The organism is Microbacterium sp. NPDC087868 (assembly GCF_044900755.1).
In the GTDB taxonomy this organism is placed as follows: Bacteria; Actinomycetota; Actinomycetes; order Actinomycetales; family Microbacteriaceae; genus Microbacterium; species Microbacterium galbinum.
This window is the reverse complement of the sequence record NZ_JBJDNO010000001.1, coordinates 503996-558777: the sequence shown is the minus strand read 5'-3', so window position 1 is coordinate 558777 and position 54782 is coordinate 503996. Positions and strand designations below refer to the sequence as shown.

The window sequence follows — 54782 nt, the reverse complement described above, 5'->3', positions numbered from 1 at the left end:
AGCGCGAAGGGGCGTCAGACCAAGTCGAAGGCGCGTCTCGCCCGGTACGAGGAGATGGCATCCGAGGCGGAGCGCACCCGCAAGCTCGACTTCGAGGAGATCACGATCCCCGCCGGTCCTCGACTCGGCAGCATCGTCATCGACGCGAAGAACCTGCAGAAGGGCTTCGACGGTCGCTCTCTCATCGACGGACTCAGCTTCAACCTGCCGCCCAACGGCATCGTCGGCGTGATCGGCCCGAACGGCGTCGGAAAGACCACGCTGTTCAAGACGATCGTGGGCCTGGAGCCGCTCGACGGCGGCACCCTGAAGATCGGTGAGACGGTCAAGATCAGCTACGTCGACCAGTCTCGGGCGAACATCGACCCCGACAAGACGCTGTGGGAGGTCGTCTCCGACGGACTCGACTTCATCACCGTCGGCAAGACCGAGATCCCGTCGCGCGCCTACGTGTCGAAGTTCGGATTCAAGGGGCCGGACCAGCAGAAGAAGGCCGGTGTGCTCTCCGGTGGTGAGCGCAACCGTCTGAACCTCGCCCTCACGCTCAAGGAGGGCGGCAACCTGCTGCTCCTCGACGAGCCCACCAACGACCTCGACGTCGAGACGCTGAGCTCGCTCGAGAACGCGCTGCTCGAGTTCCCCGGCTGCGCCGTGGTCATCACGCACGACCGGTGGTTCCTCGACCGCATCGCCACGCACATCCTGGCGTACGAAGGCACCGACGAGAAGCCCGACCAGTGGTACTGGTTCGAGGGCAACTTCGAGGCCTACGAGGAGAACAAGATCGAGCGCCTCGGGCCGGACGCGGCGAAGCCGCACCGGTCGACGCACCGCAAGCTCACGCGCGACTGAGCGCCGATGTCCGATTCGAGCACAGCGGCAGGTCCTCGTCTGCACATTCCCATCCACCTGCGGTGGGGAGATCTGGACGCATTCAACCACGTCAACAACACCTCCATGCTCAAGCTCCTCGAAGAGGCGCGCGTGCGGGCGTTCTGGCGTGCGGGACCGGGGGAGGAAGCCCCCTCGACCGCTGTGCTCGATTCGGGGATCGATGAGGGCGTGCTCACGCTCATCGCCCGCCAAGAGATCGAGTACCTCGCGCCGGTGCCGTACCAGCGCCGGCCGCTCGAGGTGCAGATGTGGTTCGGCAAGCTCGGCGGATCGAGCGTCGAGGTCTGCTACGAGGTGCACAACGACCCCGCGTCCGAGCCGCGCACCATCTACGCCCGCTCGACCGCGATCATCGTGCTCGTCGATGCCCGCACCGGGCGGCCGACCCGCCTCACCGGAGAGATGCGCGAGGCGTGGGAACCCTACGTCGGCGCGTCGATCGAGTACGCGCACCGCTGAGCGGGTCGAGCGCTGGATCGGGGATCAGGCGCCTTCGGGCACGCGGATCATGATCTCCTGTGCGACGCTCGCGACCAGAGCTCCATCACGCGTGTAGATGCGTCCCGTCGCGAGTCCGCGACCCCCGCGGGCGTTCGGCGACTCCTGCACGTAGAGCAACCACTCGTCGACCCGCGCCGGACGATGCCACCACATCGCGTGGTCGAGGCTCGCCACCTTCAGCCCGGGAAGCGCCCAGTAGACGCCGTGCGCCCGCAGGATCGACTCCTGGATCGTCATGTCGCTGAGGTACGCGAGAGCCGCGCGGTGCAGGCGCGGATCGTCGGGAAGCGGTGCGCGCATCCGCATCCACACCGCCTGACGGGGTGCCCGCTCGTCACCGCTCGGCAGATAGAGCGGGTGGTCGACGTGACGGATGTCGGCAGCGCGGTCGGTCAGCATCCGCACCGTCCCGCCGGGTAGACCCTCGACCGTCGCCTCATCCGGGTCGAGCGTCTCCGGATCGGGGATTCCCTCGGGTAGCGGCTCGGCATGCTCGACGCCGGGATCCTCGTCCTGGAACGAGGCGATCATCGAGAAGATCGGCACCCCGTTCTGGTACGCCTGCGACCGACGGGTGGAGAACGACCGCCCGTCGTGGATGCGATCGACCGCGATCGTTATCCCCTGTGCGGAATCGCCCGGGCGCAGGAAGTAGCCGTGCATCGAATGCACCGGTCGGTCTTCGGGGAGCGTGCGCTCGGCGGCGATGAGGCTCTGGGCGAGCACCTGGCCGCCGTAGATGCGTCCGGTAGGCATCGGGTGCGACGCACCGGTGAAGATGTCCTCCGTCGTACGCGCCTGCGTCGAATCGAGATCGAGCACCTCGAGCAACTGCTCGACGGTGCGGATGGCGTGGCTCTCCGCGCTCATATCTCCCTCTCCGCGGCCGGACCACCGCTCCGTTGATAGTTTAGAACCCGTGCCCCACGACCTCCTGCTCGCCGACCGCGAGACCGCGAAAGACGTCCTCACCTTCCTGGGACGGGCGGCGCGGATCACCGACGAGGGGGTCCGTCTGCAGGCGGCGAACGGAGTTCTCGCGTTGACCACCGCGGCGCTCGCTCCGCAGGGGCTGTTCGACCAGACCCCTACCGTGCTGGCGATGCGCATCGTCCATGCCGATCCCGAGCTGCAGTGCGACATCGTGGTCGACCGACTCACGGCCGGTGACGACGACGTTCGACTCACGCTTCCCGAGACGGGTCTCTCCCCGGCGTGGGCGGGTGTCGCACCGCCGCGAAGCGGATGGGAGCAGATCGCCGAGCTTCCGGCATCCGTCATCGCGAATCGTGCCCAGTGGGGGATCTCCGCCGTCGCGCGCGGTGCGACTCCCGGCGCCGGAGAGGAAGCCGTCCGCGCGTTGCGTGCGGCCATCTGGGGCGAACCGGACGAGGAGCTGGCGGGCCTGCCGCGCGGAATCGCCTTCGCGGCCGACGCGCTGGGATTCATCTCGGGTGAGGAGCAGGTGCCGGTGACGCGCTCGGGGCGATGGTCGCGCCTTGCATTCCGTCGCGGGCATGTACTCGCGCGCGGTCCGGTCGCGACCGGACTTACCGCCGTGCGGGGTACGGGACTCCAGGGCTCGATCTAGCCGCCGGCTGCCGGCTCATCGCGCCGCGGCGCGTCCTGCCTGCCGTCCGGAGAACAGGCAGCCGCCCAGGAACGTCCCTTCGAGCGCGCGATAGCCGTGCACGCCACCGCCGCCGAAGCCGCTCGCCTCGCCTGCCGCGAACAGACCGGGGATGGCAGAGCCCTGGCCGTCGAGCGCACGCCCGTCGAGATCGGTCTGGATGCCTCCGAGCGACTTGCGGGTGAGCACATGGAGCTTCACGGCGACCATGGGTCCGGCGGACGGGTCCTGCAGACGATGCGGTGCGGCTGTGCGGATGAGCTTGTCGCCGCGATAGCTGCGCATCGAGCGGAGCATGCCGATCTGGGCATCCTTGGTGAAGTCGTTCTCGATCTCCCGATCACGCGCCTGCACCTCGCGCCGCACGGTGTCGATGTCGAGGTGTTCTCCGCCCGGATGCGCCCGCATCTGCTCGAGCAAAGACTCGAGATCGTTCTCGACGATGAAGTCAGCGCCCTCATCGAGGAACGACTGGACGGGGCCGGTCGGTCCCTTGGCGAGACGCGACTTCAGCAGCAGCCCGACGTCCTTACCGGTGAGGTCCGGGTTCTGCTCGCTCCCGGAGAGCGCGAACTCCTTCTCGATGATCTGACGGGAGGTCACGAACCACGAGTGGTCGTGGCCCGTCGTGCGCAGATGAGCCAGGGTGCCGAGCGTGTCGAAGCCCGGGTACAGCGGTACGGGCAGGCGCGAGCCGGTCGCATCGAGCCAGAGCGATGAGGGACCGGGGAGGATGCGGATGCCGTGCGACGGCCAGACCGGATCCCAGTTCGTGATGCCCTCGACGTAGTGCCACATGCGGTCGCCGTTGATCAGCCGGGCGCCGGCCTCGGCGGAGACGCGCTGCATCGAACCGTCGACGTAGGCGGGCACGCCGGTGAGCATGTGGGCCGGGGGAGTGCCGAGCCGCTCGGGCCAGGCCGCACGCACCAGATCGTGGTTGCCGCCGATACCGCCCGAGGCCACGATCGTCGCGCCCGCACGGATCTCGAAGTCGCCGACGATCTCTCGGGAGGAGGGGATGCCGCGCTCCTCGCCGTTCGAGGCGAGGATGTCGCCGCGGGCACCCGATACGGCGCCGTCGGCCGTGAGCAGTGCGGTGACGCGATGGCGGGGCAGGACGGTGAGCCGCCCCTCGCGCTCGCCCTGTTCGACCCGGGCCGCGAAGGGAGCGACCACTCCCGGACCGGTGCCCCAGGTGATGTGGAAACGCGGCACGGAGTTTCCGGGGCCGATCGCCCCGTAGCCTCCGCGTTCCGCCCATCCCACGACGGGGAAGAAGCCGACGCCCCGTTCGCGCAGCCAGGCGCGCTTCTCCCCGGCGGCGAACTGCAGGTAGGCCTCCGCCCATCGGCGCGGCCACTCGTCCTCCGGGCGGTCGAAACCGGCGGAGCCGAACCAATCCTGCGTCGCGAGCTCGATCGAGTCGCGGATGCCGAGGCGTCGCTGCTCGGGGGAATCGATGAAGAACAGTCCGCCGAACGACCACCACGCCTGTCCGCCGAGGTTCGTGCGCGGCTCCTGATCGATGAGCACGACGCGGCGACCGGCGTCGAGCGCCTCGGAGGCGGCGACGAGTCCGGCCAACCCCCATCCGATCACCAGGACATCCGTGGACAGGGGCGTGTTCGTCATGGTGTCTCCGTTGATTCCTGACGTGAGCGGGTCTCGAGCGTGGGGCGTCCGTCGGCGCCGGCACCGATTCCCGACGGCTCGAACGTGTTCACCATGGCATATGCGGCGCGCTCGAGGTAGTCCCAGAGCGTGGATTCGTGCAGAGGCGACAACTCCGCCTCGTCGACGGCTGTGCGCATGCAGCGGAGCCAACGATCGCGGGCGTCGGGGTCGACGTGGAACGGTATGTGGCGCATGCGCAGCCGCGGGTGCCCACGGGTCTCCCCGTACGTGGTGGGCCCTCCCCAGTACTGCTCGAGGAACAGCAGCAGCCGCTCTTCCGCGGGACCGAGATCCTCCTCGGGGTACATGGGCTTCAGCACCGGATCGATCGCGATCTCGCGGTAGAAGACCGAGACGATCTTCGCGAACGTCTCGCGGCCGCCGACCTCGTCGTAGAACGTCACTTGTCTGTGCTCCCGTCGCCCGTGGTGGGCTTCTTGCGCCGCCAGATCCCGCGGTCGGGGATCACCGGAACGCCGGTCACGGCGTTCGGACGCGTCTTGGGGGGATTCGCTCCGCGGACGCGTCGCGCTCCGTCGAGGCCGGTGGGGATCACGGCGTGCATTCGGGGGATCGCGATCTCCTTCTCGGCCAGTGCCGAGCGCAGACGCTTGCGCAGCTCCTGAGCGACGTCGTCCTTCGCGTTCGCGCGGGCCTTGATCACGATGCGTACGACGAGGGCGTCGCCCTCGATCGATTCCAGGCCCCACAGCTCGGGCTTCTCGACGATCCGGGTGCGCCACTTCGGGTCCTTCGCGAGGGCGAGGGCGGTGTCGAGCATCGTCTGCTCGACCACTTCGAGATCGGAGTCGACGGGCACGCCGATATCGATGATCGCGCGGGCCCAGCCCTGCGACATGTTGCCGATGCGCAGGACCTCGCCGTTGCGCACGTACCAGAGGGTGCCGTTGACATCGCGCACCTGCGTGATGCGCACGCTCACGTACTCGACCACGCCGGTCGCGAGACCGAGGTCGACGACGTCGCCGATGCCGATCTGATCCTCGGCGACGAGGAAGATGCCGTTCAGCACGTCCTTGACGATGTTCTGGGCGCCGAAACCGAGGCCGGCACCGACCGCGGCGGTCAGCAGCGTCAGGGAGCCGAGCAGGCTGTTGTCGATCGCGTTCACGATGAGCACGAGCGCGATGATCACCAGCATCACGTTCACGATGTTCTGGAGGATCGACCCCAGGGTGCGTGTGCGCTGCACGAGGCGCATGTCGGCGAGCGGTGAGCGTTCCAGGGCCTGCGTGTCGTCGACGGATGCCTTGTTCTTCGCGCTGTCGACGATGCGGTGCACGACCCGACGGATGACCACGCGCAGCACGAGGGCGATGAGCACGCAGCTCACGATGATGATCGCGACCAGGAGTGCTTTGCCTCCGACGATCCCCAACACGCGGAGCGTCTCCTCCCAGATCGCTGGGACGTCGGTCGGCTCGACGGGATCGGTGTTCTCGAACGGAATGATCATCGCCAACGATTCTAGCGATCGGGTCTCGGTGGGGGCTGGATACGAGAAGGGGCCCGGGGCGACGTCGTCAGACGCACCCCGGGCCCCGTCACGCAGGCGGTCAGTCGTCGCTGTCGCGGGACTGCGCGGTGAGCGCGCGCTCGACGTCGGCGAGGTTCTCGAGCACGAGGCGGCGCAGCGCCGGCGCGGCATCCTGATGCTCGGACAGCCACGCGCGCGTCGCGTCGCGAAGAGCGACATCGGCCAGTGCCGTCGGGAACAGACCCGTCACGAGGTACTGCGCGATCTGATAGGTGCGCGACTCCCATACGGGGAGGAGCATCTCGAAGTACGGCCCGACGAACTCGCGGAGAGCTTCGGCACCCGCGGGGTGCACGAAGCCGAGAGCCGCGGAGCGGACGATCGTGTTCGGGGCATCGTCACGGTCGACGAGGGAGGCCCACGCCGCCTTCTTGGATGCGACGTCGGGGAGAGCCGCACGTGCCTGCGCGGCGAACTCGCCACCCTTGGAGGTGTTGTCCGCGGCGAGAGCGGCGTCGATCGTCGCGGCATCCGTGGCCCCGATGGTCGCGAGGCCCACCAGCAGCTGCCAGCTCAGGTCGGCATCGATCTCGAGGCCGGGCAGCGTCTCCTCGCCCGAGCGCAGGCGACCGACGATGCCCGCGTGCTCCGGCGTCACGAGAGAGGTGGCGAAGGCGGTGACGAACTGCAGCTGGCTGTCGCTGCCGGACTCGGCCGACTCGGCGAGTGCCCAGAGGCCGTCGGCGACCTTGAGTCGCGCCGCGTCGCGCTCCTGGGGCGCGACGTAGAGCGTCGCCGCCGTGCGCAGCTGCGCGAGCGTCGTGCGCACGGTCGTCGACTCGCTCTCCCGGCCGATGTTGCCGAGCACGAGATCGATGTAGTCGGATGCCGCGCTCTCGGCGTCGCGGGTCTGATCCCACGCTGCACCCCAGACGAGCGAGCGCGCGAGCGGATCGTGGATGTCGGCGAGGTGCGCGATGGCCGTGGCGAGCGAGCGCTCGTCGAGGCGGATCTTCGCGTAGGCGAGGTCCTGGTCGTTCAGCAGCACGAGGTCGGGCTGGGCCAGGCCCTGCAGCTCCGGCACCTCGGTGCGATCGCCGTCGACGTCGACCTCGACGTAGTGCGTGCGGCTGAGTGCACCGTCGGACAGGTTGTAGAACCCGATGCCCAGACGGTGCGGGCGGATCGTCGGGTAGTCGGCCGGGGCGGTCTGCGTCACGGCGAAGCGCGAGATCGTGCCGTTGCCGTCCTCCGCGATGACGGGCTCGAGGGTGTTGACCCCCGCGGTCTCGAGCCACTTCTTCGACCACGTGCTCAGGTCGCGTCCGCTGGTCGCCTCGAGCTCTACGAGCAGATCGCTCAGCTCGGTGTTGCCCCACGAGTGCTTCTGGAAGTACTGCGAGACACCGGCGAAGAAGGCCTCGATGCCCACCCACGCGGCGAGCTGCTTGAGCACGGAGCCGCCCTTGGCGTACGTGATGCCGTCGAAGTTGACCTGTACGTCCTCGAGGTCGTTGATCTCGGCGACGATCGGGTGCGTCGACGGGAGCTGGTCCTGGCGGTACGCCCAGGTCTTCTCCATCGCGTTGAAGGTCGTCCATGCCTCGGTCCACTCGGTGGCCTCGGCGGTCGCGATGGTTGACGCCCACTCGGCGAACGACTCGTTCAGCCAGAGGTCGTTCCACCACTTCATGGTCACCAGATCGCCGAACCACATGTGTGCGAGCTCGTGGAGGATCGTGACGACACGACGCTCCTTCACGGCATCCGTCACCTTGCTGCGGAAGACGTAGGTCTCGGTGAAGGTGACAGCGCCGGCGTTCTCCATGGCTCCGGCGTTGAACTCCGGCACGAAGAGCTGGTCGTACTTGGCGAACGGGTAGGGAACGCCGAACTTGGACTCGTAATAGGCGAAGCCCTCACGGGTCTTGTCGAAGATGTAGTCGGCGTCGAGGTGCTGCCAGAGGCTCTTGCGTCCGTAGACACCGAGAGGGATGACGCGGCCGGATGCGCTCGTGAGCTCGGAGAAGGTCGACTCGTACGGGCCGGCGATCAGGGCCGTGATGTACGAGGAGATGCGGGGGGTCGGCTCGAAGCCCCAGGTCGCGGTGACGTCGTCGTCGTGCACGATGGGCTCGGGCGTGGGGGAGTTCGAGATCACCTTCCAGGCGGCGGGCGCCGTGATCGTGAACTGGAACGTGGCCTTCAGATCGGGCTGCTCGAACACCGCGAACACGCGACGGGAGTCGGGCACCTCGAACTGGGAGTAGAGGTAGACCTCGCCGTCGACGGGATCGACGAAGCGGTGCAGGCCCTCGCCCGTGTTCGTGTAGAGGCAGTCGGCGTCGACGACCAGCACGTTCTCGGCCTGCAGGCCCGTGAGGGTGATGCGCGAGTCCGCGAAGACCTCGTTCGGGTCGAGCTGCTCGCCGTTGAGCGAGATCTCGCGCACATCGCGCGCGATCAGGTCGATGAACGTGAAGCTGTCGGGCGTCGCGGTGAAGCGGACGACGCTCCGGGATCCGAAGATCTCGGCGCCCTTCGTCAGGTCGAGTGCGATGTCGTACGACTCGGTGCCGACGACGTCGCGACGCTCCTGCGCTTCGATACGGGTGAGGTTCTCTCCAGGCACAGCTTTACTCCCAGGGGTGAGGGGTCGTCGCCGGGGAATGGCGCAGTTGGCGCCGACGGCAACCATGACAGACTACGCCAGCGCGCGACCCTCGCCACTCCGTCGAGGTGAAAGGATAGGAGGGTGAGCGCGATCGAACCCGTAGTCGTCCCCTTTGCCTCTGCTGCCGCGGCCGGAGGTGCAGCCATCGTCACGACCCCCGTCGCCTACGACGGGATCCTCCTCGCCGGCTTCGGCGGACCGGAGGGGCAGGAGGACGTGATCCCCTTCCTGCGCAATGTGACGCGAGGGCGCGGCATCCCCGACGAGCGGCTCGAAGAGGTCGCGCATCACTACCGTCACTTCGGCGGCGTGAGTCCGATCAACGGCCAGAACCGCGCGCTCAAGGCGGCGCTCGAAGCCGAACTCGCCGCGCGGGGCATCGATCTGCCCGTGTACTGGGGCAACCGCAACTGGACGCCGTATCTCGCGGACGCGGTGACGACGGCATCCGACAACGGCCACTCGACGCTGCTCGCCTTCGCGACGAGCGCGTACAGCTCGTTCTCGAGCTGCCGGCAGTACCGCGAGGACTTCGCGGGCGTTCTGCAGGAGACCGGCCTCGGTGAAAGCGTCACGATCGACAAGATCCGCCCGTTCTACGACCACCCCGGATTCGTCGACGCCTTCGAGACCGGCGTCCGCGAAGCGATCGAGGGCTTCCTCGCCGACGGGATCGCGGCATCCGACATCCAAATCCTGTTCTCCACGCACAGCATCCCGACGGAGGACGCGCAGCGCTCCGGCGCGCGCGACATCGACTGGGGTGAGGGCGGCGCGTACGCGGCGCAGCACGAGGCCGTCGCGGCCTGGGTGATGGACCGCGTGCTGCAGACGCTGCCGACCGGTGCCGGTGTGTCGTGGGAGCTCGTCTACCAGTCGCGCTCGGGCCCCCCGTCGCAGCCGTGGCTCGACCCCGACGTGTGCGACGTCATCGCCGAGCTGCCCGGGCGCGGACGCCGGGCCGTCGCCGTCGTTCCGCTGGGCTTCATGAGCGACCACATGGAGGTGCTCTGGGACCTCGACACCGAGGCCAAGGAAGCGGCGGAGGAAGCGGGACTCGCCTTCACCCGCACGCCCACCCCGGGTGTGTCGCCCACGTTCGTCGCCGGGATCGTCGACCTGATCCAGGAGCGTCTCGAGGGGCGTCCGCGGAGTGAGCGCCAGCACCTGACCGACCTTCCGGGCGGTTTCGACGTCTGCCGTCCCGGCTGCTGCGAGAACGTGCGCGCCGGCTTCAAGCCGGCGGCCGCGGGCATCGCCCCGTAGTCCGACACGATGTCGGTGGCGTCAATAGAATGAAGGCCATGCGCATCCACATCGCCACCGATCACGCCGGTCTCGAGTTCTCGACCCAGTTGCAGGAGCATCTGCGCGCGGCGGGCCACGATGTCACCGATCATGGGCCGATCGCGTACGACGCGCTCGACGACTACCCGGCGTTCTGCATCCGTGCCGCGCAGGCCGTCGTCGCGGACCAGGCCGCGGGGATCGAAGCCGCCGGCATCGTCTTCGGCGGGTCGGGCAACGGCGAGCAGATCGCGGCGAACAAGGTGCAGGGCATCCGCGCCGCGCTCGTCTGGAACCTGTCGACCGCCGAGCTCGCCCGCGAGCACAACGACGCGAACGTGATCTCGATCGGCGCCCGTCAGCACACGTACGACGAGGTCACGTCGTTCATCGATCTCTTCCTCGCCACGCCCTTCTCGGGCGAGGAGCGCCACGTTCGTCGGATCGGGCAGATCGCCGACTTCGAGCGCGACGGCTCCCTGCTGCCGGACCCGCGGGCCTGACATGCCCGAGGGTCATTCCGTCCACCGGATCGCGCGCCAGTTCGACCGCAACTTCATCGGGAAGACGCTCTCCGCCGCCAGCCCGCAGGGCCGATTCGCCGAGGGCGCCGCGGTTCTCGACGGCCGATCCGCCGTGAGCGTGCAGGCCGTCGGCAAGCAGATGTTCCTCGAGGCCGAGGGCGACGTGTGGCTGCGCGTGCACCTCGGCCTCTACGGCGCCTGGGACTTCGCGGGGGAGATCCTCGTCGACCCGACGATCGCCTCGGCGAACGGTCGGATGGGGCAGACCAACCAGCGCGGCACGGTCATCGACGAGGAGATCCTCGACGACGCCGGAGAGAACTCGCTCGCATCGATCGGCGCCCCGCGGCGCACGCGCGTGCACGTGCGCATGTCGGAGCAGACCAAGGGCCTCGCCGACGAGGGCGTGGAGTGGCCGCCGCCCGTGGTCGGGCAGGTACGTCTGCGTCTGATGACCGACATCACCGCCGCCGATCTCCGCGGCCCCACCGCGTGCGTCCTGCAGACCCCCGACGAGATGCTCGCGACCATCGCGAAGCTCGGACCGGACCCGCTCGTCGGAGACCCGGTCGAGAACGAGGAGCGCTTCGTCTGCGCAGTGCGGAAGAAGCAGACCGTCATCGCCCTCCTGCTGATGGACCAGTCTGTCGTGAGCGGCATCGGAAACGTGTACCGCGCCGAGATGCTCTATCGGCAGCGGCTCAACCCGCACACCCCGGGACGTGACGTTCCCGAGGACGTCGTGCGTGCCCTCTGGCACGATTGGGTGCGGCTGCTGGCGATCGGCGTCGAGACCGGCCAGATGATGACGATGGACGACCTGTCGCCCGAGCGGTATCGAGCGGCCATGGCGAGCCGTGACGACAGGCACTGGGTCTACCACCGCGCGGGTCTGCCGTGTCGCGTGTGCGGTACCGAGATCGCCCTCGAGGAGATCGGCGCGCGCAAGCTCTACTGGTGCCCGCGCTGCCAGGCGTGAGAGCCCGGGATCGAGTCGAGTCCTAGGCTGGGAGGATGCGTCAGAATCCCAGCTTCACTCTCGCCGATCGGGCGGAGATCCGTCGCGTGATCGCGGCGAATCCCTGGGCCACGATCACGAGCAGCACCGCCGATGGACTCGTCGCCTCGCACTACGCCGTACTGCTGGACGACGCGAGCGACGACCTGACGGTGGTGGGTCACGTCGGCCGGCCCGATGACCTCATCCACGGACTCGGCGACGGTGAGATCCTCATCGTCTTCCAGGGGCCGCACGGTTACATCTCGCCGGGTTGGTACGGCGATGTGGCCGCTGTGCCGACGTGGAACTACACGGCGGTGCACCTGTCGGGCGTGCCCGAGATCCTGAGCGCCGACGAGAACCTCGCGGTGCTGGACCGTCTCGTGGACCGTTTCGAGAGTGAGCTTCCCGATCCGCGACGGATGTGGGAGCGGCCGAACGATGCGGCCTTCATCGAGCGTCTTGCGGCCGGCACCGTCGGCTTCCGGTTGACCCCGACGCGCGTGGTCGCGAAGCGCAAGCTCAGCCAGAACAAGCCCGCGGAGACGATCGATACGGTCATCGGCGAACTGAACGGCGAGGGGCCTTACGCCAACCCGGCGTTGGCATCGGAGATGCGTCGGGCGCAGGACGCACGGAAGGAGAAGCGGGCATGAGCGTCGTCGGTGACGAGGTCGGGATGATCCGCGGGGTTCGCATCGCCGGACCCGGTCGTGAGTACCTGATCGACGAGGAGCCGGTGGACATCGTGATCGCGGACGGACGGATCGCCGACATCGCGCCCGCCGGCGCCCTGCCCTCGACCGGTGCGGAGCTCGATGCCGAGGGGGCGTGGGCGGTGCCGGGGCTCTGGGACAACCACGTGCACACGGTGCAGTGGGCGTTGGCGGCCGAGCGCGAATCGCTGGATGACACTCTCTCGGCCGCCGAGGCGGCGTCCCGGATGGGGGCGGTCGCGCCTCTGTCGGACGGGCGGCGCGTGGGAACGGGGTATCGCGACGCGCTCTGGGACGACCGCCCGACGCTCGCCGTGTTGGACGCAGCGACCGGTGAGGTGCCGACGTACCTCATCAACGCTGACGTGCACAGCGTGTGGCTGAACTCCGCGGCGCTACGGCGCGAGGGCATGTCGACCACCGATGGGGTGCTGCGCGAGGAGGGGGCATTCGAGATCTCGCGCCGTCTGAACGCGGTCGACCCCGAGCATGCGGACCGCGCAGTGCAGCGAGCGGGGGAGGAGGCCGCAGCTCGCGGGGTAACCGGGATCGTCGACTTCGACATGGCCTGGAACGCGGATGCCTGGCCGCGCCGTGTCGCGAGCGGGTTCGCCGCGCACCGGGTGGAGTTCGCGGTGTACCCGTTCGACCTGGCTCGGGCGGTGGCGGAGGGTCTTCGTACCGGTGAGCTCATCGACGATGCGGACCTTCCGCAGGCGCGACGAGGCCTCATCCGGGTGGGACCGTTGAAGATCATCAGCGACGGCTCGCTCGGCACGCGGACCGCGGCGTGCACGCACGCGTACCCGGGCGATCCCTACAATTTCGGGGTGATGACGGTTCCCCGCGAGGAGCTGATCGGACTGCTCACCACCGCGACCGGCGCGGGCCTCGCCGTCGCCGTGCACGCGATCGGCGATCGCGCGGCCTCCACCGCGCTGGACGCCTTCGCCATGACCGGGGCCGTGGGCTCCATCGAGCACGCGCAGCTCGTCCGGCACGCCGATCTCGCGCGATTCGCCCGACTCGGTATCACGGCGAGTGTGCAGCCGCAGCACGCGATCGACGACCGCGATCTCGCGGAGCGGCTGTGGGCGACGCAGGATTCCCTGGGGTACCCGCTCGCATCGCTGTTCGCCGCGGGGGCCGATGTGAGGTTCGGTTCCGATGCGCCGGTGGCTGCCCTCGACCCCTGGCAGGCGATGGCCGCCGCCGTCACACGTACCGAGAACGCGCGCGACGCCTGGCATCCCGAGGAAGCGGTGACCTTCGATCAGGCGCTGCAGGCCAGCATCCGGTCGACGAGCGTTCCCGGAGCTCCCGCCGACCTGGCGTTGTGCGCCGCGGATCCGCGGCGAGCGACGGGGACGCATCTGCGCGACATGCCGGTGGTCGCGACACTGCTCGCCGGTCGCGTCACCCACCGGGCCTGAACAGGAAGAAGGGCCCCGGGATCGAATCCCGGGGCCCTTCTCTCGTTCTCGTGCGACGAGATTACGCGGCGATGTGCGAAACGAGGAACCAACGGTCCTTCTCGAGGCCGCGCATGATCTCGATCGCGACGTCCTGGCTCGTGAGGTCGACCTCGTCGAGGCCGTCGATCGCGGCCTTGGTGTCGACCAGGATCGCGTCGATGTCGGCGATCACGGCGCGGACGAGTTCGTCCGACTGCGTGAAGCCGGCGGGGACGCCGGTCTCGCCGGCCTTCGCGGCGACCGCGCTCACGCGGGCGTCGATCGGGAGACCGAGGGCGACGATGCGCTCCGCCGCGGTGTCGGCGAAGTCGCCGGCGTGGGCGACGATCGTGTCGAGGAGTTCGTGGACGCCGACGAAGTTGGCGCCGCGCACGTGCCAGTGCGCCTGCTTGCCGTTGATCGTGAGCGCCTGCAGGCCCAGGACGACGGGCGAGAGGAACTGTGCGGCGGCAGCAGCCACGGTGGGGTCGCTGGCGGTGGTGGAAACGGTCTGTACCTTGCTCATCTTGTGCTCCTCCGAGGTGCCTTTTCGTACCTGATGAAGACAACGCTACTCAGGTTGAAACATTCCGCAAGCAAGCTGAGGCTCCGCTAACCGCCCCGAAAATCCGCGGAATCACGGGGATGTGAGGATAGTCTCGCCTCATGAGCATCGCATCCGGAGCATCCGTCCTCGCCCTCCCCGATCGGGAGCCGTCGATCGATCCCGAGGCGTTCGTCGCCGAGGGTGCTCGCATCGTCGGCGACGTCACTCTCGCAGAGTCGTCGAGCGTCTGGTACAACGCGGTCCTCCGGGCCGATTCGGCCTCGATCGTGATCGGAGCGGGCAGCAACGTGCAGGACAACGTCTCGGTGCACGTGGACGCCGGACACCCGGTGCTGATCGGGCGCCATGTGTCGATCGGGCACAACGCCGTCGTACACGGATGCTCGATCGGCGACGGTTCGTTGATCGGCATGGGGGCGGTGATCCTCAGCGGCGCGGTGATCGGGAGCGGGTGCCTGATCGCCGGTGGTGCCGTCGTGCTGGGAGGCAGCGAGGTGCCGGACGGATCTCTCGTCGCCGGCGTTCCCGCGAAGGTGCGTCGCGCCCTGACCGAGGAGGAGCGTGCCGGACTGCTCGCGAACGCCGACATCTATCTCGCGCACCAGCAGGTGCACGCGCGCGCGACGGAGGTATGACCCGGGGCACCGCTAGGCTGGACGTACACGGGGCGGTGGCCAAGCTGGTCAAGGCAGCGGGCTCATAACCCGACGATCGTGGGTTCAAGTCCCACCCGCCCTACCGTGCCGTGACAGTGGATTAGGCTTGCCTTAGTAAAGATGAGAATCACGGCTTCCGACGACAGCAGAACACCGGGCGAATCCTTCGCCGCTCCGCAGAGGGGCGCGCACGACAGCGACCCGGTGATCGGCGTAGGCACCGCGTCGGGCAAGGCGATCCTCTTCGGGGAGCACGCCGTCGTCTACGGGCACCCCGCGATCGCCCTTCCGCTGCGCGATCTTCGCGTTCGCGCCGAGGCGGAGCCGCTGCCCGAGCGCCGTCTTCTGCACAGCGCGCTCTACACCGGTGACCTCGGTCGGGTTCCCGACCGCCTGGCCTCCACCGCTCGCGCGGTCGAGGCGACGATGAGCGCGGTCGGCGCCGACGGCTCCGGGGTGCGGGTGCACGTCGAGAGCGACCTGCCCGCGGAACGCGGTGTGGGATCGAGCGCCGCAGTGTCGGCGGCCATCGTGCAGGCCGTCGCCGCCGCCTTCGGTCACGAACTCGATCCCTCCGAACGTCATCATCTGATCCAGATCGCGGAACGCGCCGCGCACACGTCGCCCAGCGGGCTCGACGCACGCACGGTCGTCTCCGACCGGCCGGTGTGGTTCCAGGACGGCAGCGCGCACGATCTCGAGGTCGCGGGTCCCCTGTCGTTCGTGATCGCCGACTCGGGAGTGCGGGGATGCACGCGCGAGGCCGTCGCCGCCGTCCGCGCGCTGCGCGACGCCGATCCGATCGCCGTGGAGCGGCGGCTCGATCGGCTCGGAGCGCTCGCCCGCGAGGGTCGGGCGGCGCTGGCATCCCCGAGGCCGGAGGAGATCGGCGTCCGAATGGACGAGGCGCATGCGCTGCTCGGGGAGCTGGGAGTCGGAGATCCCGCGCTCGACCGGCTCGCCGGCATCGCCCGCACGGGCGGCGCGCTCGGAGCCAAGCTCACCGGAGGCGGTCGGGGAGGATGCGTGCTCGTGCTGGCGCGTGATCCCGATCATGCGACGGAGCTCGCGCACGACCTTCGCGGACGAGGCGCCGCCGCCACCTGGACCACCGAACTGAGAGGAACGCGATGACCGCCGTCACGGCTCGCGCCCACCCGAACATCGCCCTCGTCAAGTACTGGGGAAAAGCGGACACGGCGTTGAACCTGCCCGCGACGGGCAGCCTCTCGATGACGCTGGACGTGTTCCCCACGACCACGACCGTGACGCTCGCGCCGGATGCCGCGCACGACGAGGTCGTGCTCAACGGAGCGGTCCGTGAGGGAGTGGTCCGTGATCGTGTCGTGCGCTTCCTCGACATCGTGCGGGAGATGGCCGGGTCCCGGACGGCGGCCGTGGTCGATTCCGTGAACACGGTGCCCTCCGCCGCTGGTCTCGCCTCCTCCGCGTCGGGGTTCGCCGCCCTCGCCGCGGCGGCGTCGCGTGCGTACGGCCTGGACCTCGACCGAACGGCGCTCAGCCGACTCGCCCGCCGCGGGTCCGGATCTGCGGCGCGATCGGTGATCCCGGGGTTCGCGGTGTGGCACGCAGGCAGTGATGAGGAGTCCTTCGCCGAGCCGCTCGACGCCCCCGATCTCGCGATGGTGATCGCGATCGTGAATTCCGAGGAGAAAGCCGTCTCCAGCCGCGACGCCATGAAGCGGACGGCGCTCACGTCGCCGTTCTACCCCGCGTGGGTCTCGTCGACGACGGAGACGCTATCGGCTGCGGTGCAGGCCAGCCGTAACGGCGACGTCGAGCGCCTCGGGCGGATCACCGAGACGAACGCGCTCCGCATGCACGCGGTCATCCAGTCGTGCGATCCGCCCGTGCGGTACCTGTCGCCGGTGAGCGTCGCCCTCTTCGACCTCGCGGAGTCGCTCCGTGCCGACGGTCTGCCGGTCTACGCGACCGCCGATGCAGGGCCCAACGTCGTGTTCCTGTGCCGGCCGCAGGACGCGGATGCCGTGGCCGCGGCGGTCCGTCCGCTCGCGGAGACCATGATCGCGCGTCCGGGGCCCGGAGTGGAGGTGCTCGCATGAGCCCGGTCATCACGGTCCGCGCACCGGGCAAGCTGTTCATCGCGGGGGAGTACGCGGTCGTCTCGCCGGGCGAGCCCTCCGTGCTCGTCGCCGTCGACCGGTACGTGTCGGTCTCGGTGTCGGAGAGCGTCGGAGCCGGGAGCATCCACTCGCCCGAGTACGGGCGTTCGCCGCTGCTGTGGACCCGCAGTGCCGACGGACTACGCATCGATCCGGAGCACCACCCCTACGACTACGTGCTGGCGGCGATCACGATCGTCGAGCGGCTCCGCGCCGACCTGCGGGTCGCCCCGCGCTTCTTCGATCTGCGGATCGAGAGCGGTCTCGACGACGTCAGCGGACGCAAGTTCGGCCTGGGCTCCTCGGCTGCGGTCACGGTGGCGACCGTGCGCGCACTCGACGAGTTCTACGGGCTGGGCCTGGATCGCCTGGCGGCGTTCAAGCTGTCGATGCTCGCGACGATCCGGGTCAACCCCAGCGCATCGGGGGGCGATCTGGCAGCGAGCGCCTTCGGCGGATGGATCGGCTATCGCGCGCCCGACCGGGATCTCCTCGGAGAGAGATCCGAGAACGGACCGATCGCACCGCTGCTCGCGGACGAGAACCTCTGGGCGGGCCTCCAGATCGTGCGTCTGCATCCGCCGGAGCAGCTACGGTTCGTGGTGGGCTGGACCGGTGAACCCGCGTCGACGGCGCGACTCGTCGACGAGCTCGGCCGTCGAACACTGGCGGGAGCGGTCGATCACCCCGCGTTCCTGCTCGACTCGCGCGCGTGCGTGTCGGCCCTGTGGGAGTCGCTCTCGCGCGGCGACGACGCGGCGACCCTCGACGGCATCCGTGAGGCCCGACGACTGCTGCAGCGCCTCGGCGCCCAGGCCGGTCTGCCGATCGAGACCGCGCAGCTCGCAGTGCTGTGCGATATCGCCGAGGCGGCAGGGGCGGCCGCGAAGCCCTCCGGCGCGGGCGGCGGCGACTGCGGCATCGTGCTCGCTCCCGTGCACACCGATCTCGCCGACATCTTCCGCGAGTGGGAGCACCACGACGTGCGTCACCTCACGATCGGCGTGCACCCGCCCGAGGGGGTGCTCGATGTCCTCTGAGCGCAAGGATGATCACGTACGGCTCGCCGCAGCCCAGCAGGGCGAAGCGCGCATCGCATCGAACGGTTTCGACGACGTCGCGTTCGTGCATCACGCCCTCGCGGGGATCGATGCCGAGCGCGTCAGCCTCGCGGGTGATCTGCTGGGAGCACGCTGGAGCGTGCCTCTCTACGTCAACGCGATGACCGGCGGAAGCGAGAGCACCGGACGCATCAACCGCGACCTCGCGATCGCCGCGCGGGAGGCGGGAGTGCCGCTGGCTTCGGGATCGATGAGCGTCGCGCTGGAGAATCCCTCTCTCGCCCCCACGTTCCGTGTGCTCCGCGAAGAGCATCCCGACGGGTTCCTCTTCGCCAATCTGGGTGTCGAACGCACGCCGGACGACGCGCGCCGAGCCATCGATCTGATCGAGGCGAACGCGTTGCAGGTGCACGTCAACAGCGTGCAGGAGACGGTCATGCCCGAGGGACGCCGCGCGTTCTCGTCGTGGCAGCGGTCGCTCGAGTCCCTGGTGGCGGCCGTCGACGTGCCGGTGGTCGTGAAGGAGGTCGGTTTCGGGCTGAGCGCCCGCACGCTCGCCTTCCTCGCCGATCTCGGTGTCGCCGCCGCGGACGTGTCCGGTCGCGGAGGAACGGACTTCGTCCGTGTCGAGAACGCCCGCCGCGGGGGAGAGGGGTACGCCTATCTGGCGGGATGGGGGCAGTCGGCCGTCGAGTGCCTGATCGACGCCCCGGCATCCGCCCCGGTCCTCCTCGCCTCCGGCGGCGTGCGCACTCCGCTCGATGCCGTGCGCGCCCTGGCGCTCGGCGCACGGGCGGTGGGCGTCTCCGGCCCGTTCCTCAAGACGGTGCTCGACGGCGGTCCCGAGGCGCTGGCCTCGCGCCTCGGGGAATGGACCACGCATCTCACAGCGCTCTCGGCGCTCCTCGGCGCCGCGGCGACCTCCGACCTGGTGCGCACCGATCTCGTCGTCACCGGCGGCACCGCAGACTTCTGCCGCGCGCGGGGCATCGACCTCGCGGCCCTCTCGCGGCGCTCCGACGCACGATGACCGAAAGGCTCCCCATGTCCGACGCCCTGTTCACCCCCATCCCCACGCGCTGGGTCGGTCCGTTGCGGCTCAGCGGCGAGGTCGAGGGCGAGCAGTCCGTGCCGCTCGCGACCTACGAGTCGCCGCTGTGGCCGTCGGTGGGGCGGGGTGCCCGGGTATCGCGGCTCGTCGCCGGCGGCATCCGCACCACCGTGGTGGACGAGCGGATGACACGATCCTCGCTGTTCGTCGCGCCATCGGCGGCCGATGCGGTCGCTGCCGCCCGCAGCATCGAGGCGCGCCGAGACGAGCTCGGAGCGGTCGTCGCGGAGCGCAGCCGTCATGCGCGGCTCATCGACCTCGACACCGAGATCGTCGGACACCTGCTGTTCGTGCGGTTCGCGCTGACGACCGGCGACGCGTCCGGCCACAACATGGTGACTCTGGCAGCCGAGGGGCTCATGGAACGGGTTCTCGCCTGGCACCCCGAGTTGGAGTACGGCTCGATCTCGGGCAATTACTGCTCCGACAAGAAGGCCACCGCGGTGAACGGCATCCTCGGTCGGGGGCGCAGCGTGATCGCCGAGATCCTCATCCCCGCCGACATCGTCGAGCAGCAGCTGCGTTCGACGGCCCGTCGCATCGTCGAACTGAACGTGCGCAAGAACCTCGTGGGTTCCACGATCGCCGGGGCGTTGCGTTCCGCGAACGCGCACTACGCGAACATGCTCCTCGCGTTCTACCTCGCCACGGGGCAGGACGCGGCGAACATCGTCGAGGGCTCGCAGGGCATCACCTATGCGGAGGAGCGCGGAGACGGCGACCTGCTCTTCTCCTGCACGCTGCCGAACCTCATCGTCGGCACCGTCGGCAACGGCAAGGACCTCCCGGCCGTGGAGGACGCGCTCGAGCGTCTCGGCTGCCGCGAGGAGCGCGCGCCCGGAGGCAACGCCCGCCGCCTCGCCTCGCTCATCGCCGCGACGGTGCTGTGCGGCGAGCTGTCGTTGCTCGCGGCCCAGACCAACCAGGGAGAACTCATGGCCTCGCATCTGTTGCTCGAGCGTCGTCAGGGAGGTGCGAAGTGACCGTCGTCGGCATCCACGACCTGTCCATCGCCACCGCGAGCCGCGTTCTCGATCTCGCCCTCCTCGCGGAGCGCGCCGGCATCGATCCCGACAAGTATCGGATCGGCCTCGGTCAGGATCAGATGAGCGTCCCCGCCCCCGATGAGGACATCGTCACGATGGCGGCCGCGGCCGCGATGCCCATCGTCGAGCGCCATGGAGCCTCCGGCATCCGCACCGTGCTCTTCGCGACCGAGTCGGGCGTCGATCAGTCGAAGTCGGCGGCGGTGTTCGTGCACGAGCTCCTCGGACTGGACCCCGCGACACGCGTCGTCGAGCTCAAGCAGGCCTGCTACTCCGCCACGGCCGCTCTGCAGTTCGCCCTCGGGATCGTCGCGCGCCAACCGCAGGAGTCGGTGCTCGTGATCGCGGCGGACGTCGCCCGATACGCGGTCGACACCGCCGCGGAGCCCACGCAGGGCGCTGGTGCCGTTGCGATGCTCGTCACGCAGGATCCCGCGATCGCCGAGGTCGAGCCGGCCACCGGCATCCACACCGCCGATGTCGACGACTTCTGGCGACCGAACGACAGTGACACGGCCGTCGTGAACGGCAAGCTCTCGATCGACGCCTATCTCGACGCCTTCGTCGGGGCATGGGACGACTATCGGGCGCGCGGGGGCGCGGCGATCGAGTCGATCGACTACTTCTGCCACCACCAGCCGTTCACTCGGATGGCGGTGAAGGCGCACCAGCGCCTGGCGGTGCACATCGGCGCCGCGCTGACGCCCGCTCAGATGGAGTCGACCACTCGCTACAACCGTCGGTTGGGCAACTCGTACACGGCATCCCTCTACTTCGCTCTCGCCGCCCTTCTCGACGGTGAAGACGACCTGACCGATCGGCGCGTCGGGATGTACAGCTACGGCTCGGGCAGCATCGGCGAGTTCTTCTCGCTGCGAATTCGTCCCGGCTACCGCACGGCACTCCGTACCGAGGCGACGAAGCGCATCCTCGATTCCCGGGAGCCGCTCGACGTCGATGCGTATCGGGCGCTGCACGCCGCGCACTCGGCGTCGAGCGAGGTCGACCGTGAGATCGCGCCGACATCGCCGGTGCCGTTCCACTTCATCGGGGTCCAGGGGCGTGCGCGCCGGTACGCCCGTAGTGACGCATGAGGTAGCGTTCGGAGCATGACGGCCGGCGACGAGCTGACGACGATCGCGACCGAGCTGTACGTGCGTCCGCTCGGCGAGTTCGTGAGCGCCCGTCGTGCGAGCGCGAAACATGCCTCCGACCGCGGCCTCGCGGCGGAGATCGCGGCGCTGCGCAAGCCGTCGATCGCCGCCTGGGTGGTGAACGTCTTCGCGCAGGAACGCGCTGCGGAGCTGGGTGAGGCGCTGAGACTCGCTCGCGAGCTCCGTGAAGCTCAGGACGACCTCGACGCGCCGGCGCTCGCCCGGCTCGGTCGCGAGCGCCGGGCGCTGACACGCAGGCTCGCCGAGCAGGCCCGCGACCTTGCGATCGCCCGCGGCGAGAAGGTCACTCCGGGCACGTTGGATGCCGTGCGGCAGACGATCGGCGCGGCGTTCTTCGACGAGGCGGCGTCGATCGCCGTCGCTTCCGGACGCCTCATCCGCGAGATCGAGCCCTCCGAGAGCGTGGTCCTGGGGGAGATCGTGGCTGGCGGACCGGTTCGCGGAGAAGAGGCCGCTCCCGAGCACCATGTGGACGAGCTGGCGGAGCGGCGTCGCCAACGTCAGGCCGAGCGTGCCGTGCGCGATGCCGAGGATGCCGTCGCGTCCGCCGAACGCGCGCGGGCCGCGGCGGAGAGCGCGGGCCGCGATGCCGACCGTCGCATCGACGAGGCGAGCGCCCACGTCGTCGCTCTCGAGCGGGAGCTGGCGCGCACCCGCGTCGAGTTGGACGGTGCGCGGCAGGACGCCGACTCGGCGAGATCGCGCGTGGCCACGGCGACGGAGGCTGTCCAGGTCGCCTCCGATTCCCTCGATCGGGCGCGCGCGGACCTGGACTCCGTATGAACAGATGACTGTATGCGAAGGAATTGAGTCTGATATCAGTATTCCGGTGGCGCTGAACCGTTCCATTCCCCTAGATTGAGGTCGCTGCCCCTCGGCAGACGCCGCCCGAACGGCGCCTCCCAACGAAGGAATCCTCTGTGACTCGCTCGCGCCTCGCCGTGGCCTCGCTCAGCGCCGCCGCGCTCGGCATCGCCGCCGTCCTCGTGCCCACCGCCTCCATCGCGGAGCCCATCACCGAGACGCCCGCGGCGTCTGCACAGGTCATCTGGGCCGATGCGGCCGACGACTTCACGGAGATCCCGTTCACGGGTCCCGCCGAGTTCACCCTTCTGGACGCGTGGCAGTGGACCGCTCCCGCGGAGAGCAGCGGCTCGACGCTCGCCGAGTACGGAACGTTCGGCGAGAAGGGCTTCACCTCCAACGGCACGTCGCCCGTCGCACTCGTCCACGGCCTCCCCGCCCCCATCTCGGGTGCGGAGCTGTCCGGCTTCCTCGCCGACAGCGCGACGAGCGTCGGACCCGAGGCGTTCACGGGCGTGTTCATCGCCGACACGTCCGAAGAGGTTCCTTTCGTCACGACGATCACCACCGTCGACGGCTTCCACGGCGAGGACACGCTCTGGCAGGGTGGGACCACCACCGAGGAACTCGCAGCCGAGCTCACCGCCGAGGGCGCCTCGGTCGTCGGCTACCTGGTTGTCTTCCCGGGTGTCGTGCCCACCGGATCGCCGATTCCTGACGACGAGCCGCAGCCGGAACTCCTCCGCAGCAGCGGTCTGATCGACGACACGCAGACGCTCGACGAGCTGTTCGCCGCGCAGAGCGGGGGCGCCGCGCTGCGCGCCGCTGCCGTTCCTGACGCTGCGGGCATCGCCAGCCTCCGCATCGGCGACCTCACCACGTACTTCACGCCGCAGCCCACCGCCGCTCTCGCTCTCAGCAGCACGTCGATCACCGTCTCGCAGGCGACCACCACCGGCTTCACGGTGAGCGGCAGCGGCTTCGCCCCGGGTGAGATCGTCAGCTCGGGCATCGGTACCGGCGCCATGGGCGACAGCCTGCCCGACACCTTCATCGCGGATGCCGACGGCAACGTGAGCGGCACGATCGTGCTCCCCGCGGCCTGGGCCGCCGCCGGCGACTACTTCATCGTCCTCGTCGGTGAGTCCTCCGGTCAGGTGGCGTCGAGCGCTCTCGCGATCACCGGTGCGGCCCCGGTCGCCGTCCCGGTGCCGGGCGAGGCCACGTACACCGGCTGACACCCGGTGCCCGACACCACCAACGTCCCGCGGCGGCGCACGATTCTCATCGTGGCCGCCGCGGTCGTCGTGTGCGCCGCGATCGTCGTCACCTGCGTGGTGATCTTCGGTCGCGGTCCGGCAGTCGCCGAGCCCGCGCCGACCAGTTCGTCGACCCCCGTCGCGACGCCCGACCCGACGCCGACACCCACGCCGACGGCGGAGGAGCCGGTCGCCGATGTCCATGCGCCCGCGGAGTCGACCGTCGCCGCCGTGATCGGCGCCGAGATCGCGGTCAGCGCCGAGCCCGGTGGTGCAGCGACGCAATCGTTGCCGAACCCGCAGTCGTCCGGAGCGCCTCTCGTCTTCCTGGTCACCGCTCAGGAGGGGGACTGGCTGCAGGTCCAACTCGCGCAGCGGCCCAACGGAAGCCTCGGGTGGATTCGCTCGGATGCCGTTCAGCTCTCCACGACCTCGTACGCGCTGGTCGTGACGACGTCGACCAACACCCTCGATCTCTACGAAGGCGGGGAGCTGCGGCAGAGCTATCCGGTCGCGACGGGCACGGGCGGCACGCCGACCCCGAAGGGCCAGTTCGCGATCACCGAGCTGCTCGCGCCGACGAACAGCGGCTACGGTCCCTTCGCTTACGGCACGACGGCGTTTTCCGATGCCCTCAACTCGTACGGGGGTGGCCCGGGTCAGATCGGCCTGCACGGCACCGACGACGAGGCGAGCATCGGCTCCGACGCCTCGCACGGCTGCGTGCGCCTGTCGAACGCCGACATCACGGCGCTCGCCCAGCTCCTGCCCCTCGGCACACCGCTGCAGGTGCGCTGAGTCCGAGGTCACCGCAGACGGAAGGCCCCGGGCGCATGCGCCCGGGGCCTTCCGTCTGATCACCGCGCGGAACGCCTCGTCTCGGCATCCGATCCGGACGGGGCGTCCGGGGCATCGCCGTGGGCGCCCACCGTCGGCCGCGCACGCAGCTCGGCCTCGAGCTTCTCGGCTTCCTCGCCCGTGATGGCCTCTCCCCGCGCGACGAGTCCGGCCTGATCCGACAGGGGGATCTGCTTGAGGAACAGCGAGAGCACGAGCGCGAGCACGATGAACGGCACGAGGTACCAGAACACCGGGGCGAGGGCGTCGGCGTACGCGGTGACGATTCCGTCGCGCACCTCGTCGGGCAGTGAGTTGAGGGTGGCCGGGTCGATCGTCGCGGCGGATTGCGCGGCGTCGGAGGACGACGCTCCGGCATCCGTGAACACGCCGAGCAGGTTCTCGGTGAGACGGGTGGTGAAGATCGTGCCGAACACCGCCGTCCCGAGAGAAGCCCCCACCTCGCGGAAGTAGTTGTTCGTGCTCGTCGCGGTACCGATCTCACCGGCCGGAACGGCGTTCTGCACGACGAGCACGACGACCTGCATGATGAGGCCGAGTCCGGCGCCGAAGACGAACAGGAACACGCAGATGAGCCAGATGGGCGTCTCGGCCGACAGTGTGGTCATGGCGACCATCGCGATGCCGGTGAGGATCGTTCCCACGATCGGATAGGCCTTATAGCGACCGGTCTTCGAGATCGCGATGCCCGAGAAGATCGAGGTTCCGATCAGTCCCACCATCATCGGGATCATCAGCAGTCCGGATGCCGCGGCGGAGGTGCCGGAGGACATCTGCAGGAAGGTCGGCACGAAGCCGATCGCGGCGAACATCCCGATGCCGAGAACCAGCCCGATCGCGGTGGCGTTCACGAAGATCGGATTGCGGAACAGGCTCAGCGGGATGATCGGGTCCTGCACGCGGGACTCGGTGATCACGAACGCGGTCGCCGCGACGATCAGTCCCGCACCCCAGGCCCACGTGGCCATCGAGGACCAGCCGAATTCCTTGTCGCCACCGAAGTCGGTGAAGAAGATGAGGCAGGTCGTGGCGATCGAGAGGAAGATGACCCCGAACACGTCGATCGGCTTCTCGGCCTTCTTACTGGGGAGCTTGAGGGCGACGAGGGCGATGATGAACGCGGCGATGCCGACGGGGATGTTGATGTAGAACGCCCACTGCCAGGTCATGTGATCGACGAAGAATCCGCCGAGCAGCGGCCCGGCCACAGCGGAGAGGCCGAAGACCGCACCCAGGGGGCCCATGTACTTGCCGCGCTCGTTCGCCGGCACGATGTCGGCGATGATCGCCTGCGAGAGGATCATCAATCCGCCGCCGCCGAGGCCCTGCAGCGCGCGGAAGACGACGAACATCCAGAAGTCCGTCGCGAACGCGCAGCCGACCGAGGCGAGGGTGAAGAGCGCGATCGCCACGAGGAAGAGGCTCCGTCTGCCGAGCACGTCGCCGAACTTGCCGTAGATCGGCATGACGATGGTCGTCGCGAGGAGGTAGGCCGTGGTGATCCACACCTGATGGTCGACGCCGCCGAGCTCGCCGACGATCGTCGGCATCGCGGTCGAGACGATGGTCTGATCGAGGCTGGAGAGCAGCATCCCGGCGATCAGGGCGCTGAAGATGATCCAGATGCGGCGCTTGGTGAGCAGGAAGGGCGCATCTGCCGTGGCGGTGGTGGACATTCAGTGGTCTTTCTGTGCGGAGGTGAAGAGGTCGCGGGCGATGTCGAGGCGTTCGGCGACGAGTCGGCCGAACGGGATGGGGGACTGGTGATCCAGGATCTGAGCGACGGCCAGGCGGATGCAGGCGCCGACGGTGTGGACGACGACCTCGGCGCGCATCGTCTGATCGGCGCCTTCGCGGCGCACGATGAGTGCGACGTCGCGGCGCTCGTTCTCGGCCAATCGCTCGAACGCGCCCTTCAGCAGTCGCGGTTCGTGCTCGATCACCTGGAGGAGGGCGGGGGCGTCGGACAGCGGGTCGAGCATCTCCCAGCGACGGACCACGACGTCGACGAAGTCGTCGAGCAGGTCACCGCTCTTCGCCACGAACTCGTCGTCGAGCTCGACGAGGCGCGGATCGATCTCGGTGTATCCGAAGACCGCGTTGTCCTTGCTCTCGAAGTAGTTGAAGAACGTGCGGCGGGAGACCCCCGCCTCGGCGCAGACCTCTTCGACGGTGAACCCGGCGAAGCCGCGCTCGATCGTCAGGCGTCGAGCCGTGTCGGTGAGTGCGCGGATGGTCTCGCGCTTGCGAACATCGCGCAGCGAAGGTGCATTGTTCTCCATAGAGTGCAAGTTTGCACTTCAAACCTTGGAGTGCACTGAATGGAGGGGGCGGGTCAGCCGCGCGAGGCCTCCAGGGGCGCATCGGAACTGATCTGCTCATCGATCAGAGCGATCCCGCCGGTCGAGTTCGCAGAATGGGCGAGCGCCTCGATCCACTGGCGGCTCAGTTCCGGCGGCTCCGCCTCATCGAAGACGAAGCGGAGGGGAATGGAGGGGTGCAACCAGATCGTCGATCGGCCAACGGCATCCGTCTCCGGGTGCTTCCACGACAGCGTGAAGCTCTCGTTGCGCCGGAGCTTGGTCGAGATCACGACCTTCAGGTGCGCGAGTGCGCGATCCTCGATGCCGATCGGTTCGGCGCTATCGCCGTAGTAGAGACTGCCCACAATCGGACTCTACGGTGCCCCGCGACGCGCGGCCTCCCGCGCGGAACGACGCGCCGCTGACGCGAAACGTCCGTGCGCCCGATGTCATCTGCGCGCCTGCGCCGCCGTGGCCGACGGCGCCACCCCGTACTCCGAACGGTACGACGCGGCGAAGCGCGACGGGTGGCTGAAACCCCAGCGTCGTGCGACCACCGCGATCGAACCATGGCCCCCGTCGGAGAGGTCGCGATGCGCGCCCGCCAGACGCGCGCGGCGCAGGTACTCGGCCGGAGTCGAGTCCAGCGCCCGGCGGAAGGCGTACTGCAGGCCGCGTGTCGAGATGAACGCGGCAGCGGCGACGTCGTCGATCGTGATCGGGCGGTGCGCGTTCTCGTCGATGAACACGAGTGCTCGTCGCACGGCGATCGGAGCGGCCCCGCGCTGAGCGGCGCGCGACATCGAATCGTGGATGCTGGTGGGGAAGACCGACAGCGTGACCGCCAGCGCATGGCGCTCGAGCTCGGCGCGCAGGATGCCGTCGGCGGCGGTCTCGGCGACCGCATCCTCGAGATACGCGACCGTGCGCTCCCAGTGGCGTCCGGATTCCTCGTCGCGCGGGGCGAGGCCGGACGACCGGAGTGTGAGTCTGTCGTCTCCGGTGATCTGGCGTACGCGTGCCTGCGCCGCCGCCCGGTCGATCACCAGGGCGCGCACGCGCGCGGTGTGCTCCCAGCGCGCATGCACCTGCGCGCCGTCGGTCAACCACGGCTGGCCGGCGTCGATGGACTCCCTCCCGGAGCCGACCTCGGCGTTGGGCGCGGCGACCCGGCAGACCAGGAGCTCGTTCTCCGGTTGCGCGACGGACTGCACCTCCGCCGCGAGGTCGTACCGCACGAGCGTCAGACTTCCGAGTTCGGCCGACGTCCAGTCGAACATGAAGCGATTCGGATCCACACGCTGCAAGGAGGCAGAGGGAACGTATTGCCGCCAGGTCTCCTCGACCCGCTCGACCTCGTATGATCTGAACCTCACCGCGTCCCCCTCGTGGCGCCACCGATATATTCCAGTGTGTTCGGATGGTACCGGACGGTGATGCTGCTCATATTCACGGATAGCGGCGGGCGTCACACAGCGTCAACCCCCTTGTTCCGGGGCGCCGTCGTGTGCAAAGTTCGGCACCGACTCTCAGGAGGATGATGGCGACTCAACAGTCGGACGGCCCGCCGGCACCGCACGATCTCGGCGCCAGGTCCTGGCGTTTCGTGGCGCGCGGAACCGCGCGCAAGTTCGCCGACGACGGCGCTGCCGACATCGCGGCGGCGCTGACCTTCCACTCCGTGCTGGCCCTCGTACCGGCCATGCTCGTCGGCGTCTCGGTCGTCAGCCTCCTCGGAAGCGACTCCACGGCGGTGACGTTCGTTCTCGAGGTCGTGCGCGCCGTCGCGCCCGAGGAGACGGCGATGACGATCGCAGACGCCGTCGACGGCCTCGCGGACTCCGCTCTCGCGGGCCCCGCGCTGATCATCGGTATCGGACTCACGATCTGGGCCGTCGCCCGATACATCGCCGTCCTCGGCCGCGGGATGAATCGCGTCTACGACGTCGACGAGGGGCGTTCGCCCTGGGCTCTCAAGTCCATGCAGGTGGCGGTGGCGCTCGTCGTGCTCCTCGCCACGGCGGCTGCGGTGGCCGTGGGCGCCGCGAGTTCGTCCGTCGCCGCGGCCATCGGCGAGCAGCTCGGCGGCGGAGAGGCCGCACTCCTGGTCTGGCGGATCGCGCGCTGGCCGATACTGGTCGTGATCGTGGTCGCCACCGTCGCGTTCCTGTACGACCGTGCGCCGAACATCCGTCATCCGCGATTCCGTTGGCTCAGTTGGGGGGCGGCGCTGGCGATCGTCGTTCTCGCCATCGCCTCTCTCGCGTTCGGGCTGTACGTCTCGAGCATCGTCGACTACGAGCGCGTCTACGGGCAGCTCGCCGGCATCATCGTGCTCCTGCTCTGGCTGTGGATCGCGAACCTCGCTCTCGTTCTCGGAGTGGAGTTCGATGCGTCGCTGGAGCGTGCGCGGGAGCTGAGCGCGGGGATCCCGGCAGAGGAGAGTCCGCGCCTCCCGCTGCGGGATCGATCACGGGTCGTCCGCAAGCAGGCGCGACGGAGCGCCGAGATCGCCGAGGCGCGTCGGCTCCGCGATCGGCCGTGATCGCGCGATCGTCAGAGGAGCGGGTCGGCCGCGTCGACGGCGTGCGGACGCACCGGCCACGTACCGTCGACCGCGTCTTCCGGATCGAGGCGGCCGATGCTGATGAAGTACTCGGTCAGGCTCTCCGCCTGAGCCCGTGCCCACCCGATCTGCCGCGTGTGCAGATCGTCGAGAGTGTCGGGCAGCGAGAACTGTCGCGCGATCGCCTGGGCCACCCGTCCCGCGGCGATGGCGTCGGCCGCGGCCTCGTGTGCGCCGTCGAGGGCCACCGCGTAATGGGCGGCGACGAGGCTGAGAGTGCGCTTGCCCCTGCGGTAGCGATCGACGGCCTTGTCGATCACGAAGGGATCGATGATGGGCGCGGGATCGGACAGAGGGGCCAGTCCGTGGCGGACGGCCTCGTGCGCGAGGAGTGAGAAGTCGTAGGAGGCGTTGTACGCGACGACGGGGATGCCCTGATCGAGAAGCGAACGCAGGGCGATCAGCACCTGGGCGACGACTTCGCGTGCGGGGCGCCCCTCCGCCCGTGCCCGAGCGGTCGTGACGCCGTGCACCGCGGTCGCCCCCTCCGGGATATCGACACCGGGGTCGGCGAGCCAGGTACGGGCCACGATCTGGTGGCCCTCGGCGTCGAGCACGCCGACATGCGCGGTGACGATGCGATCGGATGTGACGTCGATCCCCGTCGTCTCCAGGTCGAACACGCCGACACGGCGCAGCCAGGGCGGGAGCGGGAGATCGTCGGCCATGGGCCCACGCTAGATCCGGGCTCGGACATTCGGAGGGAGGCGCTCGGGAATCCGTAGACTCGTGACATGACCGTGCCCTCTCCGTACACTGACCGCCTGGCTCGACTTCCCGTCGAGCGACGGGAGGCAGAAGTGCGCGGTGGCACGACGGCGTACTGGGTGTACGGCCCCGAGGATGCCGAGACCACGATCGTGGCCGTGCACGGCTTCCGCGGAGAGCATCACGGGCTGGAGCCCGTTCTCGCCTTCCTCCCGGAGGCACGCGTGATCGCGCCGGATCTGCCGGGCTTCGGTGAGACGGCTCCGCTTCCCGGGCGCACGCACGACCTCGACGAGTACGCGGCGTGGCTCTGCGATTTCGTGGCCGAGGTCGCCCCCGGCGCCGTCATCCTCGGCCACTCGTTCGGGTCGATCGTCACGTCCGCGGCCGTGGCGCGCGGGCTCGTGACGCCCCGCCTGATCCTCCTCAATCCCATCGGGGCGCCGGCGCTGGAAGGCCCCAAGGGTGTGATGACACGGCTCGCCGTTCTGTACTACGCCCTGGGAGCGCGTCTGCCCGAACGCCTCGGAACCGCGCTTCTGCGCAACCGCCTCATCGTGCGGGTGATGAGCATCACGATGGCCAAGACCTCCGACCCCGCTCTGCGCCGATTCATCCACGATCAGCACGACACGTACTTCTCGCGCTTCTCGGATCGCGACGTGCTCCGCGACGCCTTCGTGGCGAGCGTCTCGCACGACGTGCGCGGGTTCGCTGCCGACATCCACGTCCCGACGCTGCTGGTGGCCGCGCAGCGCGACGACATCACGCCGATCGAGGCCGAGCGCACGCTCGCGACCCTCTTCGACGACGCGTCGCTCGTCGAGATCGCCGAGGTCGGTCACCTGATCCACTACGAGACGCCGGCCGAGGCCGCCGGTGCGATCAGACGCTTCCTCCGGATTCCCGTCGCGCGAGGCCGATGAGTCCGGCGACGCGGAACGGGATGACCTCGCCCATCGCGAGAGACGTCTCGGTGCGCTCCACGCCCTCGATCGACAGGATCCGTGCGTCGGTGTCGAAGAGGTGACGCGCGTCGCGGCAGGCGACCCGTGCGAGCAGGTCGATCGAGCCGCTGAGCCCGTGCGCCTGCACGACCTCCGGGATGCGGGCGAGCTCGTTGATGATGCGCGGGAGCTCGGTCTGCCGCACTCCGATGCTGACGAACGCCTGCAGCGGGAATCCCAGCACGTCGGGGGAGAAGGCGCGTTCGTAGGAGAGGAAGATCCCGGTCTGCTCGAGCCGGGTCATGCGCGCCTGGATCGTGTTGCGCGAGAGCCGCAGGGTCTCTGCGAGCGCGACGATCGTGACGCGCGGGTCGTCGGCGAGAGCGGCGAGGATCTCGAGGTCGGTGCGGTCCAGTCCTGGCATAGTGCCAAACGATAGCAGGACGGATTCCTCGGATGCTTGGCAACATGCTCAAGCCCCTCTCGGATGCTTGAGCGACGTGTTCAGCGGACGTACGCTCGGGGCATGCCGGCATCGTCGCCGGCTCCAGCGCGAGAGCCTCACGAGGGCTGCTGAGAACGAGGAGGACGATGATGTCACCGCAGATCACTCCCATCGCCGACACCGAGCAGGATCTGGAGCTCGCCGAGCGCCTCCTCGCTCCGGACGGCACCCGCGTGCGGCATCCGCAACTCGACCCCTTCGTCGCCGACGTCGACCATGACGTGCTGCGCGGACTGCTGCGCGACATGGTGGTGCTGCGGCGGATCGATGCCGAGGGCGTCGCGCTCCAGCGGCAGGGTCAGCTAGGCCTCTGGGCGCCGTGCCAGGGGCAGGAGGCGACGCAGATCGGCACCGCCCGGGCGTTGGAGGATCGCGATTACGTCTTCCCGAGCTACCGCGAGACCGGCGTCATCTACGCCCGGGGCGCTCAGCCCGGCGACTACGTGCGCATGTGGCGCGGTGAAGAGGGATCGGCGTACGATCCGGCCGCACTGCGGGTCGCACCGCTGCAGATCATCATCGGTGCGCAGACGCTGCACGCCGTCGGCTATGCGCTCGGCATCCGGCACGAGGGGGCCGACGAGGTCGCCGTGACCTACTTCGGTGACGGTGCCACCAGCCAGGGCGACGTGAACGAGGCGATGATCTTCGCGGCCTCGTACCGCGCCCCCGTCGTCTTCGTCTGCCAGAACAACCACTGGGCGATCTCCGAGCCGGTGGCAGTGCAGTCGCAGTATCCGATCGCCGGTCGCGCCCCGGGCTTCGGCATCCCGAGCCTGAGAGTCGACGGCAACGACGTCCTCGCCTGCCTCGCCGCGATGCGGTGGGCGCTCGATCACGCTCGTTCGGGCAGGGGACCCGCCTACATCGAGGCGGTCACCTACCGGATGGGGCCGCACACGACTGCCGACGACCCCACGCGCTACCGGCCGGAGGGCGAGCTCGACGCGTGGCGCCGCCGCGACCCGATCAGCCGTCTCGAAGCGCACCTGCGCGCCGCGGGCGAGCTGTCGGAGGAGTACGTCGCGCAGACGCAGGAGACCGCCGACGCGGTCGCCAAGGAGATGCGGGCGCAGTGCCTCGGCATGGTGACCCGTCCGCCGCTGGCGGTCTTCGACGGTGTCTACGCCGAACCGCACGCGGGTCTCGACCGCCAACGCGAGGAGTACGCCGAGTACCTCGCCGGCTTCGAGGAGGCGACGGCATGACGGAGCTGACTCTGGGCAAGGCGCTCGGCGCGGGATTGCGGAGGGCCATGCGCGACGACGACCGGGTCGTGCTCCTCGGCGAGGACATCGGCAAGCTCGGCGGCGTCTTCCGGATCACCGACGGTCTCCTCGACGAGTTCGGCGCCGGTCGTGTGATCGATACGCCGCTCGCGGAGTCCGGGATCGTCGGAACGGCGGTCGGACTCGCCTTCCGCGGCTATCGCCCGGTGGTCGAGATCCAGTTCGACGGATTCGTGTACCCGGCCTTCGATCAGATCGTGGCGCAGGTGGCGAAGCTGCACTACCGCACGCAGGGGCGGGTGAAGATGCCGATCACGATCCGCATCCCGTGGGCCGGGGGCATCGGCGCCGCCGAGCACCATTCGGAATCGCCCGAGGCGTACTTCGTCCATACCGCGGGGCTGCGCGTCGTGGCCGTCTCGAACCCCGAGGACGCCTATCGCAGCCTGCGGCAGGCGATCGCGTCCGACGATCCGGTGATCTTCTTCGAACCGAAGCGCCTCTACCATCACAGGGGCGAGGTCGACCTGGATGCGCCGCTCGCGGATGCCGTACCGATGGGGCTCGCTCAGGTGGTCCGCGGGGGGACGGATGTGACCCTCGTCACCTACGGCGCGATGGTGTCCACCGCGCTCCAGGCCGCGTCGGCCGCGGAGGACGAGGGCGTATCGATCGAGGTCGTCGATCTGCGCTCCCTCTCGCCGGTCGACTACGACACGCTGGCCGCCTCCGTGCGCAAGACGGGTCGCGTCGTCGTCGCGCACGAAGCCTCGCGGGAGGCCGGTGTCGCCGCCGAGGTGATCGCGAGCATCACGGAGTTCTGCTTCGAGTACCTCGAGTCGGCGCCCCTGAGGGTGACGGGGCACGACGTGCCGTACCCGCCCGCGAAGCTCGAGAAGTACCACCTTCCCGATCTCGACCGGCTGCTGGATGCGGTGGATCGCGTGCACGATCGCGGTGCGCGAGCGGGGGTGGACGCATGATCGCCGAGTTCCGCCTCCCCGACCTCGGCGAGGGCCTCACCGAGGCCGAGGTCGTGCAATGGCTGGTCGCTCCCGGTGAGCAGGTCGCGCTCAACCAGACGTTGGCGGAGGTCGAGACGGCGAAAGCGGTCGTCGAACTCCCCTCGCCCTATGAGGGAACGGTGGCCGAGCTGCACGCCGACGCCGGAGAGACCGTCGCGGTCGGCTCGCCCCTGATCGCCTTCGAGGTCGTGGGCGAGGAAGCGGATGTCTCCGCTCCGACGGCCGGAGCGGAGCGGGCTCAGCCCAATCTCGTCGGATACGGAGCGGCCCCGTCGACGTCGGGGCGGCCTGCACGGCGCGCGCGGCGCGCAGCAACGAGCGTGCCGGTGATCGACGCGGCCGTGATCGAGGCCGCACCGCACGACGCGTCCCCCTCGGTCACGGCCGAGCCGGCGGTCGTGGAGCGCCCGCGCTCGACCCCGCCCGTGCGCGCGTATGCGAAGCGCGCGGGCGTGGATCTCGCCGTGGTCGCGGCCGTCGTCGGCGATCGCGTGATCACCCGCGCAGACATCGATTCCTTCGCCTCGACCGGGGCGGATGCCGGAGGTCGGACAGCCGCGGCGCCGCGGCGCGAGAGCTCTCCCGCGTTCGGCGCATCGGAGGAGGGGGCGCGCGAGGTGCGCATCCCCATCCGGGGCGTGCGCAAGCACACGGCGGCCGCGATGGTCGAGAGCGCCTTCACCGCGCCGCACGTCACGGTCTTCCACACGGTTGACGTCACGGCCACGGTCGAACTGCTCGACTCGCTCCGCGCCGATCGTGTCTGGAGCGAGCACCGCATCGGCCCGCTCGCGGTGGTCGCCAAGGCCGTGTGCCTGGCGCTCGGTCGAACGCCGGGATTGAACGCGCACTGGGACGAGGCGGCCGGGGAGATCGTCCAGTACCGCTACGTGGACCTCGGTATCGCTGCGGCGACGGACCGCGGACTCATCGTGCCGAACATCCGCGATGCCGAGGGTCTCGGCCTCGGCGGCATGTCGGATGCGATCCGCGATCTCGCGGCCACGGCTCGCGCGGGGAAGACCACACCGGCGGAACTCCAGGGCGGCACGTTCTCGATCTCGAACATCGGGGTCTTCGGCATCGATGCCGGCACGCCGATCCTGCCGCCGGGGCAGTCGGGAATCCTCGCGGTGGGTGCGACCCGACGCCAGCCCTGGGAGTACCGCGGCGAGATCGCGCTGCGCGACATGATGACGCTGAGCCTCTCGTTCGACCACCGTCTGGTGGACGGGGCCGAGGGTGCGCGATTCCTGCGCGATGTCGCCGACGTGCTGCAGGAGCCGGGTCGGGCGATGCTCTTCGGCTAGCCGCGCAGCGCCGCGGAGGCCATGCGCGCCAGCACGTCGCCGGTGGCCGCGTGGCGGCGCGCCGCAGCACGGGTGCTGTGCGGCGTGGAGTTGATGAGGCCGAAACAGGCCTGCACGCGCAGGCGCAGCTCGTCGCGGTCGGCTGGAAGCAGGGGAGCGAGCGTGTCGATCCACAGTTCGATGTAGTCGCGCTGCACGTGCCGGACATCGGCGCGGTCGTCGTCGGCCAGGTGCACGACATCCCGGTCCTGCACCTGGATCACCGCGGCGTTGCGCAGAGCGAAGTCGACGTGGAAGCGGATCAGCGCCTCCATCCTCTCCTCGGCGTCCGCGTCGGCGGTCGCCACCCGTGTGCCACCCGCAAGGAGATCGTGGCTGACCTTCACGAGTACGGAACCGAGCAGCGCCTGCTTCCCCGCGAAATGGCGGTAGACGGCGGGGCCGGAGACGCCCACGGCGGCCCCGATGTCCTCGAGGCTGACGCCGTTGTACCCGCGGGCGGCGAAGAGCAGCGCGGCCTCGTGTCGGATGGCATCCGAGCGCTCCGCCTTGGCGCGATCACGAGCGGTGACCGGGGTTGTCATCTCAGTTAATCCTCGCTAACCTGAATCATCGGGTTAGTGCACACTAACCGAAAGATCGTGTGCAGCGCCAGCACCGGGGCTGCGCCGAAGCGTGTCGAGGAGGACACCGCGATGCCCGCAACCCAGCAGGCCCTCGCCGAGCAGTTGCACGCGCGACTCGCCGCCGCGGCGCTCGGTGGCCCGGAGGCCTCGCGCCAGCGCCATGTCGCCCGGGGGAAGCTCCTGCCGCGCGAGCGCGTCGACCGACTTCTCGACGAGGGGAGTCCGTTCCTCGAGGTGGCGCCACTCGCGGCGGACGGGCTGTACGACGGCGAAGCGCCGGGAGCCGGAGTGATCGCCGGCATCGGACTGGTGCACGGCCGGCACGTGATGGTCGTCTGCAACGATGCGACCGTGAAGGGCGGCACCTACCTCCCGATGACGGTCAAGAAGCATCTGCGCGCTCAGGAGATCGCACGCGAGAACCGTCTGCCGTGCCTCTACCTGGTGGATTCCGGCGGGGCGTTCCTCCCCAAGCAGGACGAGGTCTTCCCCGACCGCGACCACTTCGGTCGCATCTTCTTCCACCAGGCCCGGATGTCGGCCGAGGGCATCCCGCAGCTCGCCGCGGTGCTCGGATCGTGCACCGCGGGTGGCGCCTACGTACCGGCGATGAGCGACGAGACGGTCATCGTGCGCGGGCAGGGCACGATCTTCCTCGGTGGTCCGCCGCTGGTGAAGGCCGCGATCGGCGAGGTCGTCACGGCGGAGGAGCTCGGCGGGGGAGAGATGCATGCGCGCCGCAGCGGCGTCGTCGATCACCTCGCCGAGGACGACGAGCATGCGCTCGAGATCCTCCGGGACATCGTGCGCACGCTCCCGGCACCGCGCGAGCCGGTCTGGGAGGTCGTCCCGACGCGCGAACCCGACGAGGCGGGGTCGCTGTACGACGTGGTCCCCGTCGACGTCAACGCCGCGTACGACGTGCACGCGGTGATCGATCGCCTGGTTGACGGCGGCAGCGTCCGCGAGTTCAAGGCGGAGTACGGCACGACGCTGGTGACCGCCTTCGCCCGGATACACGGGCACCCCGTGGGCATCGTCGCGAACAACGGCGTGCTCTTCAGCGAGTCCGCGCTCAAGGGAGCGCACTTCATCGAGCTGTGCGATCAGCGGGGCATCCCGCTCCTCTTCCTGCAGAACATCACCGGCTTCATGGTCGGCTCCGACGCCGAGGCCGGCGGGATCGCGAAGGACGGCGCGAAGATGGTCACCGCCGTCGCGAGCTGCCGGGTGCCGAAGCTGACTGTGATCATCGGCGGGTCCTTCGGCGCGGGCAACTACTCGATGTGCGGGCGCGCCTACTCGCCGCGCTTCCTGTGGACGTGGCCCGCGAGCCGGATCTCGGTGATGGGCGGCAACCAGGCGGCGTCCGTCCTGGCGACCGTGAAGGAGGATCAGCTCACCGGCCGCGGAGAGTCCTGGACCCCGCAACAGCGCGCCGACTTCGAAGAACCGATCCGTGCCCAGTACGAGGAGCAGGGCGAGCCGTACTACGCGACCGCCCGCCTCTGGGACGACGGGATCGTCGACCCGCAGCAGACGCGGCAGATGCTCGGGCTCGCGCTCGACGTCGTCTCGCGCGCGCCGCTGCCCGAACCGCGCTTCGGCGTCTTCCGGATGTGAGTGGGATGAGCGAGCACCTCTTCGACACGGTCCTCGTCGCGAACCGCGGCGAGATCGCACGGCGCGTGATCCGCACCCTCACCGCGCTCGACATCCGCAGCGTCGCGGTCTACAGCGACGCCGACGCGGATGCCCCTCACGTGCGCGAGGCGGACGAGGCGGTGCGGATCGGCCCGGCCCCGGCGAGCGCTTCGTACCTCGACATCGACGCGATCATCGCGGCGGCCGTCGACACGGGCGCCCAGGCCATTCACCCCGGCTACGGTTTCCTCTCCGAAAGCGTCGGCCTCGCCGAAGCCTGCCGCGCGAACGGCATCGTCTTCATCGGCCCCGGCATCGAGGCGCTGCAGATCATGGGAGACAAGGCGCGCGCCCGCGAGCATGTGGTGCGTCACGGCGTGCCCGTGGTCCCGGGCTTCGACGCCGCGGGGCTCGACGACGAGCGGATCGCGCACGAGGCGGATGCCGTCGGCTACCCGCTGCTCGTGAAGCCGAGTGCCGGCGGCGGCGGGAAGGGGATGGATGTCGTCGCGGCGGCATCCGATCTGTCCGGTGCGCTGGCTTCCGCACGCCGCGTCGCGGCAGCGGCCTTCGGCGACGATTCCCTGGTCCTCGAACGCCTGCTCCGTCGCCCCCGCCACATCGAGGTGCAGGTGTTCGGTGACGTCCACGGCACGGTCATCGCCCTCGGCGAGCGCGAATGCACGCTCCAGCGGCGGCACCAGAAGGTCATCGAGGAGGCGCCGTCGGTCGGCAACTCCGCCGCCACCCGGGAGGATCTCTTCCGGGCGGCGGTGCGCGCTGCCGAGAGCGTGTCGTACATCGGGGCGGGCACGGTCGAGTTCCTGATCGACGCCGACGACCCGACGGAGGTGTTCTTCATCGAGATGAACACCCGCCTGCAGGTCGAGCATCCGGTCACCGAGGAGGTGACGGGTCTCGATCTCGTGGCGCTGCAGTTACGCGTTGCTGCAGGGCTCGCCCTCGATGCCGCGCCCGTCGTGCACGGTCATGCGGTCGAGGCGCGCGTCTACGCCGAGGCGCCCGAACGGGGCTTCGTACCCTCGACGGGGACCGTCCTGCTCTTCACACCCCCGCCGGGTGTGCGCGTCGACTCCGCCGTCGAGACCGGATCCGACGTATCGGGGTTCTACGACCCGATGATCGCGAAGATCATCGCCGTGGCAGACGATCGCGAGACCGCACTGCGGCGTCTCGACACCGCTCTCTCGCGCACCGTCGTGCTGGGTGTCGAGACGAACATCGCGTTCCTGCGCACCCTCTGCCAGGACGAGCGCGTGCGAGCCGGCGACCTCGACACCGGGCTCATCGAGACCCTGCTCCCGATCGCACCGGAGTCGCCGTCACCCGGCATGCTCGACGCGGCTTCGCGGGTCGTGCTCTCCGACCCGGCGGACGCCGATGCGCTGTTCCCGTGGAACGACGGCTCGGGATGGCGTCTCAGCGGCGTTCCATCGGCCGCAGCGGCGCGAGTGTTCCTCACCGACGACGACGCCGTCGTGAAGGCGTCACCCCTCGACGGCGTGCGGCGCCACGCGGTCGCACGAGCCGATGCGGACGGAGCGATCTGGGTCGCCGAGGACGGGCGCGGCGTGCGCCTGCGCCCGCTCGACCGTCGCGCAGCGCTCGATCGTCGCCTCGCTGCCCGGTCCGACGCGGCATCCGCCACCGAGCCGGAAGGGCGTGCGCCCATGCCGGGGAGCGTGGTCGCGGTGCACGTGCAGGATGGCGACCATGTGAGGGCGGGAGCAGCGCTCGTGTCGATCGAGGCGATGAAGATGGAGCACCCGGTGCTCGCTCCGCACGACGGCGTCGTGCGGGTGCTCGTGGCCGTGGGCGATCAGGTGCGGCGCGGCGAACCCGTCGTGCGCGTGATGACGGATACGACGACGGAGGAGACAGACACATGGACGACCTGAGCCCCGAGGAGCGTGAACTCGCCGGCATGGTTCGCGAGTTCGCCGAGACCGTCGTCGCTCCGCGCTCGTACGAGGCGGACCGCACGCACACCCTGCCGATGGACGTGGTCGCGCAGATGGGAGATCTCGGACTGTTCGGCCTGCCCTTCCCGGAGGAGTACGGCGGACAGGGCGGTGACTATCTCGCGCTGGGCATCGCGATCGAGGCACTCGCCCGGGTCGATCAGTCGATCGCGATCACGCTCGAGGCCGGTGTGAGCCTCGGCGCCATGCCGATCTTCCGCTTCGGCACGGAGACGCAGAAGAACGAGTTGCTCCCCGACCTGCTCGCCGGCCGAGCCCTGGCCGGCTTCGGGCTCACCGAACCGGAGGCGGGGAGCGACGCCGGTGCCACGCGCACGACCGCACGACTCGACGGCGAGGACTGGGTCGTCGACGGCACCAAGCAGTTCATCACGAACTCCGGCACTCCGATCACGCGTTTCGTGACCGTCACGGCGGTGACGGGGAGTGTGGACGGTCGCAAGGAGATCTCGACGATCATCGTGCCGAACGGCACGCCCGGTTTCACGGTCGAAGCGCCGTACGACAAGGTGGGGTGGAACGCCTCCGACACGCATCCGCTCACCCTCGACGGGGTGCGGGTTCCCGCCGCGAACCTGCTCGGTGAGCGGGGAGAGGGCTTCCGCAATTTCCTCAGCATCCTCGACGAGGGGCGCATCGCCATCGCTGCACTCGCCACCGGCGCGGCCGAGGGCTGCCTCGAGGAGGCCGTCGCCTACGCGAAGAGCCGCACGGTCTTCGGCAGCGCGCTGAGCACCCGGCAGAACGCCCAGTTCACGCTGGCACGCATGCGGGCGCGTGTGCACACGGCCCGTCTCGCCTGGCACCATGCGGCACGGTTGCGCGACGAGGGCCGCCCGTTCGCGGAGCAGGCGGCGATCGCGAAGCTCGTCGCGGGCGAGGCGGCGATGGACAATGCCCGCGATGCCACGCAGATCTTCGGCGGCAACGGGTTCATGAACGAGTTCCCCGTGGCGCGCCACTACCGCGACTCGAAGATCCTCGAGATCGGCGAGGGAACCACCGAGGTGCAGCTGCTCGTGATCGCGCGGGGCCTCGGACTCGCCGGGTAGCGTGGGGGCATGAGCGCGCAGGAGATCGTCCAGAGGGGCATGTACTTCGAGGAGTTCGAACTCGAGACCCGCTATCTGCACCGCCCGGGTCGCACGGCCACCGAGGCCGACAACGTGCTGTTCACGACCCTCACGATGAACACGCAGGCCCTGCACCTCGATGCGGCGTTCGCCGAGGCGCAGGAGCCCTTCCACGACCGCCTCATGAACTCGATGTGGACGCTCTCGACGATGGTCGGCGCGTCGGTCGCCCAGCTGACGCAGGGCACGCTCGTCGCACAGCTCGGACTCGGCGACATCCGCTTCCCGCATCCGCTCTTCGCGGGCGACACCCTGTACACCGAGAGCGTCGTGACCGGCATGCGGCCCTCGTCGTCGCGTCCGACCCAGGGGATCGTGGAGATCGCCCACACCGGCCGCAACCAGGACGGCACGGTCGTCGCGACCGCCACCCGCTCGGTGCTCGTGCGCCGCCGGCCCGAGGAGACCTCATGACCTTCGACCGGGGACCGGCACTCCTGTTCTGCCCGGCGGACCGTCCGGAGAGATTCGCGAAAGCGGAGGAACGAGCGGATGCCGTCATCCTCGACCTCGAGGACGCCGTGCTTCCGGCGGCGAAAGCGTTCGCGCGCGAGAACGTGCGGACGGCCGCCCTCGATCCGGCGCGCGTCATCGTGCGCGTCAACGCGCCGGGCAGTGCGGAGTTCGCCGCCGATCTGGCCGCCGTGGCGGCCTCGCCGTTCCGGACGATCATGGTCGCCAAGACCGAGGATCCGTCGGCGCTCGACGTATTCGCCACGGACTACGCCGTGATCGCTCTCTGCGAGACCGCCCGAGGGGTGCAGGCGGCCGAGAGCATCGCGGAGCACGAGCGGGTCGTCGCCCTCATGTGGGGTGCGGAGGATCTGGTCGCCTCGCTCGGCGGCACGTCGAGCCGTCGTCCGGACGGCACGTACCGCGACGTCGCCCGGTACGCGCGTACGCGGGTCCTGCTCTCCGCCGGCGCGCACGGCAAGGGCGCGATCGACGCCGTGCACGTCGACATCGACGACGTCGACGGCCTGGAGGAGGAGGCCTCGGATGCCGTCGCCTCCGGGTTCCGCGCGACGGCGTGCATCCACCCCTCGCAGGTGCCGGTGATCCGCGCGGCCTACCGTCCCGATCCGGCGAGCGTCGAGTGGGCGCGCGGAGTGCTCGCGGCGGCCGAGGAGGAGCGGGGCGTCTTCCGGTTCGAGGGCCGGATGATCGACGAACCGGTGCTGCGGCACGCCCGGTCGATCGTCGCGCGGGCTAACTGAGCGGGCACGCGCCGGCCCACGCCCCTCAGAGCAGAACGGTCTCTTCGAGCAGGCGCAGCGAACCCGGGGACGCCTCGAACCGCGTTGCGGAGCCGTTGCGGATGATGTCGCCGACGCGGGGGAGCGTGCCTCCCGAGACGTGGTCGATCAGGGAGCGGATCACGCCACCGTGCGCGACCACGATGACGGACTCCGCAAGGGGAGCCGAACGGCGACGCGCATCGAGGGCGATCCGATCGAGCGCCCTGAGCGCTCGATCAGCCACGCCCTGGAGCGTCTCGGCGCCGGGGACTTCGGCGTCCCAGTCGCCGTAGGTCTCGAGGTAGTCGGCGACGAGCATGCCCTCGCCCTCGCCGAACTCGCGCTCGCGCAGATCGGAATCGAGCGTGGGCGCGGTCAGTCCGAGCTGGTCCGCGATGATCTCGGCGGTCTCGCGCGCCCGTACCAGTGGGCTCGCGTAGATGGTGTGGTGCACGCCGTCCGCGAGCTGTTCCGCCGCCCATCGGGCATCGGCCCGGCCGGTGTCGTTCAGCGGGATGTCGGTCGATCCCTGGATACGGCGGGCCAGGTTCCAGTCGGTCTGGCCGTGGCGGACGAGGGTGAGCAGAGTCACGAAAGAAGCTCCTGCAGGGCGGGGAGCACGTCGCTGGTGCCGGCGGCGATGGTGACATCGGCCCAGGCATCCGCGCGGGTCGGCTCGCGGTTGACGATGATCAGGGGGATGCTGCGGCGGCGCGCGCGCTCGACGAGCCGCACGCCGGAGTTCACGACGAGCGAGGAGCCGGCGACGATCATCGCCGTGCTCGACCGCAGCAGGGACTCCGCGGCGCGGAAGCGGTCCTGCGGAACGTACTCGCCGAAGAACACGACATCCGGCTTGAGCATGCCGTCGCAGACGGTGCATCGGGGGATCACGAAACCTTCGATGCTCTCGGGGAGAACATCGCCGTCCGGCGCGAGCGGGACGTTCTCCGGCACCGTGATCCAGGGGTTGAGTTCTTCGATCTGCCCGGCGACGTCGCGGCGGTCGAAGACCTGTCCGCAGTGCAGGCACAGCACGCGGCGCATCGTGCCGTGCACCTCGATCACGTGCGAGCTCCCTGCTCGCAGGTGCAGACCGTCGACGTTCTGCGTGATCACACCGCTGACGACGCCGGCGGACTCCATCTCCGCGAGCGCACGGTGCCCCGGGTTCGGATCGGCGCGGGCGAACGCGCGCCACCCGAGATGACCGCCGACCCAGTACCGACGCCGCGCGGCCTCGTCACCGAGGTAGGTCTGGATCGTCATCGGGTTGCTCCGTGGCGTGGCGCCCTCGCCGCGATAGGCCGGGATCCCCGAGTCCGTCGAGACGCCCGCGCCCGTGAGGAGGGCGATGCGTCGACCTCGCAGGAGGTCGGCCGCCTTCTCGATGCGGAGCCGGAGCTCGTCGTCTGCGATCGTGGTCACTGATCCTCCCCGAGTGATTCTACGGGGCCGGCCGATGCCCGGCTCCCTCGAGGCACGGCCCGCGCATGGGAAGGTGGGAGTCTATGGACATCCTGCACATCGACTCGTCGACGGACCCTCGACTCGACGAGTACCGGTCGCTCACCGACACGGCCCTGCGGAGCATTCGGGAACCGGCCGGCGGGCTGTACATCGCCGAGTCGTCGAAGGTGATCGAGCGCGCGATCCGTGCGGGGCATTCGCCGAGGTCGGTGCTGGTGCAGGAGCGGCGGCTCGACGGCATCCGTAGCATCGTCGCCGGGTTCGACGTTCCCGTGTACGTGGTGCCCGACGACGTCGCCGAGGCGGTCACCGGCTTCGCTGTCCATCGCGGGGCGATCGCGTCGATGCACCGCCCGCCCCTGCCGTCGGTCGCCGAGACCTTGAGCGGGCAGAAGAGCGCTCGGTCGCGAATCGCGATCCTCGAGGGGCTCGCCGACCACACGAACATCGGCGCGCTTTTCCGGTCGGCCGCGGCGCTCGGCGTCGACGCGATCCTCATCTCGCCGGACTGCTCGGACCCGCTGTACCGCCGCGCGGTGCGCGTCTCGATGGGCACCGTGTTCCAGGTGCCCTGGACGCGGATCCCGGAGTGGCCCGCGGGTATCCATGAACTGCAGGATGCCGGCTACGTCGTCGCAGGAATGACGCTGGGCGAGGGAGCGATCACTCTCGACGACCTCGTCGCCGAGGATCATGACAGGCTCGCGCTGGTGTTCGGCACCGAGGGCCATGGCATCACGCCCGCCACCGACGCGATCCTCGACCGCCGGGTGACGATCCCGATGATGGGGGGCGTGGATTCCCTCAACGTGGCGGCCGCATCGGCGGTCGCTTTCTACGCGACCCGTTAGCCGAGGCCCGAAGCGCTGTCGAGGGCGCCCACCGCAGCCGCGAGCGCGGTGAGCCGAGCCTCCCGATCCCCGGTGAGCTCGATGACCGTCGCGCGATCTCCGCGCAGGTCGCGATCGTCGTAGATCTCGAGGAGGGCGGCATCCATCGCGGAGCGCAGTGCGGGATCCTCCTCGTCGTGCACCCAGATGCGGTCGTGCGCGTTCAACGGCAGGAGTGCCACCAGGTCGACGTTCTGCATCGCGTCGGAGATCATCGCCTCGGCGCGCTCGAGGGCCTCCGACGGCACGCTTCCTCGGCCCAGATCCTCCCACGCCCGAAGATAGGCGAGGAAATCGAGCGGACCGCGTTCGGCGATCACGCGTTCGTGCGGGTCGAGCGAGACGAGCCGTCGGGCGCTGATCGTCAACTGGGCGAGGAACGACGCCGGCCCGGGGTCGTCCTGCCCCTCGCCGAGCACCTCGAACGGGTCGGGGAGATGATCGACGCCCGGATGGAGGCCGAGGAAGTCCGCGATCAGAGTGCTCTTGCCGCTCGCATGCGTGCCGGAGACGACGATGCGCACGGGGATCAGTGGCTATCGGGGAAGAGGATCGGCGACGGCTCCGGGCGCTTCGCAGCAATGTGGTCGCCCGAGGACTGGTGCCGCAGGCGGCGCAGGACCCAGGGCACCAGGTGTTCGCGCGCCCAGCCGAGGTCTTCGCCCCGGGCCTCGCGCCACGTGCGGATCGGCAGCGGTTCCGGCTGCAGCGACTCGAGATCGTTCGGCACGTTCAGCGCGCGCAGCACCATGCGCGCGACCTCGTGGTGACCGAGGGAGTTGTAGTGCAGGCGGTCGTCGTCGAAGAACCGCATGTCCTGCACGACCTTCAGAGCCCACTGATCGGCCACGATGCAGTCGTGCCGCTCGGCGATCGCGCGGACGTTCTCGTTGTAGATCGCGACCTTGCCTCGGAACCCGCGGAACACCGGCGTGAACGCGGTGTCCACGCCCGTGAAGAGGAGCACCGCCGCGCCGGTGGAGGCGAGCCGGGTGACGGCATCCTCCAGCTGTGCCGCGATCGCATCGGGATCGGTTCCGGGGCGGATGACGTCGTTGCCGCCCGCGCAGATCGACACCAGATCGGGGTGCAGCGCGACGGCCGGCTCGATCTGGTCGTGCACGATCTGGGAGATGAGCTTGCCGCGGACCGCGAGGTTCGCGTAGGCGAAGTCGTCGACCTGCGCGGCGAGCACCTCGGCGACACGGTCGGCCCAGCCGCGATGGCCCCCGGGGTTCGTGGGATCGGGGTCGCCGATGCCCTCGGTGAAGGAATCCCCGATGGCCACGAAACGACGCCACGGGTGCACCGACTCGTTGGGGACGTAGGGGGTCCGGGTCGAATCCTGGTCTGTCATCCAGCTCTCCTTCGCGAACGCGCGCGGCTCGACGATCGCGGCTGCGCAGTGACCGAGCCTACTCCGCCGGGCGCGTCGGGGAGGGGCGCGCGCCGATGTCCGACGGAGCGATTATCGTTGAGCCGATGCTCTCTCCGTCCTTCCCACAGCGCGCCCCCTGGGGAACCGCGAACAAGCTGCGCGCCTGGCAGCAGGAGGCGCTCGAACAGTACTTCGCCGCCGACCAGAGGGACTTCCTCGTGGCCGCGACACCGGGCGCCGGAAAGACCACCTTCGCCCTCACCCTCGCGGTCGAACTCATGCGCACGGGCGAGGTCAATCGCATCATCGTCGTCGCCCCCACCGAGCACCTCAAGACGCAGTGGGCCGATGCCGCGGCGCGGGTGCACATCCGCCTCGATCCGCGCTTCCGCAACAGCGACTGGGCGCCGGCACGGCACTATCACGGAGCGGTCGTGACCTACGCGCAGGTCGCGGCGAAGTCGTCCGTGCACCGGCATCTGACCGAAGACGCCAAGACGCTGGTGATCCTCGATGAGGTGCACCACGGCGGCGACGCGCTCAGCTGGGGCGATGCGATCCGCGACGCCTACGGCCCCGCGAAGCGGCGGCTGCTGCTCTCCGGCACGCCGTTCCGCAGCGACACCGCACCGATCCCGTTCGTGGAGTACCACCCCGACGAATCCGGTGCGCGCATCTCTCGCACCGACTACAACTACGGCTACGGCCGCGCCCTCGCCGACGGTGTCGTGCGTCCCGTGCTCTTCCACATGTACGCGGGCAAGATGCGCTGGCGCACGACGTCGGGCGACGAGCTCGAGACGCACCTCGGGCAGGACAACACCAAGGACGTCACCTCGCAGGCCTGGCGCACCGCGCTCGATCCCGAGGGCGAGTGGATGCCGGCGGTGCTCTCCGCCGCCGATCGCCGCCTCACCGAGATCCGTCACCACGTGCCGGATGCGGGTGGTCTGGTGCTCGCGACCGATCAGACGGTCGCCCGTGCCTACGCCAAGATCCTGCACAGCATCACCGGCCAGCAGGCGACGATCGTGCTCTCCGACGACGCCACCGCCTCGGAGCGCATCGAGAAGTTCAGCGCGGGCGACCAGCGCTGGATGGTGGCCGTCCGGATGGTGTCGGAGGGCGTCGACGTGCCGCGCCTCGCGGTCGGCGTGTATGCGACCTCGTCGTCGACGCCGCTGTTCTTCGCGCAGGCGATCGGTCGATTCGTGCGCGCGCGTCGTCGGGGCGAGGCGGCCAGCGTCTTCCTCCCGCAGGTGCCCGTGCTCATGGGCCTCGCGAACGAGATGGACAAGCAGCGCGACCACGCGCTCGACCGGCAGTCGAAGGATGATGACGGCCTCGAGGACTCCCTGCTCGAGAGCGCCAACCGCGAGGAGGAGACCTCCGACGCGCTCACTCAGGAGTTCAGCTATCAGGCGCTGTCGTCCGTCGCGCACTTCGACCGTGTCGTGTTCGAAGGCCAGGAGTTCGGGCAGTTGGCCGAGCCCGGCACCCCCGAAGAAGAGGAGTTCATCGGGTTCCCCGGCCTCCTCGAGCCCGAGCACGTGCACGAGCTGCTCATGCAGCGGCAGTCCCGGCAATCGCGGCTGCGCGAGGCTCGTGAAGCCTCGGCCGGCCCGACCGAGACGACGACCCTCCCGCCGCCTCTGCACCGCACCCTCAAGGAGCAGCGTCAGCTCCTCAACAGCCTGGTCGGTCTCTACGCGCGGCAGAAGGGCGAACCGCACGGCGCGGTGCATGCCGAGCTGCGTCGGATCTGTGGGGGGCCGGCGGTCGCGCAGGCCACCGTCACCCAGTTGCAGTCCCGGATCGAGATCCTCCGCAAGCGCGTACGCTCCTGAGTGCTTCGGATCCCCGAAATGCTGGCAATCCCGGCGTCGGCTGCGTTCGCACGCCTTCCCGCGGATAGCGTTGAACGGTTGTCCACGCACCCGAGGAGTCAGACATGACCGCTCCGCTCGCCGCCGAACCCACGGCCGCCGACCGTCGCCGCTGGGCGCGCTACCTCGTGGAGGAGCGCGCCGAGGGAACGGTGTATCAGCGTCTCGCGGCGCGCCGGACGGGGGAGGAGCGCGACATCCTGCTGCGCCTCGCCGATGCCGAACGGCGCCACGAGCAGCACTGGCTCGACCTCCTCGGCGGGGAACCGGCTCGCCTGCCCCGCGCCGGAGTCCGCTCGCGGCTGCTGGGATGGATGGCCGGGCGCTTCGGCTCGATCTTCGTGCTCGCACTCGCGCAGAGCGCCGAGGCGCGGTCGCCCTATGACGCCGAGCAGTATGCGACTCCGGCCATGCGTGCCGACGAGAAGGTGCACTCCGAGGTGGTGCGCGGTCTCGCCGCCCGTGGTCGCCGCCGTCTGTCGGGGTCGTTCCGAGCCGCGGTGTTCGGCGCCAACGACGGGCTCGTCAGCAATCTCGCGCTGGTGCTGGGCATCGGGGCGACCGGAGTCGGTTCCGGGTTCGTGCTCTTCAGCGGGATCGCCGGTCTCCTCGCGGGCGCGCTGTCGATGGGGGCGGGGGAGTTCGTCTCCGTGCGGTCCCAGCGCGAGCTCCTCGCGGCGACCGAGGCGAACGAGGATGCCGCGGCATCCGCTCACGATCTCGACATCGACGAGAACGAACTCGCCCTGGTGTATCGCGCCCGTGGGGCGGACCCGGAGGAGGCCCTCGCGAAGGCGCGCCGCATCGTGACGGCGGCCCAGGCGGGGGTGCGGCGCACGGCGACCGGGCCCATTCGCACCCACGGCGACGTGCACGAGGTCGTCGGCAGCGACTGGACCGCCGCGATCTCGAGCTTCCTGCTGTTCGCCTCCGGAGCGATCATTCCGGTGCTCCCGTGGATCTTCGGTCTGCAGGGTGCCGCCGCCGTCATCGTCGCGCTCGTGCTGGTGGGCGTCGCGCTGCTGAGCACGGGTGCCATGGTCGGCATCCTCTCGGGAGGACCGCCGCTGCGCCGGGCCCTGCGCCAACTGGCGATCGGGTTCGGCGCCGCGGCGATCACGTATCTGCTCGGTCTGCTGTTCGGCGTGGGCGCGGTCTAGGACGCGTCGCCATCGCTCTGGGCGCCACGGGTCGGAGCGTCGCCGCCGGGCATCCCGCCGCCCTGACCGCCGCCGGGCTGGCCGCCCATCCCACTCGTGCCGCCCTCTCCGGCCGTCACGGTGGTCGTGGATCCATCGACGACCACGTCGTAGCCGTCGCCGCTCACGATCCCGGCACCCGAGTACACGACCGTGGCGAAGGCCTTCGAGGCGGTGTACTCGGCGACCACCGTGCCGTCCGAAACGATCTGCACGGTGGATCCCACCGCACCCGATACCGAGGCGAACACCCATCCCTGAGCGGATTCGGTCGTCGGTGCCATCGCCATGCCCGCGCTGCCGGCAGCGAGAAGCGTGCCCCCGGAGACGTCGAAGGTGCCGTTCACATCGATCGCTCCATTCCCGTTCCCGGTCGGGCCCCACACCGTGAGAGTGCCCCCGGTCATGGTCGCCGAGCCGTTCGAGTCGAACCCGTCGCCCTCGGCATCGACCGTGACGTCGCCACCGTTGATGGTGATCACCTCGCCGCTGTCCTGCATGCTCTCACCGCTCCCCGATGAGGCGTTGAGCCCGTCGTCGGAGGCGGTGACGAACACGGTGCCCGCGTCGATCGTGATCTGCGCGCTCTCCAGTCCCTCGTACGAGCGGGTGATCTCGGTCTCGCCGCCGTCGATGAACAGAGCGGTGTCGGCGTGGATGCCGTCATCGCCCGTGGCGAGAGTCAGCGTTCCCGCATTGATGTGCTCCGCACCGTTCGAGTGCACGGCATCGTCCGCGGCATCCGCGTCGACCGTCCCTCCTTCGACCACGACGTAGACGCCGCCCTTGAGCGCCTTCGAGGAGACGTCCTCGCTCGGGGAGTCGGCGGAACCGCCGCCGCTCGCGACGGAGATGTCTCCACCGGTGACCACGAGGTCGGTGGCCGCCGAGAGCCCGTCGCCGGCGCTCGTCACCGAGATCTCGCCTCCGGACACCCAGAGGTAGCCGCGCGTCGCGTCGTCGGTCTGATCGCTCGTGAGTCCGTCACCGCCGGCCGTTACGGTGATGTCGCCGCCCTCGATCGTCAGCGAGTCCTTGCCGCGCAAGCCGTCGTCGGCGGCGGTGACGGTGAGAGTGCCGCTGAGTACCTTGAGGTCGTCCTTGCTGGTGATGCCGTCGTTGCCGTTCCCCTGGACCGTGAGCGATCCGCCGCCGCTGATCGTCAGATCGGCATCGCTGTAGAGAGCGGCGTTCGCCTCGGCATCGTCGGCGTACGACGAGGCGTCCGACACGCTGTTGGCGCTGCCGTCCGCCAGCACGATCGCGACGTCGTCGGCGCTGAGGATCGAGAGAGCGGATCCGGCGGTGTTCGTGATCGACGCGTCGTCGAGGGTGATCGCCACGACCGCGTCCTCCGGGGCATCGACCACGACCGCCCCGTCGAGTGAGCCGGTGAGCGTGTACGTGCCCCCGGCGGTGATCGTGACGGTCGACCCCTCGACGGTCACGCCGTCGCCGTCGATCGTCGCGGTGTCCCCGTCCAGCGTGACGGTCGCCGACGATCCCTCCGCCTCTGCGGCGTCGACCGTCGTCGCATCCTCGTCGTCGGCGAGCACCTGTTCGGCGGTCAGCGTCGCATCCACGTCCTGAACGGTCGCCGCGGCCTCGGTGGTCCTCGACTCGGCCGAGGTCGCGGTCGTCGCGGTGCAGCCTGCGAGCACGACGCCGGCGAGGGCGAAGGGAGCGGCGGCGAGCAGGATTCGGTTCTTCGTGTTCATGATGGTCACTCTCTTTCGCGGGTCAGGCGGCGGTCGCCGTGGGCAGGACGCTGCGCCGGAGTACGCGCGTCCACTTGTTCGAGGGCAGGTCGGGGCGCATCGCGGCGAGGCCGGTGCCGTATTTGCTGATGCTCGAGGGGCGGATGCCGTGGCGCCACAGCAGCCGATCGAGATCGCCGGTGCGCAGCCCGGATTTCGTCTCGATGATGACGAGGCCAGGGGTGCGCATACGGGTTCCGTCGGCGAGCTCCCACGCGAGTGCGGCATCGACCGTGGCGCGGCCGCCGCCGTCGGGCGCCAGGAGCGTCGTCCGCCGATAGCGCGTCGCGAGGGTCGCCTGCAGTTCGAGCTCGGAGGCGTCGGCGAGCCCGAGAGGGCGGAGACCCTCGGAGGCGTACTCGAGCCCGTCGGGGCTGAGCGCATCGCGCGCGTCGAAGTCGTACTCGATGCGTTCCTTGACCGTCGTGCTGCGGGCCCCGCGGGTCTTCAGCTCGAGGAAGGCGGCGGCGGTGTCGACGTAACTGCGCGTGCGCAGTTTGAAGCGACGGCGGCGACCCAGCGCGGCCAGGCGGTAGCTGAGCAGGTCGGGCGTGTCGAAGTAGTGCGACTCGTAGGCGAATGCCGTTCGGCCGTCGATCGTCAGCACCCTGGTGTCGCGCGGCAGCGCGGCCAGCACCGTCTCGGCCTCCACCGACGAGAGCACGTACTTGCGATCCACACGGGTGAGGAGGGCGGCCTCGGCCACGAGTTCGTCCAGTCCGATGGGGGCGAGCGTCGGGGGAGTCATCGGCGGGCTCCGCTCAGCGCGGCGCCGACCTCGACGGACGCGGATGCGCGGTAGCGCACATCGACGAGCGTCGTGTCGTTGACCAGATCGATCTGCAGCACCGTGAGCTGCGTCACGGGACCGTCGAGCACGCGCTCCAGGTGCGATGCGAGCGCGTGCTCGTCGGTGTACGCGCGGTCGACGGAGATCGTGAGGTGCCGCGAGCGCGCGAGGGCCCGCGGGTGGTCGGCGATGTACAGCGCGACGATGATGAGCGTCATCAGGCCGAGGGCCGTCGGGGACACATCCGTGGAGAGTCCCGCGATCAGTCCGAGGGCGAGCGAGGCGAAGTAGTAGGCGACCTCGCGCTGCGAGATCTCCGAGGAGCGCAGGCGGATGATCGACAGCACGCCGAACAGCCCCAGTCCGAGGCCCAGCGCTACCGTCGCTCCCGAGAGCACGACGGCGACGGCGAGCACACCGACGTTGACGCCGACGAACGCGACGAGGAGGTCGCGGCGACGGTGTCGGGTGAAGTAGATGCCGAGGGCGAGGATCGCGATGGCGACGAGGTCGGCGGCGATCATGACGATGCTGGCCATGGGGACTCCTGAGTCTGTGAGGAACGTGTCCGACCATTCAGGCGTTCGCGTCTATGTGCTCTCTATGTCTCGTCTATGCGCGGATGACGAATGTGCGCGCTCATCGAGGACCCATAGCGGAACGACCGGCTTCGCCGAGATTCCGGAAAGGATGCCGATAGGCGCGAGCCGTACTCCTGGAGCATGGACACCGCACACGACACCCCTTCCCGCCCACGTCGACGCCGAGGCCGACGCCCGGTCATCGCCTCCGCCGTCGTCGCCGCACTCGCCCTCGGCGGCGGGGGAATCTGGGCCGCGGATCGCTACCTCATCGAACACGTCGCGATCAGTGACGTCTCGTCCTTCGAGGCGGCGCAGAGCACGACGGATGACGCGGTCACGACGACGACCAACGGTGAGACGACCGACACCTCGTACACCTCCGATCAGGCCGACATCACGCTGTCGACCGTCACCACCGGATCCGGCACCGACACGGTCACGTACTACGTGGCCGATGTCACGCTGACGGATGCGACGGCGCTGCGCTCCGCTTTCGCCGGCGATGCGTACGGGACGAACATCACCGAGACGACGAGCTCCATCGCAGCGGACCACGACGCGATCTTCGCGATCAACGGCGACTACTACGGGTTCCGCGACACCGGCATCGTCATCCGCAACGGGGTCGTCTACCGCGACGACGGAGCGCGCGACGGGCTGGCCTTCTACCAGGACGGGCACGTCGAGGTGTACGACGAGACCGCGACCACCGCGGATGAGCTCATCGCCGACGGCGTCTGGAACACCCTGTCCTTCGGGCCGGCGATCGTCGAGGACGGATCGGTACTCGCCGGCATCGAGGACGTCGAGGTCGACACGAACTTCGGCAATCACTCGATCCAGGGCGAGCAGCCGCGCACCGCCGTCGGCGTGATCGACGACAACCACCTCGTCTTCGTCGTCGTCGATGGGCGCGATGAGGGCTACAGTCGCGGGGTCACCATGACGGAGCTCGCCGACATCATGGTGTCGCTCGGCGCAACGACGGCTTACAACCTCGATGGCGGAGGGTCGTCCACCCTGTACTTCGACGGCGAGGTCGTCAACCAGCCGTCCAACGGCGGCGAGCGCGGAACGAGCGACATCCTCTACATCGCGGGGAGCGGCTCGTGATCGTCCTGATCCCGGCGTACGAGCCGGATGAGCGGATGGTCGAACTGGTCGAGGTACTGCATACCGCAGGGCATCGGATGATCGTCGTCGACGACGGCAGCGGGGAGGCCTACGCCGAGCTGTTCCGTCGCGTCGAGGATCGCGGGGTCGAGGTGCTGCACGAGCCCGAGAACGTCGGGAAAGCGACCGCGCTGCGGAACGGACTCGCGCATATCGCGCGTCGCTGGCCGGGAGAGGACGTCGTCACGGCCGACAGCGATGGGCAGCATCGCCCGGACGACATCGCTGCGGTCGGCGCGGCGACCGCGCAGGGGGACGCTCTCGTCCTGGGTGGACGCCGATTCACCGGCGATGTACCCGTGCGCAGTCGCCTCGGCAACGCCGTCTCCCGCACGCTCTTCCGCACGGTCGGGGGAGTGGGTGTGCACGACACGCAGACGGGTCTGCGCGGCATCCCCGCCGTTCGCATCCCCGAGGTACTGGCGGTGACGGGAGAGCGGTTCGCCTGGGAGATGAACGTGCTCCTCGACTTCGCGCGGCGTCGCGTGCCGATCCGCGAGATCGAGATCGCGACCGTCTATCTCGACGGCAATGCCTCATCGCACTTCCGTCCTATCCGGGATTCGCTGGCGGTCCTGCGTCCGCTCCTGCGATACGTCCTCGTCTCGTTCGGGTCGTTCGTCCTCGACGTGGCCGCGCTGCACCTGCTGTATGCCGCCTCCGGGATGTTGCTGCCGTCCATGGTCGGCGCACGCGTGCTGAGCGCCACGGTGAACTTCGCACTCAACCGCGCCGTGGTGTTCCGCGCGGCCGAGGGAGGGTCTCTCCGACGACAGCTCGTGCGCTACGCGGGACTCGCCGCGGTGCTGCTCGCGGTCGGGTACGTCGGTGTCGCACTCCTCGTCAACGCCGGAGTTCCCGTGATCGCGGCGAAGATCGAGGTCGACGCTGTCGTGTACATCGCCGGATATGCGGCGCAGCGCGCTTTCGTGTTCGCCCACGGACGGCGCGAGGTGGCAAGCAAAAAGCCCCGGCGGATCCAGGGGATCCACCGGGGCCATCTGTGCGCGGAGGGGGACTTGAACCCCCACGCCCTTACGGGCACTACGACCTCAACGTAGCGCGTCTACCATTCCGCCACCCGCGCAGGTTTTGGATGATCGTTGCCGACCGAAGAATGACATTACCACCTTCTGGGGTCGGCCTCGAATCGGGCGTGACGCCCGGGCGTGGCACGCGCTTTCGATAGCCTGGTTCGCATGACCGAACCCTCCCTTCCCGAGGTCGCGCGCATCGCGAGCGAGCTGATCCGCTTCGACACCTCGAACTTCGGCGGCGGCAACGCGAAGGGGGAGCGTGAGGCTGCGGAGTACGTGGGTGCGTATCTGGCAGAGCTCGGGCTCGAGGTCGAGTACCACGAGCCCGTCCCGCGTCGCACGAACGTGATGGCACGGGTGCCGGGTCGCGACCGCTCGCTGCCGGCGCTCGTCGTGCACGGGCACCTCGACGTGGTCCCCGCCATGGCGGAGGACTGGACGGTCGATCCCTTCGCCGGGATCGTGCAGGACGGGATGCTGTGGGGGCGCGGCGCCGTCGACATGAAGAACATGAACGCGATGATCCTCACGGCCGTCGCCGACATCCTCCGCGCGGGCGAGATGCCGGCGCGCGACCTCGTCCTCGCGTTCTTCGCCGACGAGGAGAACGGTGGCGTCGAGGGATCGGCGCTCGTCGTGCGCGACCGCCCCGAATGGTTCGCCGGTGCGGCGACCGCGATCAGCGAGGTCGGCGGATACTCGATCACGGTCGACGACCGTCGGGCCTACCTGTTGCAGGTGGGCGAAAAGGCGCTGATCTGGATCCGGCTGGTCGCGAAGGGAC

Annotated in this window: 53 protein-coding genes, 2 tRNA genes and 1 pseudogene (2 of these 56 running past the window's edge); 35 read left to right on the top strand and 21 right to left on the bottom strand. The window is 69.5% G+C overall.

The annotated features are described in order from the left end of the window. A protein-coding gene (gene ettA, locus ACI2JZ_RS02800) for an energy-dependent translational throttle protein EttA (protein ID WP_247622555.1) crosses the window boundary here: on the top strand, positions 1 to 852 show its 3' portion. The gene continues 828 nt to the left of window position 1, outside the view; 852 of the gene's 1680 nt are visible here — the last part of the coding sequence; the start codon falls outside the window, past its left edge; its stop codon occupies positions 850 to 852. Positions 853 to 858: 6 nt separating this feature from the next. Continuing rightward, complete coding sequence (locus ACI2JZ_RS02795; RefSeq protein ID WP_247622554.1) at positions 859 to 1353, top strand: thioesterase family protein; 495 nt, start codon at positions 859 to 861, stop codon at positions 1351 to 1353. A gap of 24 nt (positions 1354 to 1377) precedes the next feature. Here ACI2JZ_RS02795 and ACI2JZ_RS02790 read toward each other — a convergent pair whose 3' ends face one another. Then, positions 1378 to 2265, bottom strand: coding sequence for an acyl-CoA thioesterase (locus ACI2JZ_RS02790; RefSeq protein WP_404596452.1), 888 nt, complete (start codon positions 2263 to 2265; stop codon positions 1378 to 1380). Positions 2266 to 2314: 49 nt separating this feature from the next. Between ACI2JZ_RS02790 and ACI2JZ_RS02785 the strand changes: the two genes are divergently transcribed. Further along, positions 2315 to 2986, top strand: coding sequence for a hypothetical protein (locus ACI2JZ_RS02785; protein ID WP_404596451.1), 672 nt, complete (start codon positions 2315 to 2317; stop codon positions 2984 to 2986). Between the two features lie 15 nt (positions 2987 to 3001). Here ACI2JZ_RS02785 and ACI2JZ_RS02780 read toward each other — a convergent pair whose 3' ends face one another. The 4 genes from ACI2JZ_RS02780 to pepN all read right to left on the bottom strand — a co-directional run bounded on the left by ACI2JZ_RS02780 (position 3002) and on the right by pepN (position 8832). Further along, a complete protein-coding gene (locus ACI2JZ_RS02780) occupies positions 3002 to 4660 on the bottom strand; it encodes an FAD-binding dehydrogenase (protein ID WP_404596450.1) in 1659 nt (552 codons plus the stop codon). Beyond that, the gene (locus tag ACI2JZ_RS02775) at positions 4657 to 5106 is read right to left on the bottom strand and encodes a globin (RefSeq protein ID WP_404596449.1); all 450 of its coding nucleotides are present in this window, start codon (positions 5104 to 5106) and stop codon (positions 4657 to 4659) included. The genes ACI2JZ_RS02780 and ACI2JZ_RS02775 overlap by 4 nt, the downstream gene beginning before the upstream one ends. After that, on the bottom strand, positions 5103 to 6179 hold the full coding sequence (locus tag ACI2JZ_RS02770; RefSeq protein ID WP_247622549.1) for a mechanosensitive ion channel family protein: 1077 nt from the start codon (positions 6177 to 6179) through the stop codon (positions 5103 to 5105). The genes ACI2JZ_RS02775 and ACI2JZ_RS02770 overlap by 4 nt, the downstream gene beginning before the upstream one ends. Before the next feature lie 100 nt (positions 6180 to 6279). Further along, positions 6280 to 8832 carry an aminopeptidase N gene (gene pepN, locus ACI2JZ_RS02765; protein ID WP_404596448.1) on the bottom strand — a complete coding sequence of 851 codons (2553 nt, stop codon included), beginning with the start codon at positions 8830 to 8832 and terminating at the stop codon, positions 6280 to 6282. Positions 8833 to 8955: 123 nt separating this feature from the next. Between pepN and ACI2JZ_RS02760 the strand changes: the two genes are divergently transcribed. Genes ACI2JZ_RS02760 through ACI2JZ_RS02740 form a run of 5 tightly spaced genes read left to right on the top strand, consistent with a single transcriptional unit; the run spans position 8956 to position 13834 of the window. Continuing rightward, positions 8956 to 10140, top strand: a complete 1185-nt coding sequence (locus ACI2JZ_RS02760; protein WP_404596447.1) for a ferrochelatase — start codon at positions 8956 to 8958, stop codon at positions 10138 to 10140. A gap of 38 nt (positions 10141 to 10178) precedes the next feature. Beyond that, on the top strand, positions 10179 to 10664 hold the full coding sequence (locus tag ACI2JZ_RS02755; protein ID WP_247622546.1) for a ribose-5-phosphate isomerase: 486 nt from the start codon (positions 10179 to 10181) through the stop codon (positions 10662 to 10664). A 1-nt stretch (position 10665) separates the two neighbouring features. After that, positions 10666 to 11664, top strand: coding sequence for an Fpg/Nei family DNA glycosylase (locus ACI2JZ_RS02750; RefSeq protein WP_404596446.1), 999 nt, complete (start codon positions 10666 to 10668; stop codon positions 11662 to 11664). Between the two features lie 35 nt (positions 11665 to 11699). Further along, the gene (locus tag ACI2JZ_RS02745; RefSeq protein ID WP_336640410.1) at positions 11700 to 12341 is read left to right on the top strand and encodes an FMN-binding negative transcriptional regulator; all 642 of its coding nucleotides are present in this window, start codon (positions 11700 to 11702) and stop codon (positions 12339 to 12341) included. Then, entirely contained in the window at positions 12338 to 13834 is a 1497-nt protein-coding gene (locus tag ACI2JZ_RS02740; protein WP_404596445.1) for an amidohydrolase, read from the top strand. Before ACI2JZ_RS02745 ends, ACI2JZ_RS02740 begins: the two co-directional genes overlap by 4 nt. Before the next feature lie 61 nt (positions 13835 to 13895). On the opposite strand, the gene ACI2JZ_RS02735 is transcribed toward ACI2JZ_RS02740, so the two are convergent. Continuing rightward, positions 13896 to 14381 (bottom strand): Dps family protein, encoded by a 486-nt coding sequence (locus tag ACI2JZ_RS02735; protein ID WP_247622542.1) that lies wholly within the window; start codon positions 14379 to 14381, stop codon positions 13896 to 13898. Between the two features lie 140 nt (positions 14382 to 14521). On the opposite strand from ACI2JZ_RS02735, the gene ACI2JZ_RS02730 reads away from it, so the two are divergent. The 11 genes from ACI2JZ_RS02730 to ACI2JZ_RS02680 all read left to right on the top strand — a co-directional run bounded on the left by ACI2JZ_RS02730 (position 14522) and on the right by ACI2JZ_RS02680 (position 24477). Further along, positions 14522 to 15058, top strand: coding sequence for a gamma carbonic anhydrase family protein (locus tag ACI2JZ_RS02730; protein WP_404596444.1), 537 nt, complete (start codon positions 14522 to 14524; stop codon positions 15056 to 15058). A gap of 29 nt (positions 15059 to 15087) precedes the next feature. Then, positions 15088 to 15161: transfer RNA gene (locus ACI2JZ_RS02725), tRNA-Ile, on the top strand. A gap of 38 nt (positions 15162 to 15199) precedes the next feature. Further along, complete coding sequence (mvk, locus tag ACI2JZ_RS02720) at positions 15200 to 16213, top strand: mevalonate kinase (RefSeq protein WP_404596443.1); 1014 nt, start codon at positions 15200 to 15202, stop codon at positions 16211 to 16213. Then, entirely contained in the window at positions 16210 to 17163 is a 954-nt protein-coding gene (gene mvaD, locus ACI2JZ_RS02715; protein WP_404596442.1) for a diphosphomevalonate decarboxylase, read from the top strand. Before mvk ends, mvaD begins: the two co-directional genes overlap by 4 nt. Then, positions 17160 to 18263: a phosphomevalonate kinase gene (locus tag ACI2JZ_RS02710; protein WP_336640405.1), complete on the top strand. Its 1104-nt coding sequence runs from the start codon at positions 17160 to 17162 to the stop codon at positions 18261 to 18263. Before mvaD ends, ACI2JZ_RS02710 begins: the two co-directional genes overlap by 4 nt. Then, positions 18253 to 19314: a type 2 isopentenyl-diphosphate Delta-isomerase gene (gene fni, locus ACI2JZ_RS02705; RefSeq protein WP_404596441.1), complete on the top strand. Its 1062-nt coding sequence runs from the start codon at positions 18253 to 18255 to the stop codon at positions 19312 to 19314. The genes ACI2JZ_RS02710 and fni overlap by 11 nt, the downstream gene beginning before the upstream one ends. Positions 19315 to 19328: 14 nt before the next feature. Beyond that, on the top strand, positions 19329 to 20378 hold the full coding sequence (locus ACI2JZ_RS02700) for a hydroxymethylglutaryl-CoA reductase (protein ID WP_404596440.1): 1050 nt from the start codon (positions 19329 to 19331) through the stop codon (positions 20376 to 20378). Continuing rightward, on the top strand, positions 20375 to 21535 hold the full coding sequence (locus ACI2JZ_RS02695; protein ID WP_404596439.1) for a hydroxymethylglutaryl-CoA synthase: 1161 nt from the start codon (positions 20375 to 20377) through the stop codon (positions 21533 to 21535). Before ACI2JZ_RS02700 ends, ACI2JZ_RS02695 begins: the two co-directional genes overlap by 4 nt. Before the next feature lie 15 nt (positions 21536 to 21550). Then, positions 21551 to 22399, top strand: a complete 849-nt coding sequence (locus ACI2JZ_RS02690; RefSeq protein WP_404596438.1) for a transposase — start codon at positions 21551 to 21553, stop codon at positions 22397 to 22399. Positions 22400 to 22536: 137 nt separating this feature from the next. Continuing rightward, positions 22537 to 23658 (top strand): hypothetical protein, encoded by a 1122-nt coding sequence (locus tag ACI2JZ_RS02685; protein ID WP_404596437.1) that lies wholly within the window; start codon positions 22537 to 22539, stop codon positions 23656 to 23658. A gap of 6 nt (positions 23659 to 23664) precedes the next feature. Beyond that, positions 23665 to 24477: a L,D-transpeptidase gene (locus tag ACI2JZ_RS02680; RefSeq protein ID WP_404596436.1), complete on the top strand. Its 813-nt coding sequence runs from the start codon at positions 23665 to 23667 to the stop codon at positions 24475 to 24477. A 59-nt stretch (positions 24478 to 24536) separates the two neighbouring features. Here ACI2JZ_RS02680 and ACI2JZ_RS02675 read toward each other — a convergent pair whose 3' ends face one another. From ACI2JZ_RS02675 to ACI2JZ_RS02660, 4 genes are all read right to left on the bottom strand, one after another. Continuing rightward, on the bottom strand, positions 24537 to 26213 hold the full coding sequence (locus tag ACI2JZ_RS02675) for an MDR family MFS transporter (RefSeq protein ID WP_404596435.1): 1677 nt from the start codon (positions 26211 to 26213) through the stop codon (positions 24537 to 24539). Next, entirely contained in the window at positions 26214 to 26819 is a 606-nt protein-coding gene (locus tag ACI2JZ_RS02670) for a TetR/AcrR family transcriptional regulator (protein ID WP_247622532.1), read from the bottom strand. A 53-nt stretch (positions 26820 to 26872) separates the two neighbouring features. Continuing rightward, positions 26873 to 27205 carry a hypothetical protein gene (locus ACI2JZ_RS02665; RefSeq protein ID WP_247622531.1) on the bottom strand — a complete coding sequence of 111 codons (333 nt, stop codon included), beginning with the start codon at positions 27203 to 27205 and terminating at the stop codon, positions 26873 to 26875. Between the two features lie 84 nt (positions 27206 to 27289). Then, positions 27290 to 28216 (bottom strand): AraC family transcriptional regulator, encoded by a 927-nt coding sequence (locus tag ACI2JZ_RS02660; protein WP_247622530.1) that lies wholly within the window; start codon positions 28214 to 28216, stop codon positions 27290 to 27292. A 164-nt stretch (positions 28217 to 28380) separates the two neighbouring features. Between ACI2JZ_RS02660 and ACI2JZ_RS02655 the strand changes: the two genes are divergently transcribed. Continuing rightward, complete coding sequence (locus ACI2JZ_RS02655; RefSeq protein ID WP_404596434.1) at positions 28381 to 29385, top strand: YihY/virulence factor BrkB family protein; 1005 nt, start codon at positions 28381 to 28383, stop codon at positions 29383 to 29385. 11 nt (positions 29386 to 29396) lie between these two features. Here ACI2JZ_RS02655 and ACI2JZ_RS02650 read toward each other — a convergent pair whose 3' ends face one another. Next, positions 29397 to 30134, bottom strand: coding sequence for an exonuclease domain-containing protein (locus tag ACI2JZ_RS02650; protein WP_404596433.1), 738 nt, complete (start codon positions 30132 to 30134; stop codon positions 29397 to 29399). Between the two features lie 66 nt (positions 30135 to 30200). On the opposite strand from ACI2JZ_RS02650, the gene ACI2JZ_RS02645 reads away from it, so the two are divergent. Next, positions 30201 to 31100, top strand: a complete 900-nt coding sequence (locus tag ACI2JZ_RS02645; protein ID WP_404596432.1) for an alpha/beta fold hydrolase — start codon at positions 30201 to 30203, stop codon at positions 31098 to 31100. Here the strand turns inward: ACI2JZ_RS02645 and ACI2JZ_RS02640 are convergent. Further along, a complete protein-coding gene (locus tag ACI2JZ_RS02640; protein WP_247622526.1) occupies positions 31060 to 31545 on the bottom strand; it encodes an Lrp/AsnC family transcriptional regulator in 486 nt (161 codons plus the stop codon). The genes ACI2JZ_RS02645 and ACI2JZ_RS02640 overlap by 41 nt on opposite strands. A gap of 170 nt (positions 31546 to 31715) precedes the next feature. Between ACI2JZ_RS02640 and pdhA the strand changes: the two genes are divergently transcribed. From pdhA to ACI2JZ_RS02625, 3 genes are read left to right on the top strand one after another with little or no spacing between them, the layout of a single operon-like run. After that, positions 31716 to 32834, top strand: coding sequence for a pyruvate dehydrogenase (acetyl-transferring) E1 component subunit alpha (gene pdhA / locus ACI2JZ_RS02635; protein WP_247622525.1), 1119 nt, complete (start codon positions 31716 to 31718; stop codon positions 32832 to 32834). Next, positions 32831 to 33838: an alpha-ketoacid dehydrogenase subunit beta gene (locus ACI2JZ_RS02630; protein ID WP_404596431.1), complete on the top strand. Its 1008-nt coding sequence runs from the start codon at positions 32831 to 32833 to the stop codon at positions 33836 to 33838. Before pdhA ends, ACI2JZ_RS02630 begins: the two co-directional genes overlap by 4 nt. Beyond that, positions 33835 to 35190: a dihydrolipoamide acetyltransferase family protein gene (locus ACI2JZ_RS02625; RefSeq protein ID WP_404596430.1), complete on the top strand. Its 1356-nt coding sequence runs from the start codon at positions 33835 to 33837 to the stop codon at positions 35188 to 35190. Before ACI2JZ_RS02630 ends, ACI2JZ_RS02625 begins: the two co-directional genes overlap by 4 nt. On the opposite strand, the gene ACI2JZ_RS02620 is transcribed toward ACI2JZ_RS02625, so the two are convergent. Continuing rightward, complete coding sequence (locus ACI2JZ_RS02620) at positions 35187 to 35774, bottom strand: TetR/AcrR family transcriptional regulator (protein ID WP_404596429.1); 588 nt, start codon at positions 35772 to 35774, stop codon at positions 35187 to 35189. The genes ACI2JZ_RS02625 and ACI2JZ_RS02620 overlap by 4 nt on opposite strands. Before the next feature lie 111 nt (positions 35775 to 35885). Here ACI2JZ_RS02620 and ACI2JZ_RS02615 point away from each other — a divergent pair, with 111 nt between their 5' ends. The 5 genes from ACI2JZ_RS02615 to ACI2JZ_RS02595 are packed head-to-tail and all read left to right on the top strand — an operon-like array spanning position 35886 to position 41813. Beyond that, positions 35886 to 37439 carry a carboxyl transferase domain-containing protein gene (locus ACI2JZ_RS02615; RefSeq protein ID WP_404596428.1) on the top strand — a complete coding sequence of 518 codons (1554 nt, stop codon included), beginning with the start codon at positions 35886 to 35888 and terminating at the stop codon, positions 37437 to 37439. Between the two features lie 5 nt (positions 37440 to 37444). Beyond that, complete coding sequence (locus ACI2JZ_RS02610) at positions 37445 to 39379, top strand: acetyl/propionyl/methylcrotonyl-CoA carboxylase subunit alpha (protein ID WP_404596427.1); 1935 nt, start codon at positions 37445 to 37447, stop codon at positions 39377 to 39379. Continuing rightward, the gene (locus tag ACI2JZ_RS02605) at positions 39367 to 40515 is read left to right on the top strand and encodes an acyl-CoA dehydrogenase family protein (protein WP_404596426.1); all 1149 of its coding nucleotides are present in this window, start codon (positions 39367 to 39369) and stop codon (positions 40513 to 40515) included. Before ACI2JZ_RS02610 ends, ACI2JZ_RS02605 begins: the two co-directional genes overlap by 13 nt. Before the next feature lie 9 nt (positions 40516 to 40524). Beyond that, positions 40525 to 41010: a MaoC family dehydratase gene (locus ACI2JZ_RS02600; protein WP_404596425.1), complete on the top strand. Its 486-nt coding sequence runs from the start codon at positions 40525 to 40527 to the stop codon at positions 41008 to 41010. Beyond that, complete coding sequence (locus ACI2JZ_RS02595) at positions 41007 to 41813, top strand: HpcH/HpaI aldolase/citrate lyase family protein (RefSeq protein ID WP_404596424.1); 807 nt, start codon at positions 41007 to 41009, stop codon at positions 41811 to 41813. The genes ACI2JZ_RS02600 and ACI2JZ_RS02595 overlap by 4 nt, the downstream gene beginning before the upstream one ends. Positions 41814 to 41838: 25 nt before the next feature. Here the strand turns inward: ACI2JZ_RS02595 and ACI2JZ_RS02590 are convergent, their stop codons facing one another. Together ACI2JZ_RS02590 and ACI2JZ_RS02585 are read right to left on the bottom strand one after the other, a co-directional pair. Next, positions 41839 to 42426, bottom strand: a complete 588-nt coding sequence (locus tag ACI2JZ_RS02590; protein ID WP_404596423.1) for a histidine phosphatase family protein — start codon at positions 42424 to 42426, stop codon at positions 41839 to 41841. After that, complete coding sequence (locus tag ACI2JZ_RS02585) at positions 42423 to 43262, bottom strand: Sir2 family NAD-dependent protein deacetylase (RefSeq protein WP_247622515.1); 840 nt, start codon at positions 43260 to 43262, stop codon at positions 42423 to 42425. Before ACI2JZ_RS02585 ends, ACI2JZ_RS02590 begins: the two co-directional genes overlap by 4 nt. Before the next feature lie 83 nt (positions 43263 to 43345). Here ACI2JZ_RS02585 and ACI2JZ_RS02580 point away from each other — a divergent pair, with 83 nt between their 5' ends. After that, positions 43346 to 44155, top strand: a complete 810-nt coding sequence (locus tag ACI2JZ_RS02580; protein WP_404596422.1) for a TrmH family RNA methyltransferase — start codon at positions 43346 to 43348, stop codon at positions 44153 to 44155. Here ACI2JZ_RS02580 and ACI2JZ_RS02575 read toward each other — a convergent pair. Both ACI2JZ_RS02575 and ACI2JZ_RS02570 read right to left on the bottom strand, forming a co-directional pair. After that, complete coding sequence (locus ACI2JZ_RS02575; RefSeq protein WP_404596421.1) at positions 44152 to 44718, bottom strand: hypothetical protein; 567 nt, start codon at positions 44716 to 44718, stop codon at positions 44152 to 44154. The genes ACI2JZ_RS02580 and ACI2JZ_RS02575 overlap by 4 nt on opposite strands. Positions 44719 to 44723: 5 nt before the next feature. Then, entirely contained in the window at positions 44724 to 45551 is an 828-nt protein-coding gene (locus tag ACI2JZ_RS02570) for an SGNH/GDSL hydrolase family protein (RefSeq protein ID WP_404596420.1), read from the bottom strand. A 125-nt stretch (positions 45552 to 45676) separates the two neighbouring features. Here ACI2JZ_RS02570 and ACI2JZ_RS02565 point away from each other — a divergent pair, with 125 nt between their 5' ends. Together ACI2JZ_RS02565 and ACI2JZ_RS02560 are read left to right on the top strand one after the other, a co-directional pair. Then, entirely contained in the window at positions 45677 to 47419 is a 1743-nt protein-coding gene (locus tag ACI2JZ_RS02565; RefSeq protein WP_247622511.1) for a DEAD/DEAH box helicase, read from the top strand. Positions 47420 to 47523: 104 nt separating this feature from the next. Beyond that, entirely contained in the window at positions 47524 to 48618 is a 1095-nt protein-coding gene (locus ACI2JZ_RS02560) for a VIT1/CCC1 family protein (protein ID WP_404596419.1), read from the top strand. Here ACI2JZ_RS02560 and ACI2JZ_RS02555 read toward each other — a convergent pair. From ACI2JZ_RS02555 to ACI2JZ_RS02545, 3 genes are read right to left on the bottom strand one after another with little or no spacing between them, the layout of a single operon-like run. Beyond that, positions 48615 to 50375 (bottom strand): carbohydrate-binding domain-containing protein, encoded by a 1761-nt coding sequence (locus ACI2JZ_RS02555; RefSeq protein WP_404596418.1) that lies wholly within the window; start codon positions 50373 to 50375, stop codon positions 48615 to 48617. The two genes, ACI2JZ_RS02560 and ACI2JZ_RS02555, sit on opposite strands and share 4 nt — an antisense overlap. A 22-nt stretch (positions 50376 to 50397) precedes the next feature. Further along, positions 50398 to 51162 carry a polyphosphate polymerase domain-containing protein gene (locus ACI2JZ_RS02550; RefSeq protein WP_404596417.1) on the bottom strand — a complete coding sequence of 255 codons (765 nt, stop codon included), beginning with the start codon at positions 51160 to 51162 and terminating at the stop codon, positions 50398 to 50400. After that, complete coding sequence (locus ACI2JZ_RS02545; RefSeq protein ID WP_404596416.1) at positions 51159 to 51743, bottom strand: DUF4956 domain-containing protein; 585 nt, start codon at positions 51741 to 51743, stop codon at positions 51159 to 51161. The genes ACI2JZ_RS02550 and ACI2JZ_RS02545 overlap by 4 nt, the downstream gene beginning before the upstream one ends. A gap of 183 nt (positions 51744 to 51926) precedes the next feature. Between ACI2JZ_RS02545 and ACI2JZ_RS02540 the strand changes: the two genes are divergently transcribed. Together ACI2JZ_RS02540 and ACI2JZ_RS02535 are read left to right on the top strand one after the other, a co-directional pair. Next, positions 51927 to 52901, top strand: coding sequence for a phosphodiester glycosidase family protein (locus ACI2JZ_RS02540; RefSeq protein WP_404596415.1), 975 nt, complete (start codon positions 51927 to 51929; stop codon positions 52899 to 52901). A gap of 35 nt (positions 52902 to 52936) precedes the next feature. Beyond that, a pseudogene (locus ACI2JZ_RS02535) lies at positions 52937 to 53836 on the top strand (glycosyltransferase); the annotation flags it as partial. A gap of 129 nt (positions 53837 to 53965) precedes the next feature. Here the strand turns inward: ACI2JZ_RS02535 and ACI2JZ_RS02530 are convergent. Beyond that, positions 53966 to 54048 (bottom strand) — tRNA-Leu (locus ACI2JZ_RS02530). Between the two features lie 112 nt (positions 54049 to 54160). On the opposite strand from ACI2JZ_RS02530, the gene ACI2JZ_RS02525 reads away from it, so the two are divergent. Beyond that, positions 54161 to 54782, top strand: the beginning of a protein-coding gene (locus ACI2JZ_RS02525) for a M20/M25/M40 family metallo-hydrolase (RefSeq protein ID WP_404596414.1). Its footprint extends 674 nt past the window's final position; only the first 622 of its 1296 coding nucleotides appear in the window; it begins with the start codon at positions 54161 to 54163; the stop codon falls past the right edge of the window.

What these genes read in the sequence shown, in the direction of transcription:
- ACI2JZ_RS02600 (WP_404596425.1), top strand. Translation starts at nt 40,525, where the DNA reads ATGAGCGCGCAGGAGATCGTCCAGAGGGGCATGTACTTCGAGGAGTTC.
- ACI2JZ_RS02755 (WP_247622546.1), top strand. Translation starts at nt 10,179, where the DNA reads ATGCGCATCCACATCGCCACCGATCACGCCGGTCTCGAGTTCTCGACC.
- ACI2JZ_RS02570 (WP_404596420.1), bottom strand. Translation starts at nt 45,551, where the DNA reads ATGACAGACCAGGATTCGACCCGGACCCCCTACGTCCCCAACGAGTCG.
- ACI2JZ_RS02770 (WP_247622549.1), bottom strand. Translation starts at nt 6,179, where the DNA reads ATGATCATTCCGTTCGAGAACACCGATCCCGTCGAGCCGACCGACGTC.
- ACI2JZ_RS02555 (WP_404596418.1), bottom strand. Translation starts at nt 50,375, where the DNA reads ATGAACACGAAGAACCGAATCCTGCTCGCCGCCGCTCCCTTCGCCCTC.
- ACI2JZ_RS02640 (WP_247622526.1), bottom strand. Translation starts at nt 31,545, where the DNA reads ATGCCAGGACTGGACCGCACCGACCTCGAGATCCTCGCCGCTCTCGCC.
- ACI2JZ_RS02580 (WP_404596422.1), top strand. Translation starts at nt 43,346, where the DNA reads ATGGACATCCTGCACATCGACTCGTCGACGGACCCTCGACTCGACGAG.
- ACI2JZ_RS02650 (WP_404596433.1), bottom strand. Translation starts at nt 30,134, where the DNA reads ATGGCCGACGATCTCCCGCTCCCGCCCTGGCTGCGCCGTGTCGGCGTG.
- ACI2JZ_RS02625 (WP_404596430.1), top strand. Translation starts at nt 33,835, where the DNA reads ATGATCGCCGAGTTCCGCCTCCCCGACCTCGGCGAGGGCCTCACCGAG.
- ACI2JZ_RS02545 (WP_404596416.1), bottom strand. Translation starts at nt 51,743, where the DNA reads ATGGCCAGCATCGTCATGATCGCCGCCGACCTCGTCGCCATCGCGATC.
- fni (WP_404596441.1), top strand. Translation starts at nt 18,253, where the DNA reads ATGTCCTCTGAGCGCAAGGATGATCACGTACGGCTCGCCGCAGCCCAG.
- ACI2JZ_RS02595 (WP_404596424.1), top strand. Translation starts at nt 41,007, where the DNA reads ATGACCTTCGACCGGGGACCGGCACTCCTGTTCTGCCCGGCGGACCGT.
- ACI2JZ_RS02690 (WP_404596438.1), top strand. Translation starts at nt 21,551, where the DNA reads ATGACGGCCGGCGACGAGCTGACGACGATCGCGACCGAGCTGTACGTG.
- ACI2JZ_RS02700 (WP_404596440.1), top strand. Translation starts at nt 19,329, where the DNA reads ATGTCCGACGCCCTGTTCACCCCCATCCCCACGCGCTGGGTCGGTCCG.
- pdhA (WP_247622525.1), top strand. Translation starts at nt 31,716, where the DNA reads ATGTCACCGCAGATCACTCCCATCGCCGACACCGAGCAGGATCTGGAG.
- ACI2JZ_RS02735 (WP_247622542.1), bottom strand. Translation starts at nt 14,381, where the DNA reads ATGAGCAAGGTACAGACCGTTTCCACCACCGCCAGCGACCCCACCGTG.
- ACI2JZ_RS02540 (WP_404596415.1), top strand. Translation starts at nt 51,927, where the DNA reads ATGGACACCGCACACGACACCCCTTCCCGCCCACGTCGACGCCGAGGC.
- ACI2JZ_RS02560 (WP_404596419.1), top strand. Translation starts at nt 47,524, where the DNA reads ATGACCGCTCCGCTCGCCGCCGAACCCACGGCCGCCGACCGTCGCCGC.
- ACI2JZ_RS02740 (WP_404596445.1), top strand. Translation starts at nt 12,338, where the DNA reads ATGAGCGTCGTCGGTGACGAGGTCGGGATGATCCGCGGGGTTCGCATC.
- ACI2JZ_RS02795 (WP_247622554.1), top strand. Translation starts at nt 859, where the DNA reads ATGTCCGATTCGAGCACAGCGGCAGGTCCTCGTCTGCACATTCCCATC.
- ACI2JZ_RS02605 (WP_404596426.1), top strand. Translation starts at nt 39,367, where the DNA reads ATGGACGACCTGAGCCCCGAGGAGCGTGAACTCGCCGGCATGGTTCGC.
- ACI2JZ_RS02790 (WP_404596452.1), bottom strand. Translation starts at nt 2,265, where the DNA reads ATGAGCGCGGAGAGCCACGCCATCCGCACCGTCGAGCAGTTGCTCGAG.
- ACI2JZ_RS02670 (WP_247622532.1), bottom strand. Translation starts at nt 26,819, where the DNA reads ATGGAGAACAATGCACCTTCGCTGCGCGATGTTCGCAAGCGCGAGACC.
- ACI2JZ_RS02610 (WP_404596427.1), top strand. Translation starts at nt 37,445, where the DNA reads ATGAGCGAGCACCTCTTCGACACGGTCCTCGTCGCGAACCGCGGCGAG.
- ACI2JZ_RS02565 (WP_247622511.1), top strand. Translation starts at nt 45,677, where the DNA reads ATGCTCTCTCCGTCCTTCCCACAGCGCGCCCCCTGGGGAACCGCGAAC.
- ACI2JZ_RS02550 (WP_404596417.1), bottom strand. Translation starts at nt 51,162, where the DNA reads ATGACTCCCCCGACGCTCGCCCCCATCGGACTGGACGAACTCGTGGCC.
- ACI2JZ_RS02615 (WP_404596428.1), top strand. Translation starts at nt 35,886, where the DNA reads ATGCCCGCAACCCAGCAGGCCCTCGCCGAGCAGTTGCACGCGCGACTC.
- mvk (WP_404596443.1), top strand. Translation starts at nt 15,200, where the DNA reads ATGAGAATCACGGCTTCCGACGACAGCAGAACACCGGGCGAATCCTTC.
- ACI2JZ_RS02730 (WP_404596444.1), top strand. Translation starts at nt 14,522, where the DNA reads ATGAGCATCGCATCCGGAGCATCCGTCCTCGCCCTCCCCGATCGGGAG.
- ACI2JZ_RS02655 (WP_404596434.1), top strand. Translation starts at nt 28,381, where the DNA reads ATGGCGACTCAACAGTCGGACGGCCCGCCGGCACCGCACGATCTCGGC.
- ACI2JZ_RS02620 (WP_404596429.1), bottom strand. Translation starts at nt 35,774, where the DNA reads ATGACAACCCCGGTCACCGCTCGTGATCGCGCCAAGGCGGAGCGCTCG.
- mvaD (WP_404596442.1), top strand. Translation starts at nt 16,210, where the DNA reads ATGACCGCCGTCACGGCTCGCGCCCACCCGAACATCGCCCTCGTCAAG.
- ACI2JZ_RS02645 (WP_404596432.1), top strand. Translation starts at nt 30,201, where the DNA reads ATGACCGTGCCCTCTCCGTACACTGACCGCCTGGCTCGACTTCCCGTC.
- ACI2JZ_RS02780 (WP_404596450.1), bottom strand. Translation starts at nt 4,660, where the DNA reads ATGACGAACACGCCCCTGTCCACGGATGTCCTGGTGATCGGATGGGGG.
- ACI2JZ_RS02750 (WP_404596446.1), top strand. Translation starts at nt 10,666, where the DNA reads ATGCCCGAGGGTCATTCCGTCCACCGGATCGCGCGCCAGTTCGACCGC.
- ACI2JZ_RS02710 (WP_336640405.1), top strand. Translation starts at nt 17,160, where the DNA reads ATGAGCCCGGTCATCACGGTCCGCGCACCGGGCAAGCTGTTCATCGCG.
- ACI2JZ_RS02675 (WP_404596435.1), bottom strand. Translation starts at nt 26,213, where the DNA reads ATGTCCACCACCGCCACGGCAGATGCGCCCTTCCTGCTCACCAAGCGC.
- ACI2JZ_RS02745 (WP_336640410.1), top strand. Translation starts at nt 11,700, where the DNA reads ATGCGTCAGAATCCCAGCTTCACTCTCGCCGATCGGGCGGAGATCCGT.
- ACI2JZ_RS02630 (WP_404596431.1), top strand. Translation starts at nt 32,831, where the DNA reads ATGACGGAGCTGACTCTGGGCAAGGCGCTCGGCGCGGGATTGCGGAGG.